Annotated in this window: 53 protein-coding genes (2 of these 53 cut by a window edge); 33 read left to right on the forward strand and 20 right to left on the reverse strand. The window is 70.9% G+C overall.

Going from position 1 to position 56,457, the window contains the following annotated elements; all coding sequences use genetic code 11:
• Positions 1-141 carry the beginning of a KamA family radical SAM protein gene (locus DDE18_RS06430; protein WP_116571534.1) on the reverse strand. 1,302 nt of this gene lie to the left of the window's left edge, so only the first 141 of its 1,443 coding nucleotides appear in the window; the start codon lies at positions 139-141; the stop codon falls past the left edge of the window.
• 176 nt (positions 142-317) lie between these two features.
• Here DDE18_RS06430 and kdd point away from each other — a divergent pair, with 176 nt between their 5' ends.
• The 7 genes from kdd to DDE18_RS06465 all read left to right on the forward strand — a co-directional run bounded on the left by kdd (position 318) and on the right by DDE18_RS06465 (position 7,216).
• The gene (gene kdd / locus DDE18_RS06435) at positions 318-1,376 is read left to right on the forward strand and encodes an L-erythro-3,5-diaminohexanoate dehydrogenase (RefSeq protein ID WP_116571394.1); all 1,059 of its coding nucleotides are present in this window, start codon (positions 318-320) and stop codon (positions 1,374-1,376) included.
• Positions 1,376-2,965: a lysine 5,6-aminomutase subunit alpha gene (gene kamD, locus DDE18_RS06440; RefSeq protein WP_116571395.1), complete on the forward strand. Its 1,590-nt coding sequence runs from the start codon at positions 1,376-1,378 to the stop codon at positions 2,963-2,965. Before kdd ends, kamD begins: the two co-directional genes overlap by 1 nt.
• Complete coding sequence (gene kamE, locus DDE18_RS06445; protein ID WP_245916478.1) at positions 2,962-3,705, forward strand: lysine 5,6-aminomutase subunit beta; 744 nt, start codon at positions 2,962-2,964, stop codon at positions 3,703-3,705. The genes kamD and kamE overlap by 4 nt, the downstream gene beginning before the upstream one ends.
• Entirely contained in the window at positions 3,705-4,088 is a 384-nt protein-coding gene (gene kal, locus DDE18_RS06450; protein ID WP_116571396.1) for a 3-aminobutyryl-CoA ammonia lyase, read from the forward strand. The genes kamE and kal overlap by 1 nt, the downstream gene beginning before the upstream one ends.
• Positions 4,089-4,497: 409 nt before the next feature.
• The gene (gene lnt, locus DDE18_RS06455) at positions 4,498-6,030 is read left to right on the forward strand and encodes an apolipoprotein N-acyltransferase (protein WP_245916479.1); all 1,533 of its coding nucleotides are present in this window, start codon (positions 4,498-4,500) and stop codon (positions 6,028-6,030) included.
• Complete coding sequence (locus DDE18_RS06460) at positions 6,027-6,785, forward strand: polyprenol monophosphomannose synthase (RefSeq protein WP_425437542.1); 759 nt, start codon at positions 6,027-6,029, stop codon at positions 6,783-6,785. The genes lnt and DDE18_RS06460 overlap by 4 nt, the downstream gene beginning before the upstream one ends.
• On the forward strand, positions 6,782-7,216 hold the full coding sequence (locus tag DDE18_RS06465) for an FxsA family protein (RefSeq protein ID WP_116571538.1): 435 nt from the start codon (positions 6,782-6,784) through the stop codon (positions 7,214-7,216). The genes DDE18_RS06460 and DDE18_RS06465 overlap by 4 nt, the downstream gene beginning before the upstream one ends.
• 10 nt (positions 7,217-7,226) lie before the next feature.
• On the opposite strand, the gene DDE18_RS06470 is transcribed toward DDE18_RS06465, so the two are convergent.
• The 3 genes from DDE18_RS06470 to DDE18_RS06480 form a co-directional block, all read right to left on the reverse strand.
• Complete coding sequence (locus tag DDE18_RS06470) at positions 7,227-7,610, reverse strand: RNA polymerase-binding protein RbpA (protein ID WP_116571397.1); 384 nt, start codon at positions 7,608-7,610, stop codon at positions 7,227-7,229.
• Between the two features lie 194 nt (positions 7,611-7,804).
• Entirely contained in the window at positions 7,805-9,166 is a 1,362-nt protein-coding gene (locus DDE18_RS06475; protein WP_116571398.1) for an MFS transporter, read from the reverse strand.
• Complete coding sequence (locus DDE18_RS06480) at positions 9,153-9,947, reverse strand: glycerophosphodiester phosphodiesterase family protein (protein WP_245916480.1); 795 nt, start codon at positions 9,945-9,947, stop codon at positions 9,153-9,155. The genes DDE18_RS06475 and DDE18_RS06480 overlap by 14 nt, the downstream gene beginning before the upstream one ends.
• A gap of 38 nt (positions 9,948-9,985) precedes the next feature.
• Here DDE18_RS06480 and DDE18_RS06485 point away from each other — a divergent pair, with 38 nt between their 5' ends.
• Positions 9,986-10,246 (forward strand): zf-TFIIB domain-containing protein, encoded by a 261-nt coding sequence (locus DDE18_RS06485; protein WP_116571399.1) that lies wholly within the window; start codon positions 9,986-9,988, stop codon positions 10,244-10,246.
• A gap of 1 nt (position 10,247) precedes the next feature.
• On the opposite strand, the gene DDE18_RS06490 is transcribed toward DDE18_RS06485, so the two are convergent.
• Positions 10,248-11,774, reverse strand: coding sequence for a helix-turn-helix domain-containing protein (locus DDE18_RS06490; protein WP_116571400.1), 1,527 nt, complete (start codon positions 11,772-11,774; stop codon positions 10,248-10,250).
• 87 nt (positions 11,775-11,861) lie between these two features.
• Between DDE18_RS06490 and DDE18_RS06495 the strand changes: the two genes are divergently transcribed.
• Positions 11,862-12,878: a zinc-dependent alcohol dehydrogenase family protein gene (locus DDE18_RS06495; protein ID WP_116571401.1), complete on the forward strand. Its 1,017-nt coding sequence runs from the start codon at positions 11,862-11,864 to the stop codon at positions 12,876-12,878.
• 455 nt (positions 12,879-13,333) lie between these two features.
• On the forward strand, positions 13,334-13,780 hold the full coding sequence (locus tag DDE18_RS06500; protein ID WP_116571402.1) for an ArsI/CadI family heavy metal resistance metalloenzyme: 447 nt from the start codon (positions 13,334-13,336) through the stop codon (positions 13,778-13,780).
• Between the two features lie 9 nt (positions 13,781-13,789).
• On the opposite strand, the gene DDE18_RS06505 is transcribed toward DDE18_RS06500, so the two are convergent.
• The gene (locus tag DDE18_RS06505; protein ID WP_116571403.1) at positions 13,790-14,311 is read right to left on the reverse strand and encodes a DUF5994 family protein; all 522 of its coding nucleotides are present in this window, start codon (positions 14,309-14,311) and stop codon (positions 13,790-13,792) included.
• 173 nt (positions 14,312-14,484) lie between these two features.
• Here DDE18_RS06505 and DDE18_RS06510 point away from each other — a divergent pair, with 173 nt between their 5' ends.
• Positions 14,485-15,732 (forward strand): MFS transporter, encoded by a 1,248-nt coding sequence (locus DDE18_RS06510; RefSeq protein WP_211754428.1) that lies wholly within the window; start codon positions 14,485-14,487, stop codon positions 15,730-15,732.
• Here the strand turns inward: DDE18_RS06510 and DDE18_RS06515 are convergent.
• Positions 15,718-16,071 (reverse strand): DUF6766 family protein, encoded by a 354-nt coding sequence (locus DDE18_RS06515; RefSeq protein WP_116571404.1) that lies wholly within the window; start codon positions 16,069-16,071, stop codon positions 15,718-15,720. The two genes, DDE18_RS06510 and DDE18_RS06515, sit on opposite strands and share 15 nt — an antisense overlap.
• 84 nt (positions 16,072-16,155) lie before the next feature.
• On the opposite strand from DDE18_RS06515, the gene DDE18_RS06520 reads away from it, so the two are divergent.
• The 4 genes from DDE18_RS06520 to DDE18_RS06535 all read left to right on the forward strand — a co-directional run bounded on the left by DDE18_RS06520 (position 16,156) and on the right by DDE18_RS06535 (position 20,375).
• Positions 16,156-16,983: an SDR family oxidoreductase gene (locus DDE18_RS06520; RefSeq protein WP_245916481.1), complete on the forward strand. Its 828-nt coding sequence runs from the start codon at positions 16,156-16,158 to the stop codon at positions 16,981-16,983.
• Between the two features lie 149 nt (positions 16,984-17,132).
• Entirely contained in the window at positions 17,133-17,528 is a 396-nt protein-coding gene (locus DDE18_RS06525) for a helix-turn-helix transcriptional regulator (RefSeq protein ID WP_116571541.1), read from the forward strand.
• A 5-nt stretch (positions 17,529-17,533) separates the two neighbouring features.
• Complete coding sequence (locus DDE18_RS06530) at positions 17,534-17,950, forward strand: VOC family protein (RefSeq protein ID WP_116571406.1); 417 nt, start codon at positions 17,534-17,536, stop codon at positions 17,948-17,950.
• Between the two features lie 40 nt (positions 17,951-17,990).
• On the forward strand, positions 17,991-20,375 hold the full coding sequence (locus DDE18_RS06535; protein WP_116571407.1) for an ATP-binding cassette domain-containing protein: 2,385 nt from the start codon (positions 17,991-17,993) through the stop codon (positions 20,373-20,375).
• Between the two features lie 36 nt (positions 20,376-20,411).
• Here the strand turns inward: DDE18_RS06535 and DDE18_RS06540 are convergent, their stop codons facing one another.
• From DDE18_RS06540 to helR, 3 genes are all read right to left on the reverse strand, one after another.
• Positions 20,412-20,801, reverse strand: a complete 390-nt coding sequence (locus DDE18_RS06540) for a VOC family protein (RefSeq protein WP_116571408.1) — start codon at positions 20,799-20,801, stop codon at positions 20,412-20,414.
• Positions 20,802-20,819: 18 nt separating this feature from the next.
• Positions 20,820-21,410: a hypothetical protein gene (locus DDE18_RS06545; RefSeq protein WP_116571409.1), complete on the reverse strand. Its 591-nt coding sequence runs from the start codon at positions 21,408-21,410 to the stop codon at positions 20,820-20,822.
• 130 nt (positions 21,411-21,540) lie between these two features.
• On the reverse strand, positions 21,541-23,694 hold the full coding sequence (gene helR / locus DDE18_RS06550; protein ID WP_116571410.1) for an RNA polymerase recycling motor ATPase HelR: 2,154 nt from the start codon (positions 23,692-23,694) through the stop codon (positions 21,541-21,543).
• 175 nt (positions 23,695-23,869) lie between these two features.
• On the opposite strand from helR, the gene DDE18_RS06555 reads away from it, so the two are divergent.
• A complete protein-coding gene (locus DDE18_RS06555; RefSeq protein WP_116571411.1) occupies positions 23,870-24,814 on the forward strand; it encodes an acyl-ACP desaturase in 945 nt (314 codons plus the stop codon).
• A 9-nt stretch (positions 24,815-24,823) separates the two neighbouring features.
• Positions 24,824-25,573, forward strand: a complete 750-nt coding sequence (locus tag DDE18_RS06560; protein ID WP_116571412.1) for a class I SAM-dependent methyltransferase — start codon at positions 24,824-24,826, stop codon at positions 25,571-25,573.
• A 6-nt stretch (positions 25,574-25,579) separates the two neighbouring features.
• Here DDE18_RS06560 and aspS read toward each other — a convergent pair whose 3' ends face one another.
• On the reverse strand, positions 25,580-26,893 hold the full coding sequence (gene aspS, locus DDE18_RS06565; RefSeq protein ID WP_116571413.1) for an aspartate--tRNA(Asn) ligase: 1,314 nt from the start codon (positions 26,891-26,893) through the stop codon (positions 25,580-25,582).
• A 351-nt stretch (positions 26,894-27,244) separates the two neighbouring features.
• On the opposite strand from aspS, the gene DDE18_RS06570 reads away from it, so the two are divergent.
• The gene (locus DDE18_RS06570; protein ID WP_116571414.1) at positions 27,245-28,543 is read left to right on the forward strand and encodes a dicarboxylate/amino acid:cation symporter; all 1,299 of its coding nucleotides are present in this window, start codon (positions 27,245-27,247) and stop codon (positions 28,541-28,543) included.
• 153 nt (positions 28,544-28,696) lie between these two features.
• Here DDE18_RS06570 and DDE18_RS06575 read toward each other — a convergent pair whose 3' ends face one another.
• Positions 28,697-29,308 carry an SMI1/KNR4 family protein gene (locus DDE18_RS06575; RefSeq protein WP_116571415.1) on the reverse strand — a complete coding sequence of 204 codons (612 nt, stop codon included), beginning with the start codon at positions 29,306-29,308 and terminating at the stop codon, positions 28,697-28,699.
• 408 nt (positions 29,309-29,716) lie between these two features.
• Between DDE18_RS06575 and DDE18_RS23945 the strand changes: the two genes are divergently transcribed.
• The 3 genes from DDE18_RS23945 to DDE18_RS06585 all read left to right on the forward strand — a co-directional run bounded on the left by DDE18_RS23945 (position 29,717) and on the right by DDE18_RS06585 (position 32,675).
• On the forward strand, positions 29,717-30,148 hold the full coding sequence (locus tag DDE18_RS23945) for a glycoside hydrolase family 5 protein (protein ID WP_211754431.1): 432 nt from the start codon (positions 29,717-29,719) through the stop codon (positions 30,146-30,148).
• Positions 30,040-30,909 carry a glycoside hydrolase family 5 protein gene (locus DDE18_RS06580; RefSeq protein WP_211754432.1) on the forward strand — a complete coding sequence of 290 codons (870 nt, stop codon included), beginning with the start codon at positions 30,040-30,042 and terminating at the stop codon, positions 30,907-30,909. Before DDE18_RS23945 ends, DDE18_RS06580 begins: the two co-directional genes overlap by 109 nt.
• 290 nt (positions 30,910-31,199) lie before the next feature.
• Positions 31,200-32,675, forward strand: a complete 1,476-nt coding sequence (locus DDE18_RS06585) for a hypothetical protein (RefSeq protein WP_165821062.1) — start codon at positions 31,200-31,202, stop codon at positions 32,673-32,675.
• Positions 32,676-32,718: 43 nt separating this feature from the next.
• Here the strand turns inward: DDE18_RS06585 and DDE18_RS23565 are convergent, their stop codons facing one another.
• On the reverse strand, positions 32,719-32,874 hold the full coding sequence (locus DDE18_RS23565; protein WP_245916482.1) for a VOC family protein: 156 nt from the start codon (positions 32,872-32,874) through the stop codon (positions 32,719-32,721).
• Between the two features lie 298 nt (positions 32,875-33,172).
• Positions 33,173-34,747, reverse strand: coding sequence for a non-homologous end-joining DNA ligase LigD (locus DDE18_RS06595; protein ID WP_116571417.1), 1,575 nt, complete (start codon positions 34,745-34,747; stop codon positions 33,173-33,175).
• An 87-nt stretch (positions 34,748-34,834) separates the two neighbouring features.
• Between DDE18_RS06595 and DDE18_RS06600 the strand changes: the two genes are divergently transcribed.
• Both DDE18_RS06600 and DDE18_RS06605 read left to right on the forward strand, forming a co-directional pair.
• On the forward strand, positions 34,835-36,232 hold the full coding sequence (locus DDE18_RS06600; protein ID WP_116571418.1) for a metallophosphoesterase: 1,398 nt from the start codon (positions 34,835-34,837) through the stop codon (positions 36,230-36,232).
• A 77-nt stretch (positions 36,233-36,309) separates the two neighbouring features.
• Complete coding sequence (locus DDE18_RS06605) at positions 36,310-37,041, forward strand: hypothetical protein (RefSeq protein ID WP_211754434.1); 732 nt, start codon at positions 36,310-36,312, stop codon at positions 37,039-37,041.
• A 4-nt stretch (positions 37,042-37,045) separates the two neighbouring features.
• On the opposite strand, the gene DDE18_RS06610 is transcribed toward DDE18_RS06605, so the two are convergent.
• Positions 37,046-37,753 (reverse strand): sortase domain-containing protein, encoded by a 708-nt coding sequence (locus tag DDE18_RS06610; RefSeq protein ID WP_116571419.1) that lies wholly within the window; start codon positions 37,751-37,753, stop codon positions 37,046-37,048.
• A 70-nt stretch (positions 37,754-37,823) separates the two neighbouring features.
• Here DDE18_RS06610 and DDE18_RS06615 point away from each other — a divergent pair, with 70 nt between their 5' ends.
• Both DDE18_RS06615 and DDE18_RS06620 read left to right on the forward strand, forming a co-directional pair.
• Positions 37,824-38,834 carry an alanine racemase gene (locus tag DDE18_RS06615; RefSeq protein WP_245916483.1) on the forward strand — a complete coding sequence of 337 codons (1,011 nt, stop codon included), beginning with the start codon at positions 37,824-37,826 and terminating at the stop codon, positions 38,832-38,834.
• Between the two features lie 29 nt (positions 38,835-38,863).
• Positions 38,864-39,568, forward strand: a complete 705-nt coding sequence (locus tag DDE18_RS06620; RefSeq protein WP_116571420.1) for a peptidylprolyl isomerase — start codon at positions 38,864-38,866, stop codon at positions 39,566-39,568.
• A 3-nt stretch (positions 39,569-39,571) separates the two neighbouring features.
• Here the strand turns inward: DDE18_RS06620 and DDE18_RS06625 are convergent, their stop codons facing one another.
• Both DDE18_RS06625 and DDE18_RS06630 read right to left on the reverse strand, forming a co-directional pair.
• Entirely contained in the window at positions 39,572-40,012 is a 441-nt protein-coding gene (locus tag DDE18_RS06625) for an SRPBCC family protein (RefSeq protein WP_116571421.1), read from the reverse strand.
• Between the two features lie 5 nt (positions 40,013-40,017).
• Positions 40,018-40,443: an OsmC family protein gene (locus DDE18_RS06630; protein ID WP_116571422.1), complete on the reverse strand. Its 426-nt coding sequence runs from the start codon at positions 40,441-40,443 to the stop codon at positions 40,018-40,020.
• A gap of 69 nt (positions 40,444-40,512) precedes the next feature.
• Here DDE18_RS06630 and DDE18_RS06635 point away from each other — a divergent pair, with 69 nt between their 5' ends.
• From DDE18_RS06635 to DDE18_RS06655, 5 genes are all read left to right on the forward strand, one after another.
• The gene (locus DDE18_RS06635; protein WP_116571423.1) at positions 40,513-41,667 is read left to right on the forward strand and encodes an exonuclease SbcCD subunit D; all 1,155 of its coding nucleotides are present in this window, start codon (positions 40,513-40,515) and stop codon (positions 41,665-41,667) included.
• An 8-nt stretch (positions 41,668-41,675) separates the two neighbouring features.
• Positions 41,676-42,692, forward strand: coding sequence for an FkbM family methyltransferase (locus DDE18_RS06640; protein WP_165821063.1), 1,017 nt, complete (start codon positions 41,676-41,678; stop codon positions 42,690-42,692).
• Positions 42,689-44,197, forward strand: a complete 1,509-nt coding sequence (locus DDE18_RS06645; protein WP_116571425.1) for a glycosyltransferase — start codon at positions 42,689-42,691, stop codon at positions 44,195-44,197. Before DDE18_RS06640 ends, DDE18_RS06645 begins: the two co-directional genes overlap by 4 nt.
• Positions 44,198-44,367: 170 nt before the next feature.
• Entirely contained in the window at positions 44,368-45,669 is a 1,302-nt protein-coding gene (locus DDE18_RS06650; RefSeq protein ID WP_133241177.1) for a glycosyltransferase family 4 protein, read from the forward strand.
• A gap of 59 nt (positions 45,670-45,728) precedes the next feature.
• On the forward strand, positions 45,729-48,713 hold the full coding sequence (locus DDE18_RS06655; protein WP_116571427.1) for an AAA family ATPase: 2,985 nt from the start codon (positions 45,729-45,731) through the stop codon (positions 48,711-48,713).
• On the opposite strand, the gene DDE18_RS06660 is transcribed toward DDE18_RS06655, so the two are convergent.
• Positions 48,687-49,400 carry a sulfotransferase gene (locus DDE18_RS06660; RefSeq protein WP_116571428.1) on the reverse strand — a complete coding sequence of 238 codons (714 nt, stop codon included), beginning with the start codon at positions 49,398-49,400 and terminating at the stop codon, positions 48,687-48,689. The genes DDE18_RS06655 and DDE18_RS06660 overlap by 27 nt on opposite strands.
• A gap of 36 nt (positions 49,401-49,436) precedes the next feature.
• On the opposite strand from DDE18_RS06660, the gene DDE18_RS06665 reads away from it, so the two are divergent.
• Genes DDE18_RS06665 through DDE18_RS06675 form a run of 3 tightly spaced genes read left to right on the forward strand, consistent with a single transcriptional unit; the run spans position 49,437 to position 54,855 of the window.
• The gene (locus tag DDE18_RS06665) at positions 49,437-50,957 is read left to right on the forward strand and encodes a TldD/PmbA family protein (protein WP_116571429.1); all 1,521 of its coding nucleotides are present in this window, start codon (positions 49,437-49,439) and stop codon (positions 50,955-50,957) included.
• Entirely contained in the window at positions 50,957-52,363 is a 1,407-nt protein-coding gene (locus tag DDE18_RS06670) for a TldD/PmbA family protein (protein WP_116571430.1), read from the forward strand. Before DDE18_RS06665 ends, DDE18_RS06670 begins: the two co-directional genes overlap by 1 nt.
• A complete protein-coding gene (locus tag DDE18_RS06675; RefSeq protein WP_116571431.1) occupies positions 52,363-54,855 on the forward strand; it encodes a glycosyltransferase in 2,493 nt (830 codons plus the stop codon). Before DDE18_RS06670 ends, DDE18_RS06675 begins: the two co-directional genes overlap by 1 nt.
• Here DDE18_RS06675 and DDE18_RS06680 read toward each other — a convergent pair.
• Both DDE18_RS06680 and gcvP read right to left on the reverse strand, forming a co-directional pair.
• Positions 54,852-56,105, reverse strand: coding sequence for a serine hydrolase domain-containing protein (locus DDE18_RS06680; RefSeq protein WP_116571432.1), 1,254 nt, complete (start codon positions 56,103-56,105; stop codon positions 54,852-54,854). The two genes, DDE18_RS06675 and DDE18_RS06680, sit on opposite strands and share 4 nt — an antisense overlap.
• Positions 56,106-56,457: the 3' portion of an aminomethyl-transferring glycine dehydrogenase gene (gene gcvP / locus DDE18_RS06685; RefSeq protein ID WP_116571433.1), read on the reverse strand. 2,477 nt of this gene lie beyond the right edge of the window; the window shows 352 of its 2,829 coding nt (coding positions 2,478-2,829); the start codon falls outside the window, past its right edge — the gene reads right to left on this strand; its stop codon occupies positions 56,106-56,108.

The following is a 56,457-nucleotide window of genomic DNA, read 5'->3' on the forward strand; positions in this document are numbered from 1 at the left end:
GCAGTGGGCGCGCTGCCACTGCACCGAGTCCCAGTCGGCGGCGGTGACGTCCTTCCAGCCCGGGAACCTCGTCCAGTCGGGCTCGACGAGCTCCGTCTGGCGGTAGGGGTAGGGCTGGCTGGTGTCGCTGTGCCCATCCATCAGGGCGATGCTGGACTCGATGCTCAAGGCGTGCTCCTCGGGGGGCTCGTCGTGCGGCGCGGCAGGTTGTGTGAGCTGCGCCTCCTCTGCCAGAGTAGGAGAAGATCGTCCGGTTAGTCCAATGCCACGCCGGAATATTTCTTGTTCATGAATCATCCAACTGGAGGACGGACGGCATGAGTGTCACCGCGCGGGAGAAGGTCGGCGACCCGACGGGGCTGCACCGGGTGCTCGACGAGCGCCGGGTGCTCCCGCAGGCGGCCGAGCGCCTCGACACCCGCCCGGAGCTGTGGCCCGACGAGGTCCGCGTGCGCGTCGAGCGGCTCAACCTCGACGCGGCGTCGTTCCGCCAGCTCGAGCGGAAGCACCTGCGCGGCGACGGCTCCGTCGATGGGGAGGCGGTGCGGGCCGAGGTGCTCGACATCGTCGCGACCCGCGGCAAGATGCAGAACCCGGAGACCGGCTCCGGCGGGATGCTCGTCGGCACCGTCGAGGAGGTCGGCCCCGAGTCGCCGCTCGGCCTGCGGGTGGGTGACCGCATCGCCACCCTGGTCTCGCTGACGCTCACCCCGCTGGTGATCGAGGACGGCCTCGCCCGCTGGGACGGCGCCGGTGAACAGGTGCCGTGCGACGGCTACGCCGTGCTCTTCGGCCGCTCCATCGCCGCCGTCCTGCCCGACGACCTCGCCCCCGAGCTGGCGCTCGCGGTGATGGACGTCTGCGGCGCGCCGGCGCTGACCAGCCGCGTGGTGGGGGAGTACGACGCCCCGGTGGTCGCCGTCGCCGGCGCAGCCGGCAAGTCCGGATCGCTCAGCCTCGCGGCCGCCAGGGCCGCCGGCGCCACCCGCACCATCGGCGTGGTGCCGGACCAGGCCGAGGCCGACCTCCTCGAGGGCGCCGGCATCGCGGAAGCCGTGGCCGTCGCCGACGCCCGCGACCCGATCGCGCTCCGCGACGCGGTCACTGCGGCCGGCGGGCCCGCCGACGTGACGGTCGTCTGTGTCGACGTCCCGGGCTGCGAGGGTGGCGCGATCCTCGCCACTGCAGACGGAGGCACGGTGATCTTCTTCTCGATGGCCACCTCCTTCAGTGCTGCGGCGCTCGGAGCCGAGGGCCTGGCCGCCGACGTGCGGATGCTCATCGGCAACGGCTACGTGCCGGGCCACGCCGAGCTCGCGCTCGACCTGCTCCGCAGCGAGCCCGGGGTCCGGGCCCTGTTCGAGGGGCGGCTGTGATGGGCAAGGCTGCTGCCTCGAGGCTCGGCCTCGACGCGGCGCAGGTCCGTCGCGCCCGCACCCTGGCCCGCCAGGTCGGCCGCCCGATCGTGAAGGTTGCCCAGGAGCACACCACGGTGTCGGTGGAGCGAGCCACGCTCCGCCTGGCCGGCATCTCCGGCGCCGACCCCGACGGCACGCCCTGGGTCAACTGGCTCGCCGACGTGGTGCGCGCCGACGTCGGGCTCGAGCACGGCCTGTGCCTGCCGGTCTGGGACGCGCTGATCCGCGGCGAGGCCGAGGACCTCTCCACCCTGGCCCAGAAGGCCTCGGTGGGGTCGGTCAGGTTCCGCATCCCCGAGGGACGCGACCTCACCCGGGCCCGGTCCGCGTCCCGCAAGGCTGTCGCGGCCGGCGTACGACGCATCGACCAGCGCCGCCGCGAGCGCGAGCGCCTCGTCGCCAGGATCGGCGACGCGCCCGGCAAGCCGTGGATCTACCTCATCGTCGCCACCGGAGACATCCACGAGGACATCCCGCAGGCCCAGGCTGCCGCCCGCGAGGGCGCCGACGTGATCGCGGTGATCAGGTCCACGGGCCAGTCGCTGCTCGACTTCGTGCCCGAGGGGGCGACCCGCGAGGGCTTCGCCGGCACCTACGCCACCCAGGAGAACTTCCGCCTGATGCGGGCAGCCCTCGACGAGACGTCGAAGGAGCTGGGCCGCTACGTGCGGCTGACCAACTACGCCTCCGGCCTCTGCATGCCGGAGATCGCCACCCTGGCCGGGCTCGAGCGGCTCGACATGATGCTCAACGACTCGATGTACGGGATCCTCTTCCGCGACATCAACCCGATCCGCACGTTCGTCGACCAGCGGTTCAGCCGCCAGGTGCACGCGCGCGCCGGCATCATCATCAACACCGGCGAGGACAACTACCTCACCACCGCCGACGCCGTCGAGGCTGCGCACACGGTGACCACCAGCCAGCTGCTCAACGAGTACTTCGCCAAGGAGGCCGGCCTGGAGGACTGGCAGCTCGGCCTGGGGCACGCGTTCGAGATCGACCCCGACGTGCCCGACTCGTTCCGGCTCGAGCTCGCCCACGCGATGCTCGCGCGCGAGCTCTTCCCGGAAGCGCCGCTCAAGTGGATGCCGCCGACCCGGCACATGACGGGCGACGTGTTCCGCGGCTACCTCCTCGACGGCTTCTTCAACCTCGTCGGCGCCCTCACCGGGCAGGGCATCCTGCTCGTCGGGATGATGACCGAGGCCGTCGTCACGCCGTGGCTCTCCGACCGCGACCTGGCGCTGCAGAACGTCCGCTACGTGATGAACGCAGCCGGCAACCTCCACGAGGACTTCCGGCCGAGCCACGACGGCTTCATCGCGACCCGCGCCCGCAGCGTGCTCGGAGAGTCGATCGAGCTGCTCGAGGCGATCAAGGGCCACCCCGGCGACAGCTATGGCGCCGGCCTGCTCGACGCGATCGCGGACGGCACCTTCGGCCTGATGAAGCGCCCGGCCGACAAGGGCCGGGGCCTCGACGGCGTGGCCCGCAAGGCGGAGGACTACTACAACCCCGCGAGCGAGATCCTGGAGGGCGCGTGATCACCCGTCCCTACGGCGACACCACCGGCGACGGCATGGTGCAGCTGTCCTTCACCCTCCCGATGCCCCACTCCAAGGTGGCCGAGGGCGCCGCGGCGCAGCTCGCCGGCAAGATGGGCATGGATCCGGCGCTGGTCGTGCACGCCAGGCCGATGGGTCCCGACTTCACGTTCTTCGTCGTCTACGGCCGGGTCAGCCACCTGGTGGACACCGACAAGGTCGAGGTCGTCGAGCGCGACTACCCGCTGCTCACTCCCAAGGAGGCGAACGCCGCCATCAAGCGGGCGCTGCGCCGCAGGCTCGTCGTCGTCGGCGGCTGCATCGGCACCGACGCGCACACCGTGGGCATCGACGCGATCCTCAACATCAAGGGCTTCGCGGGGGAGAAGGGGCTTGAGTACTACCGCGAGCTGAAGGTGGTCAACCTCGGCGCCCAGGTCTCCGTGCCCCAGCTCGTCGAAGCCGCCCGCGCCGAGAAGGCCGACGCCGTCCTCGTCTCCCAGGTGGTCACCCAGCGCGACGCCCACCTGCTCAACACCCGCGAGATGAGCGCCGCCTTCCGCGAGGCCTACCCGTCCGACAAGCGCCCGCTGCTGGTCGTCGGCGGGCCCCGCTTCGATGAGACGATGGCCGGCGAGCTCGGGGTCGACCGGGTCTTCAGCCGCGGCACGACGCCCGGCGAGGTCGCGTCGTACCTCGTCCACCGCCTCACCGCAGCGCCACAGAAGGGGAGCGCCTGATGCTTGGTACGACGGTCACGCACCGCCGCTACGTGCCCTACTCGCACGCCCACTACGCCGGCAACCTCGTGGACGGCGCCTACAGCCTCGGCCTGTTCGGCGACGTGGCCACCGAGCTGTGCATCCGCACCGACGGCGACGAGGGCCTCTTCGCCTCCTACTCGGACGTGCAGTTCCGCGCCCCGGTCCGCGCGGGCGACGTGCTGGAGGTGACGGCCGAGCTCGTCCGTGCCGGCACGCGGAGCCGCGAGATGCGCTTCGAGGTGCGCGTCCTGGCGCGAGGGGCGGCGACCGACGAGCAGCCCGGTGCCGCGCAGCTGCTGCCGGAGCCGCTCGTCGCGACCACCGCGACGGGGACGGTCGTGGTGCCGGCGAAGGCGTGAATTGTCCGGCGTGTCGCGACCCGACACGCCGAGTTGAGCAAAATTTGTGAATCGAGCTCCTGTTGGTCCCCCCGCCCTGACCTGCGATTTCTCGCGAAACCGCAGGTCAGGGCCGTGTTGACAGAGGCGACCACCGAGACGGAAGGTGCCGGGGTCCGCCTGTGCAGATCGTGGCATGCGGACCGACGTCCGAGTGGCCGGCTCGACAGGGTGTGAAGCCAGCATCCACACCGAACCGGTTCGCGGAGGTCGGTCTCGCACCGCGAGGGCGGACGCGGGAGGGGCGCTGGCTCCGTAGACAACTTCCTGCGGCCGTCCGCCAGGCGGTCGTAGGTTGGTCCGAAGGGTCAGCGACTCTCCCGCCCTCCTGCAGGGTCGGGCTCGGGTCGCCCGGGATAGCGTGCTCCTCGTGATCCGCCGCTGCCTCGCCGCTGCCGGCGGGGGCCTGCTCCTCGCCCTGGCCTTCGAGCCGCTAGGCGCAGCATGGCTGATGCCCGTCGCGATCGCCCTGCTGCTGCTGTCCGTGCGCCGGGAGCGGTCCTCCCGGGCCTGGCTGACGGGCCTGTGCTTCGGCATCACGTTCATCTGCACGCTCCTGTGGTGGCTGCGCGCGGTGGGCACGGACGCCTGGCTGGCGCTGTCAGCGCTGGAGGCCGCGTTCTTCGCCCCGCTGGGCCTAGGGCTGGCGCTGGTCTCCCGCCTGCCGGGCTGGCCGCTGTGGAGCTCCTTGCTGTGGGTGGCCGTCGAGACCTGGCGCGGCGCCTGGCCCTTCAGCGGCCTGCCCTGGGGGCGCCTGTCGTACGCCGTGGCCGGGACGCCGTGGGAGCACGGACTGCCCTGGATCGGCATGACCGGTGTGAGCCTGCTCGTCGCCGGCACGGGCGCTGCGCTGGCCTGGCTGGTGGTCACGCGGGCCGCCCGCCGCGCCGCCGCCGTGCTCATGACGGCCGGGCTCGCGGCAGGCTCCCTCCTGCCGACCGTCGCGGCGTACCCCCTCGAGGGGGAAGGCAGCGTCACCGTGGCCGCCGTACAGGGCGGTGTCCCGGGCAACGACCTCGTCGCCGTGCACCGCGAGGTCACGGCCAACCACGTCACCGCGACCGCCGACCTGGCAGCCGACGTCGAAGCCGGCCGGCTGCCTGCCCCCGACTTCGTCGTGTGGCCGGAGAACTCGACGGCGGTCGACCCCTTCACCGATCCCTCGGCCAACGCCGGCATCGAGTCGGCGGTCGACGCCATCGGGGTGCCCGTGCTCGTCGGCGCCATGGTGGACCACGATCGTGACCCCGGCCAGGTCCTCAACCAGGGCATCGTCTGGTCGCCGGACACCGGGGGAGGGGACCGCTACACCAAGCGCCACCCAGTGCCGTACGGCGAGTACATCCCGCTCCGGGACACCGGACTGCTGCCCACGACCTACGGACAGCTGTCGCTGATCCCGCGCGACATGGCCAGCGGCACCCGTCTCGAGCCGCTGCGCATCGACGGTGCGCTCGTCGCCGACGCGATCTGCTTCGACGTCGCCTACGACGACGGCATCCACGCACAGGTGGCCCGAGGAGGGCAGCTGCTGACGGTGCAGACCAGCAACGCCATGTTCATCGAGACGGCGCAGGTCGACCAGCAGTTCGAGATCAGCCGGCTGCGCGCCGTCGAGACCGGCCGGTGGGTCGTCGTGGCCGCCACCAGCGGCATCTCGGGCGTCATCGCGCCCGACGGCACCGTCGTGGCGCAGTCCGGGCGCGTCGTCACGGAGGTGCTCGTCGAGGAGGTGGGCCTCTCCTCCACGATCACCCCCGCGGTGCGGATGGGAGCATGGCCCGGGCGCGTCGCGGTGGCAGGGGCTGTTGTTTCCGTCCTGTTCGCCGTTGGCACGTACCGTGGAACGAACGCGCGGCGCGCCCCGGTGCCGCCAGAGGATCGCGAGGTGGCACGGACGTGAGCGACGGACTCGGGCGAGTCGTGATGGTGATGCCGACCTACAACGAGGCGGAGAACCTCGAGTGGATCGTGGGCCGGCTGCGCGCCGCCCAGCCCGACGTCGACGTGCTGGTCGTGGACGACGGCTCACCCGACGGCACCGGCCGGATCGCCGACGACCTCGCCGCGCGCGACCCGCAGGTGAGCGTCGTGCACCGCACCGAGAAGGCCGGCCTGGGCGCCGCCTACCTCCACGGGTTCACGGTGGCGCTCGACGCCGGCTACGACGTGATCGGCGAGATGGACGCCGACGGGTCCCACCAGCCGGAGCAGCTGCACCTCCTGCTCGACGCGCTGCGCAGCGCGGACCTGGTGATCGGCTCGCGCTACGTCCCCGGAGGCTCCGTCGTGAACTGGCCGTGGACCCGCCAGGCGCTCTCGCGCGGCGGCAACCTCTACGTCCGGCTGCTGCTGGGCATGCACGTGCGTGACGCGACGGCCGGCTACCGGCTCTTCCGCCGGGCCACCCTGGAGAAGATCGACCTCGACTCCGTGCAGTCGACCGGCTACGTCTTCCAGACCGACCTCGCCTACCGCACCGTCCGGGCCGGGCTGCGGGTGAGGGAGGTGCCCATCGAGTTCGTCGAGCGCGAGCGCGGCGACTCCAAGATGAACCCGGACGTCGCGAGCGAGTCCCTCAGGCTGATCACCCGGTGGGGCCTGCGCGAGCGGCGCGAGCAGGCGCGCCGGGCCTGGCGCGGGCGGCGTACGCCATGAGGGGCTGGCTGCTCTTCCTGGCCTTCGTCGTCGTCCCGTTGGTCGAGGTCTACACGCTGATCCAGGTCGGCCAGGTGATCGGCCCGTGGTGGACGATCCTGCTGCTCATCGCCGCCAGCGTGCTCGGCGCCTGGCTGGTGAGGCGCGAGGGCGGCAAGGCGTGGCGTGCCCTCAACGCCGCGCTGGCGAGCGGCCGGATGCCGTCGCGCGAGCTCGCCGACGGGGCGCTCGTGCTGATCGGCGGCACCCTCATGCTGACGCCCGGCTTCGTCACCGACGTGGTCGGCGTCCTGCTCATCCTGCCCCTCACGAGGCCTGCCGCACGGCGCGTCCTGGCGGCGGCTGTCGCGCGCCGGCTCGTGACCGCACGACGCCCCGGACCTGGACCGGCGGGGCCGGTGGTCCGGGGCGAAGTGGTGGACGACGAGTAGGCGTCGCCTGTCAGGAGACCTTGCGCTTCTTCGTGTTGGCGCGGTGCAGGTGCGCGGGACCGATCTCGCCACCGCGGAGCAGCTCGAGCCGCTCCTTGAGGATGTCCTCGAGCTCCTTCTCCGAGCGCCGCTCCAGGAGCATGTCCCAGTGCGTGCGGGCCGGCTTCTCGGCCTTCTCCTCCGGCAGGATGCCGGACGTGCTGAGGGCCTGTGCACCGCAGCGCGGGCACTCCCAGTTGGCCGGGATCTCGGCCTCCATCGACATCGTGATCTCGAACTCGTGACCACGCTCGCATCGGTAGCCGACCTGCTGGCGAGCGGCGAACTCGATGCCGCGCTCGTCCTCGAAACTCTGGCCGCCGAGCCTCGCGCCACGCAGTGTGCGCTCCGCCATTGAGCCACCTCCAAGATGATTGCTGTCCGCGGTTGCGGAAGTGAGACGCGCCGGATCGGATTCCGTGACGCCGCTCGTGGCAGCGTTCCTTGCGCTTCAGCCTTCAACGGTATCCGCATCGGCAAGGTTCCATGCCTGCTTCGCGCAAGCGGGAGGTCTGCGTCACATCTGGAGAGCCACCTGCGGGAGCCGGCTCAGAGGACGGCCGGGCGCTCGTTGCCGGCGTCGCGGATGCCCCGCTCGGTGTCGACGCGCATGAGCAGCAGACCGCCGAGCACGAAGAAGGCGATCAGGGCGAAGATGGCCGGCCGGTAGGAGCCGGTGAACTGGTAGACGAGGCCGAACACCAGGGTGCCGAACCACGACGTCCCGCGGTCCATCGCGTGGTAGAAGCTGAAGTACTCGGCCTCCTTCCCGCGCGGGATCAGGAGGGAGAAGTAGGACCGGGCCAGCGCCTGCGTGCCGCCCAGGACGATGCCGATCCCGACGCCGAGCGCAAGGAACGGCACCAGCGACCTCTCGGGCAGGAACAGGGCCACGGTGACGATGACCATCCACAGGCCGAGGCCCATCAGGATCGTCCGCTTGGCCCCCAGCCGGGCGGCCAGCCGGCCGAAGAGCAGCGCCCCGCCGAAGGCCACGAACTGGACGATCAGGATCGTCGCGATGAGCACCGACTGGCCGAACCCGAGCTGCTCGGAGCCATAGGTCGAGGACGAGGCGATGACCGTCTGGATGCCGTCGTTGAAGAACAGGTAGGCGAGCAGGAAGGTCAGCGCCATCGGGTAGTTCTTCATGTCGCGCAGCGTGGCGGCGAGCTGTCCGAAGCTGCGCGTCACGGCGTTGCCGGTGGCCGGCGCCACGTCGACCGGGGGGTGGTTGCGGAGCCGCACGAACGGGATGACCGTGAACCCGGCCCACCACAGGGCCGCCGACAGCATGCTGATCCGCGCGGCCGCCGCCTCGTCGAGGCCGAAGGGGAGCAGGGTGACCAGGGCCAGGTTGGCGGCCAGCAGCAGGCCCCCGCCGAGGTAGCCGAACGCCCAGCCCCGCGAGGAGACGCGGTCGCGCTCGTGCTCCTCGGAGATGAGCGGCAGGATCGAGTCGTTGACGACCATGGACGCGGCCAGGCAGAGGTTGGCGCCGACGACCGCCACCGCGCCGATCTCCCAGTTGTCGCCCCTGCAGAAGAACAGCAGCGAGGCGAAGGCGGCGCCCACCCAGGCGAAGCCGGCGAGCCACTGCTTCTTGTGCTCGGTGCGGTCCATCATCGCGCCCAGCGGCGGGAGGACCACGGCCGAGAGGATCGTGGAGAAGGTCACCAGGTAGGACGGGAGGGAGCCCGGAGCCACGGCGAGTCCCAGCACGTCTACGCGGTCGTCGACGGCGGCGTTCTCGGCGATGCCGATCAGGTACGGCGCGAACATCACCGTGGCGATCGTGGTGACGTAGGCGCTGTTGGCCCAGTCGTACCAGTACCACGCCTTCTGCTCCCGTGCGCGATCCAGCGGCCGCAGGTCGGCGATGCCCCCCGGGGGCGCGTCAGAGTCCCTCATGGCTCTCCTCCCACTGGCCGCGCGATCGCAGCACGTCCCTGAGTATGTCGGTCCGGTCGGTGAAGAGTCCGTCGACACCGCGGTCGAGCAGCGCCTCCATCTCTCCCGGGTCGTCCACGGTCCACACGTGCACCTGCAGGCCGGCGGCGTGCGCACGGCGTACGACGCGGCGCGAGGCCACGGTGACCCGCCGGTGCCGGTGGGGGATCTGCAGGGCGACCGGGCGGCCACGCGTCACCAGCCGGGCCAGCCGGGCGCTGGGCAGCAGGAGGAACGCGAGCACCTCGAGCAGGTGGGCCGACGTCGCGACCCGGCCGTCGGTGAGCCGGCGGAAGGCCTCGAGGCTGTGCCCGTCGAACGACCCCACGAGCACGCGGTCCCACGCCTCGCGCTCCTGGATGAAGCGCGCGAGCACGGGCACCGCGGGCGCGGCCTTGATGTCGATGTTGAAGCGCACGTGCGGGAAGGAGTCGAAGAGCTCGGCCAGCGTCGGCACGCGCTCGCGTCCGCCGATCAGCGCCCGCTGCACCTCGGCGTACGTCGTGGTTGCCAGGCTGCCGGTGTGGTCCGTGACCCGGTCGAGGACCGCGTCGTGGAAGGCGAGCAGCTCCCCGTCGCTGGTGACGTGGACGTCGGTCTCGAGGTAGCGGTAGCCCAGGTCCACGGCGTGCCTGAAGGCCGCCACGGTGTTCTCCAGGCCCTCGATCTCGGGGTGGTAGGCCCCGCCGCGGTGGGCGAACGCCAGCACCGTCGGGTGCTCGAGGAAAGCCGTGGGTGTCACGCGAGAAGTATCGCCGTGCAAGGGGGTAACGTCGTCTCATGGATCCCCTGAGCTGCCCGCGTTGCGGAGCGGAGATGCACGACCGGATCGTCGGTCAGGCCAGTGTCAGCCAGTGCCCGGACGGCCATGGCGTCTTCCTCTCGCGGGCCGAGCTCGGGACCCTCATCGAGTCCGAGACCGACTGGCACCGCGGGACCAGCCAGCACACCGCGCCGATGCCGAAGATCACCGCCGACATGACCGCGCCCCCGGCCGCGACGAAGCGGACGAGGGCGTGGATCGAGACGCTCTTCGACTGACCTAGATGTCCCTGAACGTCTCGATGCTCGCGCCGAGCAGGTTGAGCCGTTCGGCGAGGTCCTCGTAGCCGCGGTGGATCACGTAGGTCGAGCGCAGCACGCTGGTGCCCTTGGAGGCCAGCATCGCCAGCAGGATCACCACGGCCGGACGCAGCGCGGGCGGGCAGACGATCTCGGCTCCCGACCAGTGCGTCGGGCCCTCGACGAGCACCCGGTGGGGGTCGAGCAGCTTGACCTGGGCGCCGAGCTTGTTGAGCTCGGTGAGGTAGATCGCGCGGTTCTCGTAGACCCAGTCGTGCAGGAGCGTCTGCCCCTCGGCGACGGCCGCGATCACCGCGAAGAAGGGCAGGTTGTCGATGTTGAGGCCCGGGAACGGCATCGGGTGGATCTTGTCGAGCGGCGCCTTGAGGTCGCTGGGCTGCGTGGTGATGTCGACGAGGCGGGTCGCGCCGTTGGCGGCGAGGTACTCCTCGGTCAGGGAGTAGCCGAAGCCCATCTCCTCGAGGGTGGCCAGCTCGATCTCGAGGAACTCGATCGGCGCCCGGCGGATGGTGATCGACGACTTGGTCACGATCGCCGCGGCGAGCAGCGACATCGCCTCGATCGGGTCCTCCGACGGCGCGTAGTCGACGTCGACGTCGATGACCTCGCGGCCGGTGACCCGGAGGGTCGTGGTGCCGATGCCCTCGACCTGGACGCCCAGCTTCTGCAGGTAGAAGCACAGGTCCTGGACCATGTAGTTGGACGAGGCGTTGCGGATCACCGTGGTGCCCGGGTGGAGGGCGGCCGCCATCAGCGCGTTCTCGGTGACGGTGTCGCCGCGCTCGGTCAGCACGATCGGCCGCGCCGGCTCCACGGCCCGGTTGACCGTCGCGTGGTAGGAGCCCTCGGTCGCCTTGACGTCGAGCCCGAAGGGACGCAGGGCGGACATGTGCGGCTCGACGGTGCGGGTGCCGAGGTTGCAGCCGCCGGCGTAGGGGAGGTCGAAGGTGTCCACGCGGTGGAGCAGCGGGCCGAGGAACATGATCACCGAGCGGGTACGACGCGCGGCGGCCTCGTCGATGTTGGCCAGGTCGAGCTCCGCGGGCGGGACGATCTCGAGGTCGTTGTCGTCGTTGAGCCACCGGGTCTGCACACCCAGAGAGTCGAGGACCTCCAGCAGGCGGTTGACCTCCTCGATGCGCGCGACCTTGCGCAGCGTCGTACGGCCGCGGTTGAGCAGCGACGCGCAGAGGAGGGCGACGCCGGCGTTCTTCGACGTCTTGACGTCGATCGAGCCGGACAGCGTGGTCGGGCCGTTGACGCGCAGGTGCGTGGGGCCGGCGCCGAGGGCGACGATCTCCGAGTCGAGCGCCGCGCCGATGCGGGCCAGCATCTCGAGGGAGAGGTTCTGGTGGCCCTTCTCGATGCGGTTGATGGCACTCTGGCTGGTGGCCAACAGCTCGGCGAGCTGGTGCTGGGTGAGCCCACGGTGCTTGCGCGCGTCGCGGATCAGGTTGCCGATGCGGCCCTTGTAGTCCGTCTCCATACCGACCACGCTATCTCAGATATGAGATAGACCACGAACCCTGGGCGGTGTGGCGCCGCCGGCCATGCCGCATGGAAGGATCGCCCCATGCGCGCGACCACGATCCATGCTCCTGGTGACATCCGGGTCGAGGAGGTTCCCGACCCGACCCTCGAGCTGCCGACCGACGCCATCGTCCGCGTGGTCGCGGGCTGCATCTGCGGCTCCGACCTCTGGCCCTACCGGGGCCACAACGTGATCACCCCCGGCTCGACGATCGGCCACGAGTGCGTGGGCGTGGTCGAGGAGGTCGGCGCAGAGGTGCGCGACTTCAAGCCCGGCGACTTCGTGATCGTGCCGTTCTGCCACTGCGACAACACCTGTGCCCACTGCCGGGCGGGCGCTCAGTCGGTGTGCGAGCACCTCGGGTTCACGAGCAGCGGCCAGGCCGAGCTCGCCCGTGTCACGCAGGCCGACGGCAGCCTGATGAAGACCGAGGGGATGCCGGACAAGGCGGTGATCCCGTCGCTGCTCACCCTCTCCGACGTGATGGCCACGGGCTGGCACGCGGCGGTCGCGGCCAGGGTGGCGCCGGGCAGCACCGCCCTCGTCGTGGGGGACGGCGCGGTCGGGCTCTGCGGCGTGCTCGCCGCACGACAGCTCGGGGCCGAGCGGATCATCGCGATGTCGCGCCACGAGTCGCGCCAGCAGGTCGCCCGGAAGTTCGGAGCCACCGACGTCGTGGCCGAGCGGGGCAAGGAAGGCGCGGAGCTGGTCAGGGAGCTGACCGGGGGAGTGGGCGCCGACGCCGTGCTGGAGTGCGTCGGCACCGACGACGCCATGCGCACGGCCATCTCGGTGGCCCGGCCCGGCGCCATGGTCGGCTTCGTGGGCGTGCCTCACGGTGTCGAGCTGCCGGTGCGGAAGATGTTCGAGAAGAACGTCGGCGTTGCGGGCGGCATGGCACCCGTACGCCGCTACCTGCCCGAGCTGCTCGACCTCACGCTCTCCGGACAGATCGAGCCGGGGCTGGTCTTCGACCTGACCCTGCCGCTCGACGAGGCGCCGGAGGGCTACCGGGCGATGGACGAGCGGCGCGCCATCAAGGTGCTGCTCGAGCCCTGAGCCGGGGTTACCTGGAGACGAGCTGGCGGTCGCGCCCGTGGGCGCAGATGCACACGTCCGAGCACGGCAGGTAGCTGTGCGGCGCGTGCCCGCAACCCGGGCACGGCATGTCGTGCGAGAGGTGCGTCCCTCCGGTGTCGACGGTGTCCCACATGGTCCTTCACTCCCCTCATGTCTTTGCCTGTTATCTAGAAGACACCCCACCCGGGCTTTCAAGACGCGAACGCGCGGGAGCAGTCACGAAATGACTCGAAGTGACTAGCAGGGCACCGGGGCCAGGCCCCCTGGGGCGGCTACCAGCGTGTCCGGACGTACGACGCTGAGGCCCTTTCGGAGCTGAGTAGGCACCCCGGCGGTGGCCGCAGCGACCCGCGCGTAGATGGGACATTGACATCCGTCGATGTCCGGGTACTGTTCAGGACATAGACATTCATCTATCCCTAGGAGGAGCCACCATGAGCCGCATCCAGCTCGCGCTGAACGTCGACGACCTCGAGGCCTCGATCGCCTTCTACTCCCACCTCTTCGACACCCCGCCCGCCAAGACCAAGCCGGGCTATGCGAACTTCGCCGTGGCGGAGCCGCCGCTCAAGCTGGTCCTGATCGAGAACCCCGGGCAGGGCGGGAGCCTCAACCACCTGGGCGTCGAGGTGACCGACACCGCGACGGTCGAGGCGGAGCAGGCACGGCTGGCCGAGCGCCAGCTGGCGGTCCTGGAGGAGCGGGACACCACCTGCTGCTACGCGCGCCAGGACAAGTTCTGGGTGCAGGGCGCACCCGACGGAGAGCGCTGGGAGGTCTACACGAAGCTCGAGGACTCGGAGACCTTCGGCGCCGCGCCGGCCGCCGACGACTCCTGTTGTGGGGCACCCGTCGACGAGCAGGCGGCCTGCTGCGCCTGAGCCCGGCGATCAGCCCTCGAGGCGCTCCGAGGGGGCTCCGCCGGAGCCCCAGTAGTGGCCGCCGTCGTCGCTCCAGTGGTCTCCGGGCACGGTGGCGGGCTGGTCCGCCACCTCCTCCAGCAGCTCACCGGCCGGGTGCGCGTTGCCCCGTGTCGCGGCGGCGAGGAGCGCCTCGGAGCCCTGCTCCTGCGTCATGGACGGGGGCACCACGAGCAGCTGGAGGCGCTCCCGGTTGGCCGTCGTGAGCACGATCAGGTGCGTGTCGTCCTGGGGGAAGCTCCCCGTCTTCACCCATCCCCGGGCGACGCGTACCTGCCGGGGCGGTGAGTCCCAGTCGGGGGGAGACACCAGGGCGCGCACGATGCGGCCCCGCTCCCGGGGGAAGTTGTCGACGAGGTCGAGGAGCTCCACGCCGAGGTCCCGGCTCTGGGGCCACCAGCCACCGTCGAGGGTGTTGGACCCGAAGCGGTCGGACAGCCTGAGCCGGAGGGGGCTTCTGAGGGGGGCGGGGGGCTCGGTCGTCATCGACATGACGGACGCCTCTCGACCGGATCGCCGCGCTCGAGGTGGGCGCGGACTCGTCGGTCTGGTTGGCCCCAGCCTACGCCGCGGGTGGGCGGCCGGAGGAATCGGCCGCCCTCGGCGCGTCCATATAACGGGACGAATCATTCCGCGATGTGGACGCGTGGGGAACGATCGAACCCGTGACGACGACGGAGACCGCGCCCGGGGGAGCGGAGGTGGCCGACCGGTGGCTGCGCAACCTCTGGGTGTGCACCGCCGGCTCGTTCACCACCGCGGTCGCGATGACGCTGCTCATCCCCTTCCTCCCTGTCTACGTGCGCCAGCTCGGGGTCTCCGACGATGCCGGCGTGCTGTTCTGGTCGGGCGTCGCCTACGCCGCCACCTTCCTGACCGCGGCCCTCACCGCGCCCCTCTGGGGCTCGCTCGGTGACCGCTACGGACGCAAGTCCATGCTGATCCGGGCCAGCCTCGGGATGTCGGTCGCCATGTCGCTGATCGGCCTGGCGCAGAGCGTGTGGCAGCTGGTGGTGCTCCGGCTCCTGGTCGGCCTGCTGGGCGGCTACTCCTCCGCCTCGACGATCCTCGTCGCGGCCGACAGCCCGGTGGAGCGTCGGGGCTGGGGCCTGGGCGTGCTCTCCTCCGGGATCATGGCCGGCAGCATCGTCGGGCCGCTGCTGGGCGGTCTGCTTCCCCAGGTCATCGGCATCCGGCTGACGTTCCTGCTCACGGGCGCCCTCATCTTCCTGGCGTTCCTCGCCACGGCGCTCCTGGTGACCGAGGACCGGCCCCGGGCCGCGGGGCTCGCGCTCACACGCGCGGGGGACGCCGATGGGCCGCGAGCACGGGACCTGCGCGGCCGCGGGATCGGCGTACTGCTCCTGACCGGCTCGATGGTCATGTTCGCGACGATGTCGGTGGAGCCCCTGGTCACGGAGTACGTCGCGCTGCTCGACGGGGCGGCGCACGCGACCGTGTGGGCCGGCGTCGTGATGTCGCTGGGTGCGCTCGGAGCCATCGTCTCCGCCCCCTTCGTCGGCCGGCTCGCCGACCGGCACGGCCCTCGTCGGGTGATCGTCGGGTGCCTCCTCGCAGCGGCGGCCTGCCTCGTCGTGCAGGGCCTCGTCGACGGGGTGGGCCAGCTCGCGGCCGCCCGCCTGCTGATGGGAGTCAGCCTCGGCGGCCTGATGCCGGCGGTCACCGCGGCGCTGCGGGCCTGCGCGCCACCCGGGCGCGTCGGTCGGCTGCTCGGCTGGAGCGTCTCGGCGCAGTACGTCGGCGACGTCACCGGGCCGGTGCTCGGGGGGCTCGCTGCCGGCGTCCTCGGCATGCGCAGCGTCTTCGCCGCGACGGCCGTCGTGCTCCTGGCCGCCGCCCTGCTGCACGCCGTACCGGCGATGCGGGTCCGGACGGCCTCAGCCCGGGTCTGACGTCTCGCCCGGGGGCGGAGTGGGCAGGCCGAGCCGGTCCTGGATCCGGTCGATCTTCGCCTCGATCCGCTCCATGTCCTCCGCGTCGACCTTGAAGATCAGGTGCTTGGCGCCGAGCAGCAGGATCGCCTGGAAGATCAGCTGCAGCCACTCGCTCTGCCAGTTCTCGAAGGTGGCGGCGAAGAAGGTCTGCATGAAGTCGCCCCAGACGAACGGCTCCTGGTGCGCCTGCTGGTCACTGCGGAACTCCGCCAGCTGCGTGACGAACTGTCCGAGCCAGGACCCGACGAACAGCACGAGCAGGACGTAGACCGCGCCCCAACGCCTCAGGTGTCTCATGGGGAAGCGGTGCCCAGCAGGACGCTTTCCATGCCTGCGCCGTGCCCGGCCCTCCGGACGTGCGGGTCTGCCATGATCGGCCGGGTGACGAAGAGACTCGCAGGACGCACGCTCCTGATGTCCGGCGGCAGCCGCGGCATCGGCCTGGCCATCGCGGTCGCCGCGGCACGCGAGGGCGCGAACGTCGCGCTCCTGGCCAAGACCGACGTGGCCGACCCCCGACTACCGGGCACGATCCACACCGCCGCCGCCGAGATCGAGGAGGCCGGCGGCCGGGCCCTGCCGGTCGTCGGCGACGTGCGCGACGAGGAGTCGGTGGAGCACGCGGTGGCGGCGACGGTCGAGCGCTTCGGCGGCATCGACATCGTGGTCAACAACGCCTCCGCCATCGCGCTGGCTCCGACCGAGGAGCTGCCGATCAAGCGGTTCGACCTGATGACCCAGATCCAGCTCCGGGGCACCTACCTGCTCACCAGCAAGTCGCTGCCGCACCTCCGCAAGGGCACCAACCCGCACATCCTGTCGCTGTCCCCGCCGCTGAACCTGTCACCCAGGTGGCTCGGCGCGCACCCGGCGTACACGCTGGCGAAGTACGGCATGACGATGCTGACGCTCGGCTGGGCCGCCGAGTATGCCGAGGCCGGCGTCGCCGGCAACTGCCTCTGGCCCGAGACCCTGATCGCGACCGCGGCCGTTCAGAACCTGCTGGGCGGGGACGAGGCGGTCGCCAGGGCGAGGACGCCGGAGATCGTCGCCGACGCCGCCGTCGAGATCCTGGCGCGACCGTCGCGTGAGTGCAGCGGCCAGACCTTCCTCGACGTCGACGTGCTTCGAGAGGCCGGGATCACCGACCTCTCGAAGTACGGCACCGGCACCGAGCTGGAGTGGGACGTCTTCGTCGACCGGCCGTAGCGGTGCCTGGGGGCCGGCGGGCACGGCGGAGTGCGGGGAGATGTCGGACCTCGAGCCCCCGCCGGCGTGGCAGGATTGCCGCAGTGACCAGCGACTCCGACGCCGCGCGCCTGAGAGACCTCGCGGTCCTGCGCCGTGTCCGCGACCGGATGGATCGCGAGTACGCACAGCCACTCGACGTCGAGGCCCTCGCCCGCGGCGTACACATGTCGGCCGGCCACCTGAGCCGACAGTTCCGGGCGGCCTACGGCGAGTCGCCGTACTCCTACCTGATGACCCGGCGCATCGAGCGGGCCATGGCGCTGCTGCGCCGCGGCGACCTCAGCGTGACCGAGGTCTGCTTCGCGGTCGGCTGCTCCTCGCTGGGCACGTTCAGCACGCGGTTCACCGAGCTGGTCGGGGTGCCGCCCAGCGTCTACCGGCGCGACGCGGCCGCGGCGACCGAGGGCCTGCCTGCGTGCCTGGCCAAGCAGGTGACCAGGCCGATCAGGACCACATCGATCAGGAATGGAGAAGCGGCGGCCCCTGAGCCGCACCTAGCCTGACTGCCATGGACAACGACCTCATCATCCACACCACGGTCCTCCCGCACGACGACCCGGAGGCCTCCCTGGCGTTCTACCGCGACATCCTCGGCTTCGAGGTGCGCAGCGACTTCGGCGACGGCAAGATGCGCTGGATCACCGTCGGTCCCGCCGGCCAGCCCGACATCTCGCTCCTCCTCGCCCCTCCTGCCGTCGACCCCGGGATCACCGACGAGGAGCGCCGCACCATCACCGAGATGATGGCCAAGGGCACCTACGGCTGGATCCTGCTGGCCACCAAGGACCTCGACGGCACCTTCGAACGGGTCCAGGCCACCGACGCCGAGGTCGTCCAGGAGCCGACCGACCAGCCCTACGGCGTGCGTGACTGCGCCTTCCGGGACCCGGCGGGCAACATGGTCCGCATCCAGCAGCTGGCCTGAGCCGACCACTCCACGCACTCGCACCTCACGGGGGGACACGATGAGCAGGGCCACCGAGGCGGACCCGCAGGCAGCGACGCGGCACCCCGCTGACAGCCACGACATGATCCGGGTGCAGGGTGCTCGGGAGAACAACCTCAAGGACGTCAGCGTCGAGCTCCCGAAACGTCGGCTGACCGTGTTCACCGGTGTCTCGGGCTCGGGCAAGAGCTCGCTCGTCTTCGACACGATCGCGGCCGAGTCGCAGCGGATGATCAACGAGACCTACTCGACGTTCGTGCAGGGCTTCATGCCTTCGCTGGCACGGCCCGAGGTCGACGTGCTCGAGGGGATCACCACGGCGATCCTCGTCGACCAGGAGCGCATGGGCGCCAACGCCCGCTCCACCGTGGGCACCGCCACCGACGCCCACGCCATGCTGCGGGTGCTGTTCAGCCGGCTCGGGTCGCCGTTCATCGGGCCGCCGATCGCCTTCTCCTTCAACGTCCCGACCCGCAAGGCGAGCGGGGTGATGACCGACGCCAGGGGCGAGAAGACGATCGTCCGCGACGCTGTCTACCACGGTGGCATGTGCCCCGACTGCGAGGGACGGGGCACCGTCTCGGAGCTCGACCTGACGGCGATCTACGACGAGAGCAAGTCGCTCGTCGAGGGCGCGATCCTGGTGCCGGGCTACACCGCGGACGGGTGGATGGTGGCCACCTTCATCGAGTCGGGGTTCTTCGACCCGAAGAAGCCGCTGAAGGACTTCACGAAGCAGGAGCTGGACGACCTGCTCTACAAGGAGCCCGTCAAGATCAAGGCCAAGGGCATCAACGTCACCTACGAAGGCCTGGTCCCGAAGATCCGCAAGTCCATGTTCAGCAAGGACGTGGACTCGCTGCAGCCGCACATCCGGGCGTTCGTCGAGCGAGCAGCCGTCTTCGCCCCCTGCCCGGCGTGCGACGGCACCCGGCTCAACGAGTCGGCGCGGTCCTCGAAGATCAAGGGCCTCAACATCGCGGAGGTCTGCGCCATGCAGATCACCGACCTGGCCGAGTGGATCCGCGGGATCGACGACCCTTCGGTGGCACCGCTGGTCGGCAACCTGCTGCACCTGTTCGACTCCTTCGTCGAGATCGGGCTGGGCTACCTCTCGCTCGACCGTCCCTCGGGCACCCTGTCCGGGGGAGAGGCGCAGCGCACCAAGATGATCCGCCACCTCGGCTCGGCCCTCACCGATGTCACCTACGTGTTCGACGAGCCGACCGTCGGCCTGCACCCGCACGACATCCAGCGGATGAACACCTTGCTGCTGAGGCTGCGCGACAAGGGCAACACCGTGCTCGTCGTCGAGCACAAGCCCGAGAGCATCGCGATCGCGGACCACGTCGTCGACCTCGGCCCGGGCGCGGGCTCGGCCGGTGGCACGGTCTGCTTCGAGGGCACCGTCGAGGGACTGCGCGGGAGCGACACCGTCACCGGCCGACACCTCGACGACCGGGCCGCCCTCAAGGAGTCGGTGCGCAAGCCCACCGGTGCACTCGAGGTCCGGGGGGCGTCGACCCACAACCTCCAGGACGTGGACGTGGACATCCCGCTGGGCGTGCTGTGCGTGGTCACGGGCGTCGCCGGCTCGGGCAAGAGCTCGCTGATCCACGGCTCGGTCGCCGGCCGCGAGGGCGTGGTGGTGGTCGACCAGGGGGCGATCAGGGGCTCGCGGAGGTCCAACCCCGCGACGTACACCGGAGTGCTCGAGCCGATCCGCAAGGCGTTCGCCAAGGCCAACGGCGTGAAGCCCGCCCTCTTCAGCGCCAACTCCGAGGGCGCCTGTCCCACCTGCAACGGCAACGGGATGATCTACACCGAGCTGGGGTTCATGGAGACCGTAGCGACCCCGTGCGAGGACTGTGGCGGGAAGCGCTACCAGGCCGCCGTGCTGGAGCTGAGGTTCGGCGGGCGCAACATCGCCGAGGTGCTCGACCTCCCCGTCGCCGAGGCGCACGCGTTCTTCGCGAGCGGCGAGGCGAAGACGCCCGCAGCGGCCGCGATCCTCGGGCGCCTCGAGGACGTGGGGCTCGGTTATGTCACGCTCGGCCAGCCGCTGAACACCCTGTCGGGCGGTGAGCGCCAGCGGCTCAAGCTCGCCATGCACATGGGGGACAAGGGCGGCACCTACGTCCTGGACGAGCCGACCTCCGGCCTCCACCTGGCTGACGTGGAGAACCTGCTCGGCCTGCTCGACCGACTGGTCGACGCGGGGAAGTCGGTGATCGTGATCGAGCACCACCAGGCGGTGATGGCGCACGCCGACTGGCTCATCGACCTGGGCCCGGGCGCCGGCCACGACGGCGGCAAGGTCGTCTTCGAGGGGACGCCCGCCGAGCTCGTCGCGAGCCGGTCGACGCTCACGGGGGAGCACCTCGCGGAGTACGTCGGCGCCTGAGCCAGGTCAGTCGGGGTTGGCGCGGTCAGTGATCGGTCAGGCGGGGACCACGTCGTCGTCGATGCAGAGGATGTTGTCCTCACTGTCCTTGAACCAGGCGCCGTGCCCCATGTCGCCCATGCTCGCGACGTCACCGTCCCAGGTCACGCCCGGCATGTCGTAGTGCTCGAAGGTGACGCCCTTGGCCTTCAGGTCCTCGACCTCGGCGCGGACGTCGGGCACGTGGAACTGGGCGATGGTGTGGCCGGCCCGTCCGGCGTACTCCGTCTGGTAGAGGAAGAAGGTCGTCCCGCCGGCGGTCGTGTAGATGAGACCGCCCGGGTTCTCCTGGGCCGGGGTGAGTCCCAGCTTGTCGGCGTAGAAGCTGCGCGCGCGCTCGATGTCGGCGGCCGGGATGTTGGCCGTGACCTTGCTGTCGTTCAGCATGGTGCAACTCCTTCCGGGTCAGGCGCTCTCGAACCACGGGTGGTGGAGGTCGTAGAACCTGGCGTTCTGCAGGGCGTACTCGAGCTCGCCACGCACGTCCGCCGGCGGTTCCATCCGCTCGCCGGAGCGCGCCGCTTCCTCGGACGTGAAGGCGACGGTCTCGGTGAACGTGCCGTCGGGCTCGATCGCGAGGGTCCCGCCGATGATGTCGGGCCGCATCCTGTGGAGGGACTCGGTGTCGGCGAGCATCGCCTTGAGCCGGTCGGGGTCGTCGACGCGTCCACGGATGACCTGGACGAAGCCCGCCTGGTCCGAGCCGCCGTCGAGGAACATCATGACGTCGTCGCAGTCGTGGAACTCGAGCGGCCCGTCCATGAGGGACCTCAACCGTTCGGCCCACACACCCTGCTCCGGACGGCGCGAGTTGGCCATCGCAGCGTCCCGGGACTCGAACCTGACCACGGCGATGAACTCGTCGTCGTCGGTGAAGCCGTAGGTCCCGCCGAGCCAGCCGGACGCTCCGTCCGACAGGTCGCGTCGCCAGTCGTCGAGCAGGGCGTGGACCTCGTCCTGCCGCGTGCACTTGCCCTGGATGATCTGAATGAACACGTCTGTCTCCTCGATCGGTCGTTCCTGCACCAGCTGACCGGTCGAGGCAGCCCCAGGCCCCGGCCGGGCCCTCTTCGGAACGTACGCCGAGGGGGCAGCGGCCGCCATACCGAAACCGGGGTAGCCCTGCCTACGGGCTGGTGAGGATGACCAGCTGCTGGGTCGCGCGCGTCATCGCGACGTAGCGGTCGACCGCTCCCTCGATGCCGGTCCCGAGCTCGTCGGGGTCCACGAGGACGACGAGGTCGAACTCGAGGCCCTTGGCAAGCTCCGGCGTCAGCGAGCGGACGCGGGGCATCGCCTCGAACGACGGGTCGCCGATCACGCAGCCGATGCCGTCGACGTGCGCTGCAAGCCACCAGTCCAGGAGGGGGCGCAGCTCGGCAGCCGAGCCGTGCACGACGGGGACGCCGGTGCTCCGGATGGATGTCGGCACGTTGGCGTCCGGGAGCGCGGCCCGGATGAGGGGCTCGGCTTCCACCATGACCTCTTCGGGCGTGCGGTAGTTGATGCTCAGGGAGGCCAGCTCGACGTGGTCGAGCCCGACCCGCCGGAGCCGCTGCTGCCAGGTCTCGCTGAACCCGTGCCTGGCCTGGGCCCGGTCGCCGACGATGGTGAGGCTGCGGGAGGGGCAGCGCCGCAGCAGCATCTGCCACTCGGCGTCGGTGAGCTCCTGGGCCTCGTCCACGACGATGTGCGCGAACGGGCCGGCGAGCTCGTCCCGGTCGGCGCTCGGCAGGGCCTCCTCGTCGTCGAGGTCGTTGCGCGCGTCACCGCCGCGCAGCATCGACATCAGCTGCATCTCGGAGTCGTCCGTCTCGATCACGTGGTCGATGACGTCCGACATCTGCGCGCGCTCGGCGGCCAGGGCGGCCTCCCGCCGGCGCTCGAGGGGGGAGGCCTGGGGGTCGCCGAGGCGCTGGTACGCCGCGTCCAGGAGCGGGAGGTCGGCGACCGTCCAGGCATACGGATCGTCCTTGCGCTGCAGGGCGCGGACCTCCTCCGGCGCCAGCCACGGGGCGCACCGGCGCAGATAAGCGGGGACCGACCACAGGTCGGCGACCAGGTCGGTCGGCTCGATCAGCGGCCAGGCGGTGTTGAGGGCCTCGTTCAGGCCACGGTGCCGGCGGAGGGAGGTGCGGAGCGTCTCCGCGGGGACGTCCTCGTCGTCGACCTTGTCGACCAGCACGTCCACCAGCGTCTCGAGGACCTGCCCGCGGGCCTCGTTGTGCGGCGTACCAGGATCCGGCGAGTCGAACGCCTCGGCCCACTCGTCGGCGCTGAGCCAGAGGTCGGCCCACGTGGTCTCGACCTCCATGCCCTCGGTCGGCGGCTCCTCGTACAGCCGGACAGCCGGCTCGATCGCCTGCACCATGTCCACGGAGGCCTTCAGGCGGGCCACCTCGGGATCGACCTCAGGCGCGGCCGCGGCGCCCTCGGGGACGAGCTCGCGGAGGGTGCAGGTGCGCACGCCCTCCTCGCCGAGGCTGGGGAGGACGTCGCCGACGTAGGCGAGATAGGGCTGGTGCGGTCCCACGAACAGCACGCCGCCCTGCCGGTGGCCGAGACGAGGGTCGGAGTAGAGCAGGTAGGCGGTGCGGTGCAGGGCCACGACGGTCTTGCCCGTCCCCGGACCTCCGTCGACGACGAGGGCCCCGCGGGACCCGGCGCGGATGATCGCGTCCTGGTCGGCCTGGATCGTGCCGAGCACGTCCCGCATCCGGGGCGACCTGCTGCTGCCCAGGCTGGCGATGAAGGCCGACTGGTCGTCGAGCGCCGCGTGCCCCTCCAGTCCGTCCGGGGTGAACACCTCGTCCCAGTAGTCGCTCACCCGACCACGGGTCCAGCGATACCTGCGGCGGCTCGTCAGGCCCATCGGGTTGGCGTGGGTGGCGCCGAAGAAGGGCTCGGCGGCGGGGGAGCGCCAGTCGACCAGCAGCCGGCGGCCCTCGCTGTCCGTGAGGCCCAGCCGTCCGACGTATACGGGCTCGGGGTCGTCGATGCTGACCATCCGGCCCAGGCACAGGTCCAGGCCGAACCGGCGCAGCGCCCGCAGGCGCGCGGTCAGCCGGTGGACCTCCAGGTCGCGGTCCAGCGCGGCCTGGCCCGTGCCGCCCGGCGCCTTGCGCTCCGCGTCGAGACGCTCCGTCAGGGCGGCGATCGTCCGCTCGAGGCTGTCCGCGATGGCCCCGAAGTGCTGCTCGTCGTCCGCGATCAGCGCGGGATCGGCCTTGGGCGCAAGGTGGTCGGCCAGGTCGAAGGCACTGGTCGTCGTGGGGGACACGTCGGGGATTGTGGGGGAGGGGAGGGGCCTTGCGGCAAGGCCCCCACCCCGCTATACGTTGAAACTGGAGGGGCCGGAGAGTTTCGTCGGCCGACTGGGATTCGACGGCGCGCACCGGCGCGGCGCGCGGCCGATCGGCGTACTCTCGCAAGGGAACCCGAGCGAGGAGCCGCCCGTGAGCGCCACCGACCACCTTCTGGAAGAGCTCGAACCCGTCGTCGCCGCCAATCTCGACCGCCATCTCGCACTGGCCCAGGAATGGCACCCGCACGACTACATCCCCTGGAGCCAGGGCCGCGACTTCGCGTTCCTCGGCGGCGAGGACTATGCGCCCGAGCAGTCGCGCCTGTCCGAGACGGCCAAGGCGGCGATGTTCACCAACCTGCTGACCGAAGACAACCTGCCCTCCTACCACCGGGAGATCGCGACGCGCTTCGGGCGCGACGGTGCGTGGGGGACGTGGGTCGGGCGCTGGACCGCGGAGGAGAACCGCCACGGCATCGCGATGCGCGACTACCTCGTCGTCACCCGTGGAGTCGACCCAGTCGAGCTCGAGCGCGCCCGGATGGACTACATGACCTCGGGCTACGACTCCGGCGACAAGACGCCGTTGGAGACCGTGGCCTACGTGTCGTTCCAGGAGCTCGCGACCCGCGTCTCCCACCGCAACACCGGGAAGGTGACAGAGGACCCGATCGCAGACAAGCTGCTGGCGCGGATCTCGAAGGACGAGAACCTGCACATGGTGTTCTACCGCAACCTCGTCAGTGCCGCGCTCGAGATCGCGCCTGACGCCACGATGCGCGCGATCGCCGACGAGGTCATCAAGTTCGAGATGCCAGGCGCCACGATGGCCGGCTTCCGGCGCAGCTCGATGATGATCGCCAAGGCCGGGATCTACGACCTGCGCCTGCACCACGACGAGGTGGTGATGCCGATCCTGAGGCAGTGGGGGGTCTTCGACCGCACCTTCGGCGACGTCGGCCAGCGGGCGCTCGAGGAGATGGTGGCCTTCCTGAGCGCTCTCGACGCCCAGGCGGCGAGGTTCGTGGAGCGGCGTGCGGAGGGTCGCGCCCGGCTCGAGGCTCGCGGCGAGGAGACCCCGGTCTACGCGTCCTGAGCGGCTGACGTGAGGGACCCGATGCACTTCGATGCCCGGGCCGAGGTCTACGAGAGGTCCCGGCCGCTCTACCCGGAGGCCCTCTGGGCACGCTTGCGCGAGCTCGGGGTGCTGGGCGGCGGACGCCGTGTCCTCGACCTCGGGGCCGGGACGGGCGAGGCCACAGGGCGTCTCGTCGAGTCGGGCGCCACGGTCACGGCCGTCGAGCCGGGCATCGCGCTGGCGGAGCGCCTCCGCCGCCGCGTACCCCAGGCGCGCGTCGTCGTCGCGACCGCGGAGGATGTGCTGCTCCCGGACGCCGCCTTCGACGTCGCCGTGGTGGCCACAGCCGTTCACTGGTTCGACCTCGGGATCGTCGTACCCAAGCTGCACCGGGTGCTCCGGCCCGGAGGCCAGCTCGCCGTCTGGCGGACGGTCTTCGGCGACCCGGAGGTGAGCACTCCGTTCCGGGACCGGGTCTCGGAGATCGTGGCGGCCCGCCCCCCGGCGGACCGGCCTGATGCGCTCGACCCCGACCACTGGACGCGGGTGCTGACGGCGACCGGCCACTTCGTCGTACGCCACACGGAGGTGTTCCGCTGGAGCGTCGAGCTCGACACCGACCAGATCCGCGGCCTGTTCAGCACCTTCAGCGACTGGAGCGCCGTTGAAGTGGAGGCCGCCGCTCAGGCAGCCGACGACCTCGGTGGGCGCGTGACGGAGCACTACCTCACGCCGTTGATGCTCCTGGACCGCGTCGGGCCTGGTACGAAGGCGTGACGAGGGCTAAGGCGCCAGCCGGTGCAGGTCGCGCGGGAACAGCGTCACCTCCCGGATGTTGCCCGCGTCCACCAGGCGGGCGACCCAGCGCTCCAGCCCGATCGCGAAGCCGCCGTGCGGAGGCATGCCGTGGGCGAAGGCCTGCAGGTACGACGCGTACGCGGCTGGTGACCCACCACGCGCCTCGATCGCGGCCACGTAGTCGCCGTATCGGTGCAGCCGTTGCCCACCGGTCACGAGCTCCATGCCGCGGAAGATCAGGTCGAAGCTGTTCGTCCACGGCCCTCCCTCGATGGGCTCACCCGTCCACCCGTGCGTGTAGAAGGGCCGCTTCCGCAGCGGGTAGCCCTCCACTGCCAACACGTCGGTGCCGAGTGCTTGCTTGGCCCACGTTCCCAGCGCTCGCTCGTGCTCGGGCGCCAGGTCGGGCTCGTCGGCCGGCGCGCCAACCCGGCGCAGGGCCTCGGCGAAGTGGATGACCGGGATCTCCTCGGGGATGTGCGGCAGGGCCACCTCGAGCCGGTCGACAGCCGTGGCCGCGTGCTCCCGGATGCCGACGATCATCCCGGCGAGCACGTCGCGCAACGTGGCGAGCACGTCTCGGTGGTCCCGCACGAAACCCAGCTCGACATCGAGGGAGACGTACTCCGCCAGGTGCCGCACCGTGTCGTGGGGTTCGGCCCGGAACACCGGGCCGACCTCGTAGACCCGCTCGAAGATGCCGACGAGCTGCTGCTTGTAGAACTGCGGGCTCTGGGCGAGATAGGCGGGCCGACCGAAGTAGTCGAGCTCGAAGACGTTCGCGCCGGACTCCGTGGCCGATTCGACGATCTTGGGGGAGTGCACCTCGGTGAAGCCGGACGTGTCCAGCGTGTGCCGGAAGCCACGCAGGCTGGCCGCAGCAAGTTCCCAGCGGGCGCGTTGGGCCGGGTGGCGCCAGGTCACCGGGGCGTTGTCGAGGAGCGTCGGCAGGCCGACGTTCAGGGACGGCCGCCAGAGCTCGGCGGGCGGCGTGCGGGCCGGCTCGGTGAGCAGCGTGATGGAGGGGGAGGTGACCTCGACGCCGCCTGGGGCTCGACCGTTCGTCGTGGCCAGGCCGGTGACCTGGACGGTGGTCTCCTCGGGTGGCAGACCCGCGCTCGGCACCTCCTCGGGGCGCAGCACGACCTGCGCCAGGCCGGAGCGGTCGCGCAGGACCAGGAAGGTGACCGCCGCGAGCTCGCGGCGTCGGTGGACGTGGCCCATGAGGGTCACGGTGCTGCCGGGCTCGGCGCTGGCGAGCTCCGCTGCAAGGGTGCGGACAGGTAGGGGTCGACTCATCGTTCCTCCAGGTGACGGAAGCCCTGGAGGTGTGGGCGGGGGCCAGGTCGCGGTGCCACCACACCTTCGCCGATGAGCCATCGGCCTCTCGTCGGTACGCCGTCACGCGCGGGCGCCGCTCGCCTGCCCGGCCGAGGGTCGTCACTCCTCGCGATCGCCGTTCGCAGCGTAAACCGGGTCGGCCCCGCAGTGGCAACCACTTTTCGCGGGACGGTCGAGCTCTCCCCAGTCCCTCCCGTAACAGGGCAGTAACGGCGGGGCAGTCGCCGGTTAACGGCTCCGCCCTACGTTCAGGACTCCCTCGGGGTCGCGCTGACGCCGAAAACGATCGCCCAGAGCAGGAGCGGAATCATGAAGGTGTTGAAGAGCCCGGCCGTGCAGATCGCGATCGGGGCGGTCACGGGAGTCCTGTTCGGCCTGGTTGTGGGGGACTGGGCGAGCAACCTCAAGTTCGTCGGCGACATCTTCATCCGGCTGATCCAGATGGCGATCGTGCCCCTGGTGATGTCGTCGGTGATCGTGGCGACCGGATCCGTGGCAGGGCGGGGGACCGGCAGCCTGATGGCGCGCACGTTCGGGTGGATCCTCGGGTTCTCCGTCGTCGCCGCGGCACTGGGATGGGTGCTCAGCGTCCTGATCCGGCCCGGATCGGGCATGTCCTTCGACGGCGAGCTCGATCCGACGCTGCAGGAGTCGGCCTCGGGCGTCGTCGGCTGGCAGCAGACGATGACCGACTTCGTCTCGACGAACATCTTCGGCTCGATGTCGACGGCGACGATGGTGCCGATCATCGTGTTCTCGTTGATCTTCGGCCTGGCCCTCAACCGCTACGTCGCCACGACGGGCAACCGCACCGTGCTCGACTTCGCCGAGCAGGTCCAGCAGGTCGTCCTGATCATGATCCGGTTCGTCATGTTCGTCGCCCCGCTCGGAGTGTTCGCGCTGCTGGCCAACCTCGCGGGCACCGTGGGCTTCTCCGTGGTCACGACGGGGCTTGCCTACCTGGGCACGACGCTGCTCGGAGTGCTCATCATGATGACGGTGTTCGTGGTCGTCGTCTCGGCGCTGACCCGGCTCAACCCGGTGAAGCTGCCGAGCAAGCTCCTCGAGCAGACCATCGTGGCCGTGACGACCACCAGCTCGGCGGTCACGTTCCCGACGGTGCTCAGGAACACGATCGAGAAGGTGGGCGTCAGCCAGCGGGTCGCCAACTTCACCCTGAGCATCGGCATGACCATGGGCTCGTGCGGCGCCGTGCTCAACTACGTGGTTGTCGTCATGTTCCTGGCCCAGGCGGGCGGCGTCGAGCTCTCCGTCGGAGAGATCGTCCTCGGCATGGCGCTCGCCATCCTGCTGAACATCGGCACGATCACGGTGCCCGGCGGGTTCCCGGTGATCGCGATGTTCCTGGCGACCTCGCTGGGCCTGCCCTTCGAAGCGGTCGGACTGCTGATCGCCGTCGACTGGTTCACCGGCATCTTCCGCACGTTCCTCAATGTGAACGGCGACACGATGGTGGCCATGCTCGTTGCCAACTCGACCGACGAGATCGACCGGGACGTCTACGACGGGGCGAAGGTGGTCACGGCGGACGATCTCGACCTGGACGAGCTCCAGGATCAGTTCGACGCCGCAGACCGGCTCGCCTGAACCGCGCCGCACGGATGGGGGCGCCCGCGCCGGGCCCACAGGCCGCTTGACTTCCGATAACTGACATTATGTCAGTTAATAGTCAGGTGAAGGCTCGGATGAGCTTGATCCACTACCCCGCCACCAACCCAGATTGACCGGGCGGGACCCGGGTCAGCGAACCAGCCTTCGCACGTCCGGTGGCAGGTCCTCCGGCTCGACCCAGGTGTCGACCGGTGGGACGGTGCCGGACTCGTAGGCGTCCGCGACGGTCGCGACCAGCTCGGTGAGGTCGGGGAAGAACCGTTCGGGGTCGGCCGGGTCGTCGCCGGCCTGCGGGTCGAAGACGAACAGTGTGCCGGGCCGTCCGGCCGACCCGTCGCTGTCGAGGCACACGTGCCAGCCGTCGGACGAGATGAGGACCGGGTGCCAACTGGGTCGATAGGCCTCGATGCCGACGTGCTTCTTCCACTCTGGGTTGAACGAGACGTCGAACGCCCGTTGGGTGCTCGCCTGAGCCAGCGTCGGGACGTGCAGGCTGAGGCAGAGGTGGTTCTCGGGGCTGGTCAGCAACCATCCGGCCGGGTCGGTCGCCGAGGGCGTGTCGGTGCCGTCGTGCCAGCCGTACCACACGAGCAGGTCGGGGTGCGGATTCACGCCGTCGGCCTCGAGCCGGCTGACGATCTCAGCCCGCTCGAGCCCGGGACGCCAATGCGCGGCGACCGGAGCCTGGGCCGCGGCCAGCACGGCGCCGAGCCTCCCCAGCTCATCGCCGAGGTCAGCCACGACTCACCTCCCCTGAAGGTCCTCACCCGGCTCAGCACACTCAGGCGGTCAGGACGACCGTGTTCTGCCGAGACCGGCGGGCACCCACGTGCGAAAGCACCGTACTCCTGATCGCAGCCGAAATACGGCCGAACTTGATACGCAGGCTGTCCACTACAAGCTGCGTATTGCATCGGTCGAATCAAACACGCAGGCTCCGCCAGCGGTCCTCCGGCCTCCCTCCAGAGCGCCGGGTCGGCGGCGAAGGATCCCAGGGTGGGCCGACCCTCCTGACGCTCCACCATGTCGGCGGCCTCCGATTTCGTCCCTGAGCTCTTGTGCTGGCCCCATGCGATGCTGTTCGATCTGGTTGAGCGTTCAATGAAGCGCTTCGACTGACTCGGAAGTGGGGCGTCAATGGCTTTCAAAGTGGGCAAGATCAAGGGCACTCTCCTGGCCGTCGTGTTGACGGCTGCGATGGCTGTGCCTGGCGTAACGAACAAGGCCTCGGCCGATATCGGCACGCAGTCGAGCGCTGCGCAGACAGTGGCCGCTATGGGCGCGGGCTGGAATCTTGGAAACGCACTGGAAGCCAACTCCAACGGATACGCCAGCGAGACGGCGTGGGGCAATCCAACTGTCACCCAAGCGCTCATTGACAGTGTCAAAGCGGCAGGATTCAAGTCGATCCGTATCCCGGTCTCTTATCTGAGATATATCGGACCAGGCCCGAAATACACGATCAACACGGGTTGGCTGGACAGAGTCCAGCAAGTTGTCGACTACGCCCACAGCCGAGGCCTGCACGTGATCATCAACATGCACGGCGATGGTTACAAGTCCATCCCCACGCCTGGCTGATCTGTGACGCAGCCAACCAGACCGCCATCAAGGCCAAGTATCGGAATGCCTGGCAACAGATCGCACACAGGTTCCGGGGTTACGACCATCGCCTGATTTTCGAGTCGATGAACGAGAATTTCGACGGGCAGTACGACCGTCCGACTCAGCCGTGCTACTCGAACATCAACGCTTACAACCAGATCTTCGTGGATACCGTCCGGAGAACCGGCGGGAACAACAGTTCCAGATGGTTGCTCGTTCCCGGCTGGAACACGAACATCGATTACACCGCCGGGAACTACGGCTTCGTGATCTCGACCGACTACTACCGTTCTCCCTCCATTCCCAAGAGCGAGAAGCGGATCATGATCTCCGTTCACTACTATGCTCCATGGGACTTCGCTGGCGAGGAAAGCGGCACCATTACCCAATGGGGAGGCGCGGCGACCGAGCCGTGGAGAAAGTCGACCCGGGGACAGGAAGACTACCTGGAATCGCAGCTGAAACTGATGCACGACACGTTCGTCGTGCGCGGATACCCGGTCGTTGTCGGCGAATACGGTTCGATCGACAAGACATCGTTCGACTGGTCGAACAACACGTACCGGGCAGACTTCGCGTACGCCGTCGCGGCCACCGCCAAGAAGTACGGCGCGGCAACCTTCGTCTGGGACAACGGCGTGAACGGGCGCTATGGCTTCGGGCTCTTCGACCGACACACCAATTCAGTGACCCAACAGGAAGTCATCGCTGGCATCAGGTACGGCGCTGGCTGGTAGCAGCCCAGGCCCTGGTTCCGAGTAGCCCACCGATCACCTCAGCTACCCGTGGCGGGCCCATGGCCGCCGGTCGGGTCGCGGGCGCTGCAGTGCGTGCTCACCGCAACGACCCGGGAGCGCATCCGGGCCATTCCCTCCGTTCTGCAACGCGCGGCCAACGAGGCCACTACGGTGCAGGAGACTGCCCTCGGGGAAGGACCACGCACATGTCGACCCTCTCCTCACGCATGGGATTCCGATCTTGGCTCGCTGCGACCGTTCTCGCGGTCCTCGCCCTGACAGCGCCACCCGTGTCGTCGGCACCAGCGCCAGTCTCGGCACAGGCGACCGGCTCCCTCACGATCACACCGACGAGGTTCTACGGCGGCCAACCGGTCACCTTCTCCGGCAGGCTCCCAGGCGGCAAGCAGACGTTCCGCCTGCAGTACCACATGCGCCGGCCTGGCGACGTGTGGACGGACATCCCCGGCTCCCACGGCAAGACGGACAGCCGTGGCCGCTTCCGCTTCCAGTTCCCGGCCCGCTCGATGAAGAACATCCTGCTCAGGGTGAAGTCGGACAGGAACGCGACCAACGGCGTGAGCATGGCCGCCATGGACCAGCAGGTCGTGCTCTCCCCCACCGAGGCGGTGGTCGGCCAGCCGTTCACGATCTCGGTCGACACCGCGCCGCGACAGAGCCGGGTCGAGCTGATGCCCCTTCCGGGCCGACCGGTGACCCTGCAGCGGCGTGACCCGGCCACCTTCGAGTGGCACACGGTTGCGACCGGTGTCGCGGACGCGGGCGGCTTCGCCACCTTCGAGCAGAATGTCTCAGCCGCGGGCCCGGTCGTCTATCGCGCCGTCGCCGAGCGCCACGCAGGCGTGGGGTGGTTCCCGTCGTTCCCGACCTATGTGGACGTGATGGCGGCGCCTCAGCGGACAGAGCCCACGCCCATCCCCGCAGCCCGGACCGGCCAGGGGCAGGAAGCAGCCACGTTCCGGCAAGCGGCGCGGCTGGCCCGGCGCGACGTCACTGCCTCCGCCGGCAGCGCGCGCAACTGGTGGCCGATCGCCTGGCACTACGCGTTCGAGTACGCCGAGGACCTGACGACGCCTCCCATGGACGGCAAGCCCCGCAAGGGGTGGTGGCGCGACGTGTCCACGGGCACCGGCCGGGTCTCCCAGCAGAGCGGCGGCATGTTCCTGGACAGCAGCTTCGACGCCGGGGAGGGCCTGCGCGGAGGCCCAGGTGACTGGGGCACCACGAACGCCACCCTGATGGACTACCCGATGACCCGCGGCCGGTTCGAGGTACGCCTGCTCTCGCGCGCCCAGGGTGACCCCGGCGACCCGCCCTACCGGATACGCGCCGAGATCATCCCCACGCGCGCCGCCGGAACCGTGTGCAGCCCGCACGCCATCACGTTCCTGGACATGTCGCCGGGCGACCCGTCGTACCGGTTCGGCGTCCGCTCCCCCGCCGGTGACTGGGTGGGCAGCCGGCCCGGCAACTTCAACTTCTCCTCACACGCCTTCGCCGTCGAGGTCGGCACGAGGCACATCACCTTCTTCCTCGACAACGTGGTCGTGGGCGTGCTGAAGGGCACGGCGGCCATCCCGAAGGGCGACCTCACGGTGCGCGTGTCCATGGTCGGCAGCCCGGACACAGAGATGCAGCAAACCGAGGCCCGCTTCGACTGGCTGCGCGGTTGGCCGCTCAAGAAGACCGGCCAGGTCAAGAAGGGCCCGTCGCTGCAGGTGGCGACAGGCGCCTTCCCCTGCTGACGCGCCCCAGGCCCCTCACTGCTCGTGTCGCTCGTGCTCGCGGTCAGTCGCCGTCGCGGCACAGGCAGAACGGGTGGCCAGCTGGGTCGAGGAGCACTCGGACGTTCTCCTGCGGTTGGTGGTCCGCCACGGCCGCTCCCAGAGCGACCGCCTCGGCGACAGCGGAATCGAGGTCGCCGACCTGGAAGTCGAAGTGCAATCATCGGACGCTGAGCTCCATCGACCGGCGGCCACACGGGCGCCTGGTAGCCGGTCGCCTGCTGGAACACGATGTAGATGGGACCCTCAGGAGCGGCGAGGATGGTCGTTCCTGGCTCCTCGTGGCCGATCGGCCAGCCGAGCAGCTCGGAATAGAACCTGCACAGAGCGCCGGGATCGGGTGCTTCGATCGCAGTTCCCCACCACATGCCGTCCATCCGCGATCGCATGCGCGCAGTGTAGGGCGGCTCCCTGGGGAACAGATGACACCCGCACCAGCGCGCGTCGTTCCCCAGAGGTCAGGTGATCTCCGGCAGATCCTGCTCGACGCCGAGCAGCGAGCGGAACGGATCGCCGCGCTGCTCGAGCCGGTCGAGCACGGTCCGGATCGTCCACCTGTCCGGCCGCAGCTCCGGGTCGTCGAGCTCGTGCCACGCGATCGGCACCGAGACCGGGGCGCCGAAGGCAGGTCGGGTCGAGTACGGCGCGACGAGCGTCTTGTTGATCGCGTTCTGCGTGTAGTCGAGCCGCGCCAGGCCGCCCCGGGCCTTCTTCTCCCACTTCCAGCTGACCAGCTCGGGAAGCACCTTGCCGACGGTCCGCGAGAGCTTCTCCGTCCACGCCCGAGTCTGGGCGAACGAGTAGCCCGCGCGGACCGGGATCCAGATCTGGATGCCCCGCTTCCCGGTCACCTTGGGCCGGCCGAGGACGCCGAGGTGGTCGAGTGCCGTCCTGTGCAACCGGGCGAGCTGCAGGAGCTCGTCCCACGTCGTCCTCTCCCCCGGGTCCAGGTCGACCAGGGCGTACGTCGGCTCGTGCATCGCCGAGGTCCGCGACGTCCACGGATGCCACTCCAGCGCGCCGAAGTTGGCCGCCCACACCAGCGCAGCCGGCTCGTCGACGACCAGGTAGGTCACCGTCTCCCCCGAATCAGCCTCCGGGTTGTCCCAGCGCGGCAGCCATTCGGGTGCGTGCGTGGGCAGCTCCTTGTGCCAGAAGCCCTTCTTCTCCGCGCCGTCGGGGTAGCGGTGCAGGTTGACCGCTCGCCCCTCCAGGTACGGCAGCGACAGCGGCGCGACGCGCGCGGCGTAGGCGAGGAGCTCGCGCTTGGTGACGGGCGGGTCGCCCGGGAACAGCACCTTCTCGAGGTTGGTCACCTTCAGCCGGCGGTCGAAGGCCTCCCAGGTCCCCTCGCTGCCCAGCTCCTCGAGCGCCGCGATGGCTGCGTCGGACACAGGTTCGGGGAGCAGCGACTCCTCCGCGACGTCCGCAGGCGCTCCCGACCGCCAGATCCGGTCCGGGTCCTCCGCGACCTCGTCGTTGGTGCGCCCGGTGAGCACCGAGCGCGGATGCTCCTCGGGGTCCCAGCCGGGCACGGCGTACTCGTCGTTCTTGTGGAGCAGCAGCCACTCGCCCTTCTCGCTCTTGTCGGCGCGGTCGTCGCGACGCACCAGCACCAGCCGGCCGCGCAGCTTCTCGCCGTGCACGTCTGCGTGCAGCTCGCCTTGCTCGAGCTGCCGCGCCGGGTCTTGCCCCTTGGCCGGCTCCCACGTGCCGGTGTCCCAGACGATCACGTCGCCACCGCCGTACTCGCCGCTGGGGATCACCCCCTCGAACTGCAGGTACTCGATCGGGTGGTCCTCCACGTGCACGGCCATCCGTCTCACCGCGGGATCGAGGGTAGGCCCCTTCGGCACCGCCCAGCTGACCAGCACGCCGTCGATCTCGAGGCGCAGGTCGTAGTGGAGCCGACTGGCCCGGTGCCGCTGCACCACGAAGCGGCGGCCGTCCGACCGGCCGGGCGTGCCGTCCCCCGCGGGCTCCGGCGTCCGCCGGAAGTCTCGCTTGCGCCGGTACGTCGCGAGGTCGGCCATACCCACGCGGTTCCCCGGAACCCGGCGGCGCATCCCCGGCGGCTGCGTCGTGGGTACCGACGTGGGCACGGGAGCTGAGAGGGAGCCATGCAGGACGACCTACACATCGAGCCGTTCATCCACCTCGTCGACGTCACGCACGACGCCGCCCTGGTCGCCTGGGGTGGGTTCCACTTCAGGCGGGACCGGGTGCGGGACCGCTGGGACATCGTCGACGACCAGGACCTGCAGGAGAGCTGCGGCAGGCACACGTGCATCGGGCACGCCGCGGAGTCCTTCGGACCGACGGTCGTCGAGGTCCTCGACGCCGGGCGCGGCCGGGTCCTCTCCAGGGCGCACAGCGACGCCACCTGGACGTGGGTCCGTGACCTGGAGCCCGACACCGACTACCGCTACCGCGTCCTCGTCGACGGACGCGAGTGGGCGGCCGGCGAGCGCTGGGACTGGGTCGAGGACCGCCGCGGCGGCTACGACCTGGCGCCGGCGGGGCTCTCCTACGACCTGCGGTTCCGGACGTGGCCGGAGCCCCATGCGGAGACCCCGCCGCTGCGGTTCATCGCCCTCGGCGACTACGGGGTCGGCATCCGCTCGGACTCGGAGTCCAGCCGGCGGCAGCGGCGGATCGCCGAGGTGCTCGACCGGTTCGTGGCCGACCACGACGTCCGCTTCGTCGTCTCGCTCGGCGACAACATCTATCAGGGCGAGCAGGGCGCGGTGGACGACGAGAGCGGCGGCGAGGACGACGACTGGTACTCCAGCTTCTTCCAGCCCTACCGCTACGCGCTCGCGCGGGTCCCGTTCTTCCCCGCCATCGGCAACCACGACACGACCGACACGGAGGGAGCGGACGACCGCGCGCAGATGGAGGACAACTTCCACCTTGCCGAGCGCTTCCGCTCCCCCGGACGCGACTGCATCGAGCCGGGCCTGTTCTACCGGGTCCGCTACGGCCGGGACCTCGAGCTGGTCTGCATCGACTCCTCGCAGGACCCCGAGGAGGGCGTCCACCGGCACTTCCAGGCCGGGGACCAGCTCGAGTGGTTGCGCGAGGTCTTCTCGGCGCCCGACGTGCGCTGGCGCATCCCCTTCTCCCACCACCCGGTCTACTGCGCGGGCCCCTCGCACGATGACGACTCCGAGATGCTCGAGACGCTGGATCCCTTGTTCGCCACCGCCGACGTGCGCCTCGTGCTGGCCGGGCACGAGCACAACTTCCAGATCGGCCGGGTCGACCGCCGTACGTATGTGGTCTCAGGAGCCGGCGGCCAGGTGCGCGACGAGGCGCCGGCCCGGCTGGGCGAGAAGGGCGTCGAGGCCTGGGCGGCCCACGCCCACCTCCTGGTCGTCGACGTCGACGGTGACCGCGCCCGGCTGACCCCGGTGTCCGGACTGCTCGGCGACGGCTCGCCCCACCTGATGACCGCCCTGGACGCCCAGAACAAGGTCGTCCGTCCGCCCTACGACGTCGACGCTGCGTCCGATTGACATAACGTCACCCGAATGCCGGCCGAACCGACGGGTACCGCTTTCCTCAGGACACTGTCAAGTACAGGGAGCTACCCATGAAGCTTCACTTGCCGCACAGAGAACGACATCGCGAGCACGGGGCGCACGAGAGTGGCTACGAGCGCGGGTCGCACGAAACTGACTACGAGCACCGGTCGCACGCGACTGATGACGAGCACGGGTCGCACGAGACCTACCACGACGACTCCGACACCAGTCAAGCAACACCGGCCATGGACCGCCACGCCGTCGTCGCGCGGGAGCGCGCGGAGTACGGCGGCATCAAGTGGGGTTCTGCGTTCTTCGGCTGGCTCACCGCCATGGGCACCGCCCTCATCCTGACCGCGGTCCTAGCCGCGGCGGGTGCCGCGGTCGGCCTCAGCACCGGCCTCGAGGAGTCGGACGCCCGGCGGAACGCCGAGACCGTGGGGATCGCCGGCGGCATCGCGCTGCTGGTGGTCCTCTTCGTGGCCTACTTCGCAGGCGGCTACGTCGCCGGCAGGATGGCACGCTTCGACGGCGCCAAGCAGGGCCTGGCCGTGTGGCTGTGGGCGCTCATCATCGCCATCGTGGTGGCCGTTGTGGCTGCGGTCGCCGGCACCGAGTATGACGTGATGGCCGAGCTCAACGGCTTCCCGAGGATCCCGATCAGCGAGGGCGACCTGACCACCGGCGGCCTCGTCGCCGCGGTGCTCGCCGTGGTGGCGAGCCTCGGTGGCGCCGTCCTGGGCGGCCTCACGGGCATGCGCTTCCACCGCAAGGTCGACCGCGCCGGCTGGGACTGGTGATTCGCTAGGACGCCGCCACGAGCACGCCGATCTTGTCGATCCGGTGCTCGGGGTTGTCGAACTCGTCTGCCCAGTAGTTGCCCTCGGCGTGGTCCTCGATCGTGCGACACGTGGAGAGCGTGATCATCGCGCGGGATGGTGCCACGCCGGGGCGGCCCGGCACCGCGGCGCGCTGCTCCCTCAAGGAGCGCGCGCTGCGGAACGACGTGATCCGGGTCGTCGTGATCCGGTAGGTGTAGCGCACTCCCCCCGCGACGACGTACACCTTGTCGCCCCGCCGCAGGTCCGGCAGGTAGCGGAAGGCCTGCGTCGAGGAGAGCCGGTGGGCGGTGACCTGGTAGTTGCCGATGCCACCCGGGCCGGTGCCCCCGCGGGGTCCGTGCGGGCTGGCGGCCACGCCCCGGTTCTGGATCTCCGTGCCGGGGCCGTCGTCGGTGTAGCCGCGGTAGGGCACCACGGGGAGGTGCCGGATCGCCAGCCGCGGGATGCTCAGGAGTGCACGCCGCGGGGCTCCGTCGCTGGCCATCGACTCACGACGCGGCGTCGTCGGCGGTGCGGTGGGCGACGCCTTGCTCGCTTCGCTTCCGTCGTACGACGGCCTCGGCGGCGCCGGCGCGGGTCCGCTCCCCTGCCCCGAGCACCCGGAGAGGAGGGCCGCCAGCAGCAGCCCACCCGCGTGGAGAAGAGCGCGGCGCGTGGTGCCGACCTGCATACCCTCGAGGCTACGTGCCCGGGATCGGGTCCAGGGACCCTGCCTCGGCGCTCCTGCGTACGGTAGCGCCGTGACCACACCCCGCCTCGTCGTCGAGGAAGAGCTCCTCCGCCGCAACATCGACCGGGTCGCGGTCGGCGCACGTGTCGCGGGCGTTGCGTTGCGGCCGCACGTGAAGACCCACAAGTGCCTGGAGATCGCCCGCCTCCAGGTGGCGGCCGGCGCCACGGGCGTCACCGTCGCGACCGTCGGTGAGGCCGAGGTGTTCGTGCACGCGGGGTTCGACGACGTGCTCGTGGCCTACCCGCTCTGGCTCGACGACGACCGGGCCACACGGCTGGCCCGCCTCGCGGGACGCGCCAGGAACGCGATCGGCGTCGACTGCACCGAGTCCGCCGCGCGCGCCCGGGCGATGCTGCCCGACGTCGAGCTGATGGTGGAGATCGACAGCGGCCACCACCGCACGGGGTGCGCTCCCGGCGACGTGGGCGAGGTCGCCGCCGCCGGTGGGGTGCGGGGGGCCTTCACGTTCCCTGGCCACTCCTACTCCCCCGACGGCGGCAGCGGCGCCGCGGCCGACGAGGCACGGGCCCTGGCAGAGGCCGGGAAGGCGCTCGTCGCTGCCGGAGTGGAGGCACCGGTGCTCAGCGGCGGCTCGACACCCAGCCTCGCGCACACCGACACCGGCGTGGTGACGGAGTTGCGTCCCGGCGTCTACGTCCTCGGTGACGCCCAGCAGTGGGAGCTCGGGTCCTGCTCCCCGGACGACATCGCGCTGACCTGCCACGCGACGGTCGTGAGCCTGGCCGGCGGCCGGGTCGTCGTGGACGCCGGCAGCAAGGTCCTCGGCGCCGACCGCGCGGCGTACTCCACCGGCTTCGGCCGCCTGCTCGACCACCCGGACGCCCGGATCGTGATGCTCTCGGAGCACCACGCGGTCATCGAGATGGCCGAGCGACCTCCGCTCGGCACCACCCTGCGGCTGGTGCCCAACCACGTGTGCAACGCGGTCAACCTGGCCGACGAGCTCTGGGTGGGCGACCAGCGCTGGAGCGTCGCGGCGCGGGGCCGCAACGGCTAGCCGGCCGGCGCCCGCCTACGATCTGCCCCATGCTGACCCGACGCCTCTCCGCCACCTCGGCCCTCGCCGTTCTCTCCCTCGCCGTGCTCACCGCTTGTGGCACCGAAGATGGGGACCAGCCGGCCGACGCCGCCACGGAGACGACCACCGACGCCTCGGCCGACGCGGGCACCGTGCAGTGCGACTACCCGGCCGACGGGACCGAGCCCGCCCGCGAGGTCGAGCCGCCGTCCAGCGAGGCCCAGGCGACGGGGACCGTCCCGGTCGCGGTGAGCACCAACGTCGGCGACTTCAGCCTCACGCTGGACGCCGAGAGCACGCCCTGCACGGTGCACTCCTTCGTCTCCCTGGCGGAGCAGGGGTTCTACGACGACACCCCGTGCCCGCGGCTGGCCAACGCACCCGGCTTCGGCATCCTGCAGTGCGGTGACCCGAGCGGCACCACCGCGGGCGGCCCGGGCTACACCTTCGCCGACGAGCTCACCGGCGAGGAGAACTACCCCGCCGGCACGCTCGCGATGGCGAACGCCGGAGCGGACACCAACGGCTCGCAGTTCTTCTTCGTCTTCGCCGACACGCAGCTCTCCCCCGACTACACCGTCTTCGGGACGTTCGACGAGGCCGGCATCAAGCTGATGGAGAAGGTCGCGGAGAAGGGTGACGACGGCTCCAACCCGGCCGGCGGCGGCGCCCCCAACCAGCCCGTCACCATCGAGAGCGTCACGGTCGGCTGACCGCTAGCCCCTCGACTCGAGGAGGGACTTGAGGCGCGCGAGGTCCTTCGACGTCGCCCGCGTCATCGCCTTCTCCAGCACCGGAGCGCCGAAGCGCGCGAAGCCGCTCGGCTCCCCGGTGTTGTTGAGCGTCATCCGGGTGCCGCCCTCGACGGGCTCCCAGCCGTACGTCGTGCGCATCGGGAACGGTCCCTGTGCGGTCTCCATCACCAGCCGCCGGTCGGGCACCAGCTCGGTGACCTCGTAGGTGTAGGCGATCCGCCTGCCGAGAAACTGCGCGACGAAGTCCATCCGCGAGCCCACCCGCACGGGCGGCTCGGTGCGCCACTCCACCGACCTGATGTTGACGTACCACTCGGGTGCGTTGGTCGGGTCGCCCGCGTACGCCGCGACCTCGGGGACCGGCCGGGCGATGACCGTCTCGACGGTGACGTCGACAGCCATGCCGCTCAGCTGTGCTCATAGGTGATCGGCGCGCCGATCTGGACCGTACGGCCGACGGTGCAGAGCCGGTCGCGGGACTGCTCGACGGCCCGCGGGAGCGCTGCGCGGGCCGCGTCGCCCTCGGGCCCCTTGGGGAAGACGACGTCGAGGGAGACCCGGAGCCCGGTGAGGTGGTTGCCCTGCTCGTCGCGCACCTTGTCGCCGCTCGCGTCCACCTCGAACGTCGTGGCCACCGCACGCTTGCGGGTGATGAACTCGACGTCCAGCGCGGTGCAGCTGGCGATCGCGGCGAGCAGCAGCTCGACCGGGGTGAAGTCGGGATCGTCGCCGCCGACTCCGATGAAGGTCTCGCCACCCCGCTCGTTGGTGGCCTTGTAGCGGGCCTCGCCGATCTTGGTCAGGTGGATGCTGCGCAAGGAGTCGTCGCTCATGGGCGCCAGCCTGCCAGAGGCGCGGCGCGCGTCCGACCGGATGTCGGTGCTCCGACCTAGGTTCGTCCCATGCGCATCCTGCACACCTCTGACTGGCACCTGGGCCGGTCCTTCCATCGGGAGGACCTGCTCGGCCACCAGGGTGCATACGTCGACCACGTGATCGACGTGGTGGAGCGCGAGCAGGTCGACCTGGTGCTCCTGGCCGGCGACGTCTACGACCGGGCCCTCCCCCACGTCGACGCCGTCCGGCTGGCCGACGAGGCGTTCGCGCGGCTAGCGCGCTCCCGGGCCAGGGTGGTGGTGACGAGCGGCAACCACGACTCCGCCCAGCGGCTCGGCTTCGGCTCCCGGCTGATGGACGCCGCGGGGGTCTTCGTCCGCACCTCGGCAGCCGATGTCGGACGACCTGTCGTGCTCGAGGACGCGCACGGACCCGTCGCCGTGCACGGCCTCCCCTACCTCGACCCCGGTGCGCTCCGCGAGCCGTGGGACCTGCCCGTGCGCTCCCACCAGGCGGCGCTCGCCGAGGCCATGAGCCGGGTCCGCCGTGACCTGGCGGCCAGGCCCGGGGTGCGCTCCGTGGTGCTCGCCCATGCCTTCGTGGCCGGCGCCGAGCCCTCCGACTCCGAGCGCGACATCAGCGTGGGCGGCGTCTCTCGGGTGGCGACGACGGTCTTCGACGGCGTCGACTACACCGCGCTCGGCCACGTCCACGGCAGCCAGGTGCTCGGCGACTCGATCCGCTACAGCGGCTCCCCCCTCGCGTTCTCGTTCTCCGAGGCCGACCAGGTGAAGGGCTCCTGGCTGGTCGACCTCGGCCCGACGGGCGTCGACACCGCCGAGTTCGTGCCGGCTCCCGTGCCGCGCCCGCTGGCCCGGCTGACCGGCACGCTCGAGGAGCTGCTGACCCGCGCCGACCTCGCAGGCCACGAGGACTCCTGGGTCCAGGCGACCCTCACCGACGCGACGCGGCCGCTCCAGGCCATGGACCAGCTCCGCCGGCGCTTCCCGCACACGCTGGTGCTCCAGTTCGCGCCCACGCAGCCGACGGCCACCACGCCGATGGCCAGGCCCACCGGGCGCAGTGACCACGAGATCACCCTCGACTTCGTCGCCGACCTGCGCGGGGCACCCGCCACCCCCGAGGAGTCCAGCCTGCTGCGTGACGCGGTGGAGGCCTGCTGTGGGGACCCCGAGCAGGACCAGGCGCCACGGATATAGTGCCGCGCGTGACCGGGGAACAGTTCATCTCATACGCTCAGAACCGCGAGGACGTCGTGCTCTGGCGGGCGCTGGGCAATGTCCAGAACGGGCGCTACGTCGAGATCGGGGCCAACGACCCGGTCCAGGACTCGATCACCAAGGCCTTCTATGACCGTGGCTGGACGGGGCTGGTGGTCGAGCCCGATCCGGTGTTCGCGGGCCGGGTCCGGAGGGCCCGCCCCCTCGACCACGTCGTCGAGGCGGCCGTGACCTCGGCAGGTGACACGGTGACGCTCCACCGGGCGCCCGGCACCGGCATGTCCTCGCTGGTCGATTCTGTCGGCGTAGCCAACGCCAAGCGCGGCATCACAGTGAAGGACCTGGAGGTGCGCGGGGCGAGACTCGACGTGCTGGTTGAAGAGGCCGGTCTGGCGCACACACCGGTCCACTTCCTGATGGTGGACGTGGAGGGTGCCGAGGCCGATGTCCTCGCCAGCGTCGACCTCCGTGCCTGGCGGCCCTGGGTGCTGGTGATCGAGGCGACCGAGCCCAACTCAACCCGATCGACCCGCGACCGGTGGGAGCCCGGGGTGCTCGCGGCGGGCTACACGTTCTGCCTGTTTGACGGCGTCTCATGCTTCTACGTCGCCGACGAGCATGCCGCGACCCTCCGCGAGCCGCTCAGCTATCCTGCATGTGCGCTCGACCACTTCATTGACCGCGAGGTCGCGGACCTCGGGAGGCGCCTGGCCGAGTCCGAGGGCCATCTGCGCCACTGGCGCTCAAAGGCCCTTCGCGCCTGGGGGGCGGGGGTGGGCCGCGCTCCCACAGAGAACGCGTGGTTGCTGGAGCGCAGCCAGTTGCTGCAGCGTGTCAATGAACTGACCCAGCGCACCGACAAGCAAGCCGAGCGGATCAAGGTGCTGCGGCGCAAGCTCGCCCATGCCGAGCGTCGCTCTGTGGCAGAAGCGCCTGGGCGACAGGGCGGTTCCGCCAGCCCTCTGGCCAAGACCGCACGATCGCTGCTGGGGCGCTCCAGGTGATCACCAGCGTCAGTTCGGGCGTCGTCATCGACGCCCTGACACAGCGTCTCAGCGTGGCGACCGTGGCGCTCACGGGCGTGCAGCCAGAGATCTCGGGCGCGGACGCCGCCGACACGACGTCCCAGGCGCTAGTCCACCTCGCCGGCGAGGTGGAGGCCACGCCGGGGCCGGACATCTGGCTGTTCCTCACGGCCGTATGCGGACGGTTCCCGATGGCCGGTGAGGTACAGCGTGCCGCCCGCATCCTCCAGCTGGACGGCCCGGAGGCGCTTGCATCCAACGCGCTCGACAACGTGGCCGCAGACCCGGTGTCTGCGCGCCCCGATCTCCCGATTGACATCATCACCGATCGAGCCGTCGTCTACGCCGACTACTGCGCCCGCCACGACAACAACTCGGGCATCCAGCGGGTCACCCGCGCCGTCGCTCAGCGGTGGGCCGTGTGGCATGACGCCGTGGCGGTGGCCGACACGGAGGAACGCTCCGGCTTTCGCACGCTGTCCCCCCAGGAGGAGCTGCGCGTCTGCAGCTTCGGCCTCGACACCGAGGTCGACCATGAGCTTGAGGCGGCGTTCTCTCCCCGTCTCATCGTCCCCTGGCGGACGACGGTGCTCTTCCCGGAGGTGCCTCACTGGCACGCCGCGCGGACGACCAGGGAATTGGTCGCTTACTCGGGCAACCGTGCGTGCGCCGTGGGGCACGACATGATTCCCGTCGTCTCGGCGAGTCTCAGACCTCAACAGGAGTCCGTCTTCACGCTGTACTTGAGCTCGGTCAAGCACATGGCCAAGGTCGCAACTGTCAGCAACTCGGCGCGCGACGAGTTCCGCGGCTTCACGCACATGCTCTCGGCGCAGGGGCTTGCCGGACCTCGCGTCGAGACTGTCATGCTGCCAGAGGACCTGGGGAGACCTGAGCGTCCGCTTCAGAGCCAGCCCCCGACTCGTCCGCGCGTCGTAGTGCCGGCGCGGCAGGAGATCCACAAGAACGTCCTCATGGTGGTTCAGGCGGCGCACCGGCTCTGGTCGGAGGGCCAGGACTTCGAACTCGTGCTGATGGGCGGCGACGGCCTCGCCAAGCCCCTCATCCGTCAGGCGGTCGCGGCCATCGAATCCGAGGGACACCCCATCACGAGCCTCGGCTGGGTATCGGACGACGAGATGTGGCAGCAGCTCGTTGACGCAAGTTTCGCCGTGTTCGTCTCCCTGCACGAGGGCTACGGCCTGCCCGTCGTGGAGGCGCTCGCCTGCGGCACGCCGGTCCTGACCAGCAACTACGGCAGTCAAGCAGAGATCGCTGCCCACGGCGGCTGCGTCACGGTGGATCCCCGTGACATGGACGCCGTCGCGGCTGCGATGCGGGAGCTGATCACCTGTCCCGAGCGGCTCGTGGAACTGCGCGCCGAGATCGACAAGCGCGCCTCCAGGACCTGGGACGACTACGCTCGAGACCTGTGGGAGTTCACAACCGACCACGGCGGCGGGAACCAGGAGGTCGGACGTTGAGACGCCGCGCACCGGCCGCAGAGGCCTGGGCGGTCCGTCTCGCCCTCGTCGCGAAGGCACTCGGACAGGGGTCGCCCACCGTTGCCGTGGCGGCCGACGGTCCAGGCAGGGCGGCACGACCCCTCTTGGACCCTAAGGACCCCAGCGAGATCTGGCTCACGCTGGCCGTGATGAGCGGCAGGCTGCCCGACAACCAGCTGGTCCAGGCGACCGCCTTGGCCTCTCGCTTCGACAGAGGCGAATCGCTCGACAAGGCGATCCGCTCCCTGTCGACGCCCTCGAGCCTGGCGCGGCAGGTCGTGCTCCCCGAACCCGGTGACGTCCTCGTCGACGTCGCCACCACCCTGGACTCGCCGTTCACCACCGGCATCCAGCGCGTGGTCCGCGAGTCTGTAATGCGCTGGATCCGCGACCACGGAGCGCGCCCGATCACGTGGACGACGACCCTGTCCTGCACCCGCCTGCTGCGTCCACACGAGCAGGAACTGATGGAGAAGGGCCTCGCTCCCGACCCCACCGTGCGACAGCCACGCGGGCAGCAGCCTGCACTCGTGGTGCCCTGGGAGTGCACCTACATCCTGCCCGAGGTGGTGGGCGAGTACAGCCGCTCCGTCCTCCTCCAGCCCCTCGCCCGCTACTCGCGGTGCCGAACCGGCGCCGTCGGCTACGACGTCGTCGCCGTCACCTCGGCGGAGACCCGAGGCGGGCACGACAACGAGCACTTCCTCGAATACCTCAACGCGCTGCAGCCCTTCGACGCGATCACTCCGATTTCCCGCGCCTCGGAGGCCGAGTTCGAGGGCTGGCACCAGGCGCTGGCTGGGGCCGGGCTGACCGGGCCTGAGCTCAGGGAGGTGACCCTGCCTGCCAGCATCCACCCGGCCTCCGAGGAGGCTCGCGAGGAGTTCGCAGCCGTGTTCGATGACTCGAGCGGACCGGTGGTGCTCGTCGTCGGTAGCCACGAGCCACGGAAGAACCACCTGGCGGTCCTGCACGCAGCGGAGCTCCTGTGGCGGCGCGGCCACGTCTTCACGCTGTGCTTCCTCGGCGCTCGGTCTTGGGGCGGAAAGGAGTTCAGGGAAAACGTCGCGGATCTCCAGGCGGCCGACCGGTCACTGCTGATGCTCGGCGGGGTGGACGACGACATCCTCGCGGCGGCGTACACGCACGCGCGCTTCAGCGTCTTCCCGTCCCTCAACGAGGGCTTCGGACTGCCCGTGGCCGAGTCACTCGCGCTCGGCACGCCGGTGATCACCTCAAACTTCGGGAGCATGGCACAGATCGCGGAGGGCGGTGGCGCCCTCACGGTCGATCCGCGTGACGACTACGCGCTGTCTGAGGCCATGGAAGCGCTGCTGGGCGACGACCTGGTGCTGAGCACGCTGGAGAAGGAGGCCGCTGCTCGACCCAAGCGCACCTGGGACGACTACGCCCGGGAGACGTGGGAGGTCCTCACGGGGCGGCTGGCCTAGGGCCATTGACAGCGGCGTTGCTCCGCCTTGTTGTCGGTGCGGGCTCGTAGGTTCGACCCATGCGACTCCACCGCCTCGAGATCACGGCCTTCGGGCCGTTCTCCGAGCGCGTGGTCGTCGACTTCGACGCCCTTTCCGGGGCGGGCCTCTTCCTGCTCTCAGGCCCGACTGGTGCCGGCAAGACCAGCGTCCTGGACGCGGTCTGCTTCGCGCTTTACGGCGACGTCCCCGGCGACCGGGCGGTCGCCAAGCGGCTCCGCTGTGACCGCTCGCCGGAGGGTGTCGCTCCGCGTGTGGTGCTGGAGGCGACCCTGAGCGGGCGCAGGTTCCTCCTCGACCGGTCTCCCGCGTGGGAGCGCCCCAAGCGCCGGGGCACCGGCACCACCACCCAGCAGGCGCACGTCGTGGTCTCCGAGCGCATCGAGGGCGAGTGGGTGCCGCTGTCCACCCGCATCGATGAGACGGGCCACCTGGTGAGCCGCCTGCTCGGGATGACCCTCACCCAGTTCTGCCAGGTCGCGATGTTGCCCCAGGGCCGGTTCCAGGCGTTCCTCCGCGCGCGCTCGGAGGAGCGGCACGCCCTGCTCCAGCAGATCTTCCGGACAGCGCGCTTCGACCGGGTGGAGGGTTGGCTGCGGGACCACCGGCTGTCGCTGCGGCGGCGGTGCGACGACGAGCTCCGGGCGCTCGCCGACCTCGCGAGCCGGCTCAGCGAGACCGCCGGGTTCCCCTTGCCCGAGGGCACGGACGTCCGCGCCCTCACCGGCCCGGCCGCCGAGGGCGAGCTCGCCACCTGGGCGAGCGAGCTGGTCGCGGCCAGCGCCGACGCGGCCGCCGCAGCCGAGGCCGAGCTGGCCCGGGCCACCGGCAGCGCGTCGACCGCCCGCGAGGAGCTCCGCCGTGGGCTCGAGGTGGCCCGCCTCGCCCAGACCCACCACGCGGCCACGGCCGAGCTGGCGCGACTGGACGCCCGGTCCGGCGAGCACGAGGCCGCCGTCGCCCGCGTCCAGCTCGCCAGGCAGGCCGAGGGGGTGCGGCCCCTCCTCGAGCTGGGCCGGCGTGCCGCAGACGACCTCGGGCGGGCGCGCCAGGCGGTGGCGGCCGCCCTCGACGTCGACGGCCTCCGCGGCGCGACGCGCGCCCTCCTGGCAGGACTCCGTGATGACCTCACCGGTTCGCTGGAGCGCGTGCAGCGACTAGGCGGAGTGGAGGCCGAGGCCGCCGGGCTCGAGACCCAGCTGCGCGACCTCGACGCCGACCGGACCTCGCTGGAGGCCCAGCTCGACGGGGTGGTCCGGCAGGTCGCCGAGCTCCCCGAGCGCGAGGCTGCCGCCCGGGCCGCTCGCGAGGAGTCGGCCGCAGCAGCCGCCGCGCTGCCGGCGGCAGCCGCGGAGCTCGACCGCTGGCGCGAGGCGCACGCCGCCCACCGGCTCGCAGGTGGCCTCGCCAGCCAGCTCGAGGCAGCGCGTGCAGAGCTGCAGACCGCGACCGACCGGGTCCAGGCGCTCAAGGAGACGTGGCTGCGGTTGCGCGAGGAGCGCCTCGACGGGATGGCCGCGGAGATAGCCGGTGCCCTCGTGGTCGGGGGATGCTGCCCGGTGTGCGGCTCGCACGACCACCCCTCGCCGGCCCGGCCGTCCCCGGGTGCCCCCGACGCGGCCGCCGAGAAGGCTGCACGCGCCCTGGTCGACGATGCCGAGGTCGACCACCTGGCCCGCACCGAGCGGGTGCGCGACCTGACCACCCGACTTGCCCTCGCGCGGGCGACCGCGGGCGAGGCTCCCGACTCGCTGGCCGGCCGGGTGGCCGACGCAGAGGCGACGCTGGCGTCGCTGCAATCGCTCGCCGACCGGGCCGATGGCGACGAGGCCGTCCTCGCGCGACTGGTGGCTGCCGGCGCCGAGCTCGCCGATGAGGCGACCACCCTGCGGGGCCGTCTCGCCGGGCTCGCGTCGCGCAGCGCGGTGCTCCGCTCCCGGCTGGACGACGCCCGCGCCGAGCTCGAGGCATGCCTCTCCGGCACCGGCTGCGACGACCTGACGTCGCTGGCTGCCTCGCTGGTGGACCGCAAGGACGCCGTCGACCGGGCGATCCACGCACTGGAGGCCTGCGAGCGGGCCCAGGACGCCCACGACCGGGCAGCCCAGTCCCTGGCCGAGGCCCTGGACCGCGCCGGCTTCGCCGACGCAGCGGCCGCGGAGACGGCCCTGCTCGCGCCCGACGACCTCCTCGACACCGAGGCCGCGATCTCCGAGCACGTGCTCGCCGTCGACCGCGCACGCCGGCTGCTCGACGATCCCGCGGTCGTGGCCGCAGCAGGAGCGACCCCGCCCGACGTCGACGCCCTGCACGCGAGCGCCGAGGCCGCGGAGCAGGCGCTCACCACTGCACACGGACGCCGCGACCTCACGGCCGACCGTGCGACCCGGGTGCGTGCCCTCGCCGACGAGCTCGCCGCCGCCCTGGCCGCCTGGCTCCCGCTGCACGCCGACCTCGGCCTGGTCACGTCCCTGGCCAGCTTCGTCGAGGGCAAGTCACCCGACAACCAGCTGCAGATGCGGCTCTCCGCCTACGTCCTGGCCCATCGGCTCTCCCAGGTGGTCGACGCCGCCAACGCCCGCCTGAGGTCGATGAGCGACCAGCGCTACACGCTCGAGCACACCGGCCGCCGGGGAGCCGGCGAGACGCGGGGCGGGCTCAGCCTGCTGGTGCGCGACGAGTGGTCGGGCGAGAGCCGCGACCCGGCGACCCTGTCGGGCGGAGAGACGTTCGTGATCTCGCTGGCCCTGGCGCTGGGCCTCGCCGACGTCATCACCCAGGAGGCCGGCGGCGCCGACCTCGACACCCTCTTCGTCGACGAGGGATTCGGCTCGCTCGACGCCGACACGCTCGACGACGTGATGGACACCCTCGACTCGCTTCGCGACGGCGGCCGGGTGGTCGGCGTGGTCAGCCACGTCGCCGAGATGCAGACCCGCATCCCCACCCAGCTGCGGATCGTCAAGGAGCGCGGCGGCTCACGCGTCGTGGCCGTCACCGGCTGAGGTCGGCCACCCACTCACGTCGAGGCCCCACTCCTCGGCGAGGCGCGCCACCTGCGGCCGATACAGGACCTGGAGGGACTCGGCCAGGCCGGCCGGCGGCTCCCACGTGGCGTGGCTCGACGAGCGGGACGGTCGGTCGACGTCCCGCAGCGGCACCGACCCCAGGCCAAGCCGGGCCCAGACCGCGTCGACCGCGGCCTGCGGGTCGCGGAGTACGTCCTCGTAGACCATCACCACGAGGCGCTCGCGACCGACGTGGTGGGCCCACATGGCCAGCTGGTCGGCGTAGAAGCCGCTGAACGCCTGCACGGTGATCGGCACCGGGTAGGGCCATGGGTTGTTGGCGCGCGTGGCCGCGAGCCGCATCGCCGAGAGGAACCGCTCGACAGGGTCCCGCAGCAGTACGAGCACCAGCGTGTCCGCACCGAGCAGCCGTGCGGCAGCCGCGGGAGCCGAGGCGTGGCGGAGATACTGCGGCGTCCACTCCCCCCGCCGGACCCCGTCGTCGGGGAACAGGTCGAGGTACGCCGAGGCCGGCTCGATGCCGTCGCCGACCTTGTGCAGCAGGTGCTGCTCCTTGCGGTCGTTGGACCCCAGCCCGACCTCCCGGTGCTGGCAGAGCAGGTCGGTGAACCATGTCGTCCCGGACCTCTGGGCGCCGATCCCGAGCCAGGCGGGTGTCGTCATGGCCGTCACCCTAACGGCTCGGATAGGTTCGGCCGCATGTGTGCCGCCCGGCTCGACCCGAGCTTCCTGGACCTCCCCTACCGATCCCTGGGCGACGCCGCGCTCGCCCGGGCGCAGGAGCTGGGAGCCTCACATGCGGACTTCCGCTTCGAGCGGGTCCGCTACCAGTACCTCGGGGCCCGCGACGGGGTCCTGCAGACCGCGATGGACGCCGAGGACCTCGGCTTCGCCGTGCGCGTGGTGCACGAGGGTGCCTGGGGCTTCGCGTCCGGCGTGGTGCTGACGGCCGACGAGGCGCGCCGGGTCGCCGAGACCGCGGTGGCGGTGGCCAGGGTCGCTGCCGGAATGACGTCCAGGCCGGTCGAGCTCGCGCCCGAGCCGGTCCATGACGACGTGACGTGGGTGTCGGCCTACGACATCGACCCGCTCGAGGTGCCGACGAGCGAGAAGGCCGCCCTGCTGGTCGACTGGACCGAGCGGCTCGTCCGGCACGACGCGGTCGACCACGCCACCTCCCACCTGCAGCAGGTGCAGGAGAACAAGTACTACGCCGACCTCGCCGGCACCCGCACCACCCAGCAGCGGGTGCGGCTGCAGCCCGGGTTCGAGGCGATGGGGGCAGACGACGAGACCGGCGTCTTCGACTCGATGTCCTCGATCGCCCCGCCCGTGGGCCGCGGGTGGGAATACCTCGCCGGCAGCGGCTGGGACTGGGACGCCGAGCTGGAGGAGGTCCCCGACCTGCTCGCCGAGAAGCTCAGGGCCCCCGGCGTGGAGGCAGGCACCTACGACCTGGTGATCCACCCCTCCAACCTGTGGCTGACGATCCACGAGTCGATCGGCCACGCCACCGAGCTGGACCGCGCCCTGGGCTACGAGGCCAACTACGCCGGCACCTCCTTCGCCACGCCCGACAAGCTGGGCACCCTGCAGTATGGCTCCGACATCATGAACGTGACCGGCGACCGCACCGTGGCGCACGGCCTGGCCACTATCGGCTACGACGACGAGGGCGTCGAGACGCAGAGCTGGGACATCGTCCGGGACGGGGTCCTGGTCGGCTTCCAGCTCGACCGGTCCATGGGCCCGATGATCCCGGAGCTCAACGGCGGCCGCTCCAACGGCTGCGCCTACGCCGACTCGCCGAGCCACATCGCGATCCAGCGGATGGCCAACGTGTCCCTCCAGCCGGCTCCCGACGGGCCGTCCACCGACGAGCTGATCTCCCGGGTGGAGCGCGGCATCTACGTCGTCGGCGACAAGTCCTGGTCGATCGACATGCAGAGGTTCAACTTCCAGTTCACCGGGCAGCGCTTCTTCAGGATCACCGACGGGCGGCTCGACGGGCAGCTCAGGGACGTCGCCTACCAGGCGACCACCACGGACTTCTGGGGCTCGATGGAGGCCGTGGGCGGCCCGGACACCTGGGTGCTCGGCGGCGCGTTCAACTGCGGCAAGGCCCAGCCCGGCCAGGTCGCCTCGGTCAGCCACGGCTGTCCGACGGCCCTGTTCCGCGGCGTCCGGATCCTCAACACCACTGACGAGGCAGGCCACTGATGACGTCCACCGGCTCGATCGCCCTGACCACCCAGCAGCTCGTCGAGCACGCGCTCGCGACCTCCACGGCCGACGACTGCGTCGTGATCGTGCGCGACGGCAGCAGCGCCAACCTGCGGTGGGCCAACAACACGCTCACCACCAACGGCGTCATGGTCGGCACCTCCGTCACCGTGATCTCGTTCGTGGCCTCGGGCGACGGCGTCGCCACGGCGTCGGTCTCCGCCAGCGCCAGCAATCTGGAGCAGGTGACGGCGCTCGTGGAGTCCGCCGACGCCGCCGCCCGGGCGGGCTCCCCCGCCGAGGACGCCGCCGAGCTCCTGTCCGAGGGCACGTCGGCCGACTGGGACGAGGCGCCGGCCCGCACCGACATCCACGTGTACGACGCGTTCGCATCCGCCCTGGGCGAGGCCTTCGGCCAGGCTGGCGCCGAGCAGCGGGTACTTTACGGCTTCGTCGACCACGAGGTCGCGACCACCTACCTCGGGTCCAGCCGCGGCCTGCGGCTCCGCCACGTGCAGCCCACCGGCCACTACGCGTGCACCGGCAAGAGCGCGGACCTGACCCGAAGTGCCTGGGTCGGCGGCGCGACCCGCGACTTCGCCGACGTCGACGCGGCGCGGATGGCCGACGAGGTCGCCCGGCGGCTGGCCTGGGCAGAGCGCCAGGTCGCGCTGCCGGCCGGGCGCTACGAGACGATCCTGCCGTCGAGCGCGGTGGCCGACCTGATGATCGACGCCTACTGGGGCGCAGGCGCACGGGTCGCCCACGAGGGCGAGTCGGTCTACAGCAGGCGCGGCGGCGGCACCCGGATCGGCGAGCAGATCGTCAAGCCCGGGGTCCACCTCTACTCCGACCCGGCCTACTCCGCCCTCGAGTGCGCACCCTTCAACCTCGCCGGGGCGTCCGACAACACCGACTCGGTGTTCGACAACGGGCTCCCGCTCGAGCGCACCGACTGGATCCGCGACGGCGTCCTCACCGCGCTGTTGCAGACCCGCCACTCCGCAGGCATGACCGGGCAGCCGGTCACCCCGATGATCGACAACCTCGTGCTCGAGGTGGACGGGGCCACCGGCGGGATCGACGAGCTGGTGGCCGGCACGGAGCGCGGCCTGCTCCTCACGTGCCTGTGGTACATCCGCGAGGTCGACCCGCAGACCATGCTGCTCACCGGGCTCACCCGGGACGGGGTCTATCTCGTCGAGGGCGGCGAGATCACCGGCGCGGTCAACAACTTCCGGTGGAACGAGAGCCCGATCGACCTGCTCAACCGCTTCACGGCGGCGAGCGCAACGGCGCCGAGCTTCAGCCGAGAGTGGGGCGACGACTACTTCTCGCGGACCGCGACGCCAGCCCTCAAGGTCCCCGACTTCAACATGTCGAGCGTCTCGCAGGCCCTCTGATGCACCTATGCACCGTCGCTGCCGCAGGGCAGCTCGCACATGCCAGCGTGCTGGTCGAGTCGTTCTGGGAGCACCATCCCGGGGCCGCCGTCACCATCCTCCTCCTCGACGAGGGGACGGTCCCGGCGGGCGTCGACGTGCTCCGGGTCGCCGACCTGGGCATTGATGACCACCTGCTGGACCGGATGTCCACGGCCTACACGGCCGACGAGCTGCGGTGCGCACTTAAGACGTGGCTCCTCGACCGGCTGCTGGACGACGGCGCGGACGTGGTGTTCCTCGAGCCCGAGACCTGGGTCCTGCAACCCCTGACCGACCTTCCGGCACTGCTGGAGGCCGGGATCGTGCTGGCCCCCCGGCTGACCGCTCCCCTCCCGCAGGACGGCAAGCGTCCCACGGAGCAGGAGCTCCTGCTCTGGGGCACCATCGACCCGGGGTTCGTGGCGCTCCGCCCCGGCGCAGCGGCGCGGGACTTCGTCTCCTGGTGGCAGCAGCGGATGGCCACCGACTGCTTCGACGAGCCCAGGTCCGGCTTCTTCCTCGACGGCCGGATGCTCGACCACGCCGTACACGCCTTCCCCGTGCACGTCCACCGCGACCCGGGTTGGGACCTCGTGTGGTGGAACATGCCGACGCGCCCCCTCCAGCGGGCTGCGGACGGCACGCCGACCGTCGAGGGTCGCCCGCTGGCCTTCGTGCGGTTCCCTGGCTATGCCCCTGAGGCGCCCTACCTCATCTCCGCTGAGCAGCCAGAGCCCGCGCGACTGCGGCTCTCGGAGCATGCTGTCCTCCGCGCACTCACGAAGGAGTACGCCGATCGGTTGCGGCTAGCCGGCCACCCGCCCGAGGCCACGGACTCGGCCCCGGTGTCGGTTCGTGACGGCGTCGAGCTCACCGCGGAGGTACGCCGGCACGTACGTCACGAGTTCGTGGCCCAAGCCCGGGGAGGCGGCACGGGCCTCATGACCGGCACGGAAGGATCGCTCGACCTACTGGCGTGGCTGATGACGGCGGAGCGCGAGGACGACCAGTTCGGCCTCGGCCGGCTGCTGACACCGGTCTACCTCCGGCGGCCCGACCTTCAGCAGTACTACCCCCAGGTGTGGTCCGGCAACATCGCCGACTTCCTCGACTGGTGCGAGATGCACGGTGCCGAGGAGCACATCCCCGTCGCAGTGGCTCGTGCGATCCGTGACCGTCTGACGAGCAGCACGACGACTCCTGGCTACCTGGAGGTGCGTGACGATGATCGCACGGAGGCGCGGCGCCGGCGGACGCACGGGGTGGAGGTCACCGGCTTTCTGAGGGCTGAGCTGGGGCTCGGCGGCTCGGCGCGGCTCGCGGCCGAAGGGCTCCGGGAGGCCGGCGTCCCGGTTTCCACCACGACCTACACCCGCACCAGCAGCCGGCAGGGCACGCCCTGGCGGGACTGGAAGCCCGCCGAGGGGGAACGGCACGACACGCTGCTGATATGCACCAACGCCGACATGACCCCAACTCTGCTCGCCGATGCCGGCGACGAATACCTCCGCGGTCGCTATCGGATCGCCCTCTGGTTCTGGGAGCTCGACGACTTCCCCGACCAGTTCCGCCCGGCGCTCGATATGGTCGACGAGATCTGGGCGAGCAGCGATTTCAACCGGCAGGTGCTGTCAGCGGCGACGGACAAGCCCGTGGTAACGATCCCCCACCCGGTCCACGCCCCCGCGCGTCCCACGCGGATGCTGGCCGAGTTCGCCGACGACGTCTACACCTTCCTGTTCGTGTTCGACTTCTTCAGCGTGCTCGAGCGCAAGAACCCCCTCGCGTTGGTCGAAGCGTTTGCTCGGGCCTTCCCGACCCCTGGTGAGGCCCGGCTCGTGATCAAGAGCATCAACGCCGCCATGCGCCCCGTCGAGCGCGAACGGCTCGCTTACGTCGTGGCCGACCGCCCCGACATCGTCCTGATCGAGCGCTACCTCAGCCGCGAGGAGCTCGACGCTTTGATGTGGCGGGCGGACTGCTACGTGTCCCTCCACCGCTCCGAGGGGTTCGGCCAGACGATCGCGGAGATGATGGCGATCGGCAGGCCAGCCATCGCCACCGCCTACTCCGGCAACCTCGACTTCATGACACCGGAAAACTCCCGGCTCGTGGACTACACGCTCGTGCCGGTGCCGCCCGGCTGCGACCCCTACCCGGAGACCTCCAGCTGGGCAGAGCCCGACATCGACCAGGCCGCGAGGGCCATGCGGGAGCTGAAGGACGACCCGGAGCTCGGCCGGCAGCTGGGCGAGCGGGCGGCCAGCACCATCGCGGAGGGCTTCACCACCGCGACCCAGGGTCAGGTCGCGGCCGCCCGACTCCAGGAGCTGTGGGACATGCAGGACGCGCGCCGTCAGGCGCGCCGGGAGCGCAAGCAACGCAAGGCTGCGGCCCAGCAGCTCAAGGTCGAGGCCGAGTCGCCGTCCGGGGGCGACGGCGGCCCGTGGTGGCGCCGGGGACGCGACTAGGCCGAAGGACTGCGTGTGTAGACGAACGTCGCGCACTCCAGGTGCGCGACGGTCCCGTCGTCGCGCCGGACGACGTCGAGGCGCTCGCCGCGGTGGTAGCCCGAGACGCCGCACAGCACGCCGTCCACCACCTCGAAGCGGTAGTCGAGCCGGCTGCCGAGCGCCAGGTTGCGGAACTCGAGCCCCCCGTTGTGCCAGCGTGCCTCGAACGCGGTGTTGCCCCAGAACCACAGGCCGGGCAGGCCCGCGGCCTCCGGAGGCACCTCGCGGGTGGGCACCCACGGCTCGATCGGCGCATCGTCACCGTCCGGGTCCCCCTCGATCAGGTCGACGGTGAGCGCGAGCTGGTCGACTCCCGTGGTGCCGTTCATCAGCGTCGCCGCGCCGATGCCCGACCCGGGGTCGACGAAGAGGGCGGCGAGGAAGCCGGGCATCGAGCCGGTGTGCCCCACGAGCAGGCCGCCGGGATGCAGGGTGAGCCGCAGCCCGAGCCCGTAGCCGGGCGTGACCGGGCGGGTCATCTCGTGCAGGGACGCCGTCGCCAGCACGTCGGGCCGGGACCCGGCGAGGAACTGCCCCCACACCACCATGTCCTCGACCGTCGACCACAACTGTCCGGCGGGTGCCATGGCGCCGGTGTCCGCGAGCGGCTCGAGCACGCGCACGCCGGTGAAGTGGTCCACACTCCAGCCGGGCTGCGCCTGAGGCCTGGGCAGGTACGACGTGTGGCGCATGCCGAGCGGCCGGAGCAACCGGCCGCCCACCAGCTCGCGCCACGGCGCCCCGAAGCAGCCCGCGACGACCTCGCCGAGCAGGCCGTAGCCCAGGTTGGAGTAGTGGTAGCGCTCCCCTGCGGCAGCGACCCGGCCCGAGCCGTCGTTGGCCGCGGCGAGCGCCGGGAAGTCGCCGCCCCGGGTGCGCTCCCACCAGGAGCCTGCGGGCTCGCTCTGCATGCCCGAGGTGTGCGAGAGCAGCTCGCGCAGGGTGGCCTCGGCGTACCCGACCTCACCGAGGTGCTTCCCCACCGGGTCGTCGAGAGAGAGCAGGCCCTCGTCGCGAGCCTGCATCACCAGCACGGCCGTGAGGGTCTTCGTGATCGACCCGATCCGGTACTGCCCGTCCAGGCCGGGACCGTCGCCGACACTGCCTGCCCACACCGCGCCGTACCTGTCGAAGACAGCGCCGACCACCGAGGTCACGCGTCCCTCGGCCTGGGCCCTCTCCAGCAGGCGCTGGCGCAGGTCGCCCACTTAGGCGAACGCCTCCGGCGGCGGGCACGCGCAGACCAGGTTGCGGTCTCCGTAGGCCTGGTCGATGCGGGCCACGGGCGGCCAGTACTTGTCCGGGTCGATGCCTGCCGGGAAGACCGCGAGCTCGCGCGAGTAGGCGCGGTCCCAGTCGCCGACCAGCGCGCGGCCGGTGTGCGGCGCGTGCCGCAGCGGCGACTCCTCCGGGGTCCACTCCCCCGCCTGCACCCGTGCGATCTCCTCACGGATCGAGATCATCGCGTCGCAGAAGCGGTCGATCTCGGCCAGGTCCTCCGACTCCGTCGGCTCGACCATCAGCGTGCCGGCGACCGGGAACGACATCGTCGGGGCGTGG

Origin of the sequence: Nocardioides gansuensis (assembly GCF_003076135.1) — a bacterium.
GTDB lineage: Bacteria > Actinomycetota > Actinomycetes > Propionibacteriales > Nocardioidaceae > Nocardioides > Nocardioides gansuensis.

What these genes read in the sequence shown, in the direction of transcription:
- kal (WP_116571396.1), top strand. Translation starts at nt 3,705, where the DNA reads ATGCTTGGTACGACGGTCACGCACCGCCGCTACGTGCCCTACTCGCAC.
- DDE18_RS06605 (WP_211754434.1), top strand. Translation starts at nt 36,310, where the DNA reads ATGAAGCTTCACTTGCCGCACAGAGAACGACATCGCGAGCACGGGGCG.
- DDE18_RS06675 (WP_116571431.1), top strand. Translation starts at nt 52,363, where the DNA reads ATGCACCTATGCACCGTCGCTGCCGCAGGGCAGCTCGCACATGCCAGC.
- DDE18_RS06610 (WP_116571419.1), bottom strand. Translation starts at nt 37,753, where the DNA reads ATGCAGGTCGGCACCACGCGCCGCGCTCTTCTCCACGCGGGTGGGCTG.
- DDE18_RS06530 (WP_116571406.1), top strand. Translation starts at nt 17,534, where the DNA reads ATGGACAACGACCTCATCATCCACACCACGGTCCTCCCGCACGACGAC.
- DDE18_RS06505 (WP_116571403.1), bottom strand. Translation starts at nt 14,311, where the DNA reads ATGTCGATGACGACCGAGCCCCCCGCCCCCCTCAGAAGCCCCCTCCGG.
- DDE18_RS06570 (WP_116571414.1), top strand. Translation starts at nt 27,245, where the DNA reads ATGAAGGTGTTGAAGAGCCCGGCCGTGCAGATCGCGATCGGGGCGGTC.
- DDE18_RS06600 (WP_116571418.1), top strand. Translation starts at nt 34,835, where the DNA reads ATGCAGGACGACCTACACATCGAGCCGTTCATCCACCTCGTCGACGTC.
- DDE18_RS06470 (WP_116571397.1), bottom strand. Translation starts at nt 7,610, where the DNA reads ATGGCGGAGCGCACACTGCGTGGCGCGAGGCTCGGCGGCCAGAGTTTC.
- kamD (WP_116571395.1), top strand. Translation starts at nt 1,376, where the DNA reads ATGGGCAAGGCTGCTGCCTCGAGGCTCGGCCTCGACGCGGCGCAGGTC.
- DDE18_RS06660 (WP_116571428.1), bottom strand. Translation starts at nt 49,400, where the DNA reads ATGACGACACCCGCCTGGCTCGGGATCGGCGCCCAGAGGTCCGGGACG.
- DDE18_RS06535 (WP_116571407.1), top strand. Translation starts at nt 17,991, where the DNA reads ATGAGCAGGGCCACCGAGGCGGACCCGCAGGCAGCGACGCGGCACCCC.
- DDE18_RS06500 (WP_116571402.1), top strand. Translation starts at nt 13,334, where the DNA reads ATGAGCCGCATCCAGCTCGCGCTGAACGTCGACGACCTCGAGGCCTCG.
- DDE18_RS06525 (WP_116571541.1), top strand. Translation starts at nt 17,133, where the DNA reads ATGGATCGCGAGTACGCACAGCCACTCGACGTCGAGGCCCTCGCCCGC.
- DDE18_RS06490 (WP_116571400.1), bottom strand. Translation starts at nt 11,774, where the DNA reads ATGGAGACGGACTACAAGGGCCGCATCGGCAACCTGATCCGCGACGCG.
- DDE18_RS06495 (WP_116571401.1), top strand. Translation starts at nt 11,862, where the DNA reads ATGCGCGCGACCACGATCCATGCTCCTGGTGACATCCGGGTCGAGGAG.
- DDE18_RS06655 (WP_116571427.1), top strand. Translation starts at nt 45,729, where the DNA reads ATGCGACTCCACCGCCTCGAGATCACGGCCTTCGGGCCGTTCTCCGAG.
- DDE18_RS06635 (WP_116571423.1), top strand. Translation starts at nt 40,513, where the DNA reads ATGCGCATCCTGCACACCTCTGACTGGCACCTGGGCCGGTCCTTCCAT.
- DDE18_RS06630 (WP_116571422.1), bottom strand. Translation starts at nt 40,443, where the DNA reads ATGAGCGACGACTCCTTGCGCAGCATCCACCTGACCAAGATCGGCGAG.
- DDE18_RS06515 (WP_116571404.1), bottom strand. Translation starts at nt 16,071, where the DNA reads ATGAGACACCTGAGGCGTTGGGGCGCGGTCTACGTCCTGCTCGTGCTG.
- aspS (WP_116571413.1), bottom strand. Translation starts at nt 26,893, where the DNA reads ATGAGTCGACCCCTACCTGTCCGCACCCTTGCAGCGGAGCTCGCCAGC.
- DDE18_RS06620 (WP_116571420.1), top strand. Translation starts at nt 38,864, where the DNA reads ATGCTGACCCGACGCCTCTCCGCCACCTCGGCCCTCGCCGTTCTCTCC.
- DDE18_RS06465 (WP_116571538.1), top strand. Translation starts at nt 6,782, where the DNA reads ATGAGGGGCTGGCTGCTCTTCCTGGCCTTCGTCGTCGTCCCGTTGGTC.
- DDE18_RS06625 (WP_116571421.1), bottom strand. Translation starts at nt 40,012, where the DNA reads ATGGCTGTCGACGTCACCGTCGAGACGGTCATCGCCCGGCCGGTCCCC.
- kdd (WP_116571394.1), top strand. Translation starts at nt 318, where the DNA reads ATGAGTGTCACCGCGCGGGAGAAGGTCGGCGACCCGACGGGGCTGCAC.
- DDE18_RS06475 (WP_116571398.1), bottom strand. Translation starts at nt 9,166, where the DNA reads ATGAGGGACTCTGACGCGCCCCCGGGGGGCATCGCCGACCTGCGGCCG.
- DDE18_RS06670 (WP_116571430.1), top strand. Translation starts at nt 50,957, where the DNA reads ATGACGTCCACCGGCTCGATCGCCCTGACCACCCAGCAGCTCGTCGAG.
- DDE18_RS06485 (WP_116571399.1), top strand. Translation starts at nt 9,986, where the DNA reads ATGGATCCCCTGAGCTGCCCGCGTTGCGGAGCGGAGATGCACGACCGG.
- DDE18_RS06540 (WP_116571408.1), bottom strand. Translation starts at nt 20,801, where the DNA reads ATGCTGAACGACAGCAAGGTCACGGCCAACATCCCGGCCGCCGACATC.
- DDE18_RS06650 (WP_133241177.1), top strand. Translation starts at nt 44,368, where the DNA reads ATGAGCGGCAGGCTGCCCGACAACCAGCTGGTCCAGGCGACCGCCTTG.
- DDE18_RS06595 (WP_116571417.1), bottom strand. Translation starts at nt 34,747, where the DNA reads ATGGCCGACCTCGCGACGTACCGGCGCAAGCGAGACTTCCGGCGGACG.
- DDE18_RS06665 (WP_116571429.1), top strand. Translation starts at nt 49,437, where the DNA reads ATGTGTGCCGCCCGGCTCGACCCGAGCTTCCTGGACCTCCCCTACCGA.